Annotated in this window: 54 protein-coding genes, 1 tRNA gene and 1 riboswitch (2 of these 56 running past the window's edge); of the genes, 26 read left to right on the forward strand and 29 right to left on the reverse strand. The window is 66.5% G+C overall.

Going from position 1 to position 57,671, the window contains the following annotated elements:
• Window positions 1-182, reverse strand: the 5' end (the start) of a protein-coding gene (locus tag ABZS43_RS05745; protein WP_355034636.1) for an amidase family protein. 1,399 nt of this gene lie to the left of the window's left edge; 182 of the gene's 1,581 nt are visible here — the first part of the coding sequence; its start codon is at window positions 180-182; its stop codon lies off the left edge, out of view.
• Window positions 183-398: 216 nt separating this feature from the next.
• On the opposite strand from ABZS43_RS05745, the gene ABZS43_RS05750 reads away from it, so the two are divergent.
• The 3 genes from ABZS43_RS05750 to ABZS43_RS05760 are packed head-to-tail and all read left to right on the forward strand — an operon-like array spanning window position 399 to window position 5,925.
• The gene (locus ABZS43_RS05750; protein WP_355034637.1) at window positions 399-3,062 is read left to right on the forward strand and encodes a serine/threonine-protein kinase; all 2,664 of its coding nucleotides are present in this window, start codon (window positions 399-401) and stop codon (window positions 3,060-3,062) included.
• Between the two features lie 2 nt (window positions 3,063-3,064).
• Entirely contained in the window at window positions 3,065-5,221 is a 2,157-nt protein-coding gene (locus tag ABZS43_RS05755; RefSeq protein ID WP_355034703.1) for a protein kinase, read from the forward strand.
• Window positions 5,218-5,925: a cyclase family protein gene (locus ABZS43_RS05760; RefSeq protein ID WP_355034638.1), complete on the forward strand. Its 708-nt coding sequence runs from the start codon at window positions 5,218-5,220 to the stop codon at window positions 5,923-5,925. Before ABZS43_RS05755 ends, ABZS43_RS05760 begins: the two co-directional genes overlap by 4 nt.
• A 58-nt stretch (window positions 5,926-5,983) precedes the next feature.
• Here the strand turns inward: ABZS43_RS05760 and hpt are convergent, their stop codons facing one another.
• The 4 genes from hpt to dacB all read right to left on the reverse strand — a co-directional run bounded on the left by hpt (window position 5,984) and on the right by dacB (window position 10,270).
• Window positions 5,984-6,544, reverse strand: a complete 561-nt coding sequence (gene hpt / locus ABZS43_RS05765) for a hypoxanthine phosphoribosyltransferase (RefSeq protein ID WP_355034639.1) — start codon at window positions 6,542-6,544, stop codon at window positions 5,984-5,986.
• A gap of 81 nt (window positions 6,545-6,625) precedes the next feature.
• The gene (gene tilS / locus ABZS43_RS05770) at window positions 6,626-7,705 is read right to left on the reverse strand and encodes a tRNA lysidine(34) synthetase TilS (protein ID WP_355034640.1); all 1,080 of its coding nucleotides are present in this window, start codon (window positions 7,703-7,705) and stop codon (window positions 6,626-6,628) included.
• A 38-nt stretch (window positions 7,706-7,743) separates the two neighbouring features.
• Window positions 7,744-8,853 (reverse strand): zinc-dependent metalloprotease, encoded by a 1,110-nt coding sequence (locus ABZS43_RS05775; protein WP_355034641.1) that lies wholly within the window; start codon window positions 8,851-8,853, stop codon window positions 7,744-7,746.
• 13 nt (window positions 8,854-8,866) lie between these two features.
• The gene (gene dacB, locus ABZS43_RS05780) at window positions 8,867-10,270 is read right to left on the reverse strand and encodes a D-alanyl-D-alanine carboxypeptidase/D-alanyl-D-alanine-endopeptidase (protein WP_355034642.1); all 1,404 of its coding nucleotides are present in this window, start codon (window positions 10,268-10,270) and stop codon (window positions 8,867-8,869) included.
• 227 nt (window positions 10,271-10,497) lie between these two features.
• Between dacB and ABZS43_RS05785 the strand changes: the two genes are divergently transcribed.
• Window positions 10,498-10,989 (forward strand): inorganic diphosphatase, encoded by a 492-nt coding sequence (locus ABZS43_RS05785; RefSeq protein ID WP_355034643.1) that lies wholly within the window; start codon window positions 10,498-10,500, stop codon window positions 10,987-10,989.
• 133 nt (window positions 10,990-11,122) lie between these two features.
• Here the strand turns inward: ABZS43_RS05785 and ABZS43_RS05790 are convergent, their stop codons facing one another.
• The 4 genes from ABZS43_RS05790 to ABZS43_RS05805 form a co-directional block, all read right to left on the reverse strand.
• On the reverse strand, window positions 11,123-11,362 hold the full coding sequence (locus tag ABZS43_RS05790) for a hypothetical protein (protein WP_355034644.1): 240 nt from the start codon (window positions 11,360-11,362) through the stop codon (window positions 11,123-11,125).
• 165 nt (window positions 11,363-11,527) lie between these two features.
• A complete protein-coding gene (locus ABZS43_RS05795; protein ID WP_355034645.1) occupies window positions 11,528-13,351 on the reverse strand; it encodes an MDR family MFS transporter in 1,824 nt (607 codons plus the stop codon).
• The gene (locus tag ABZS43_RS05800) at window positions 13,348-13,851 is read right to left on the reverse strand and encodes a MarR family transcriptional regulator (protein WP_355034646.1); all 504 of its coding nucleotides are present in this window, start codon (window positions 13,849-13,851) and stop codon (window positions 13,348-13,350) included. Before ABZS43_RS05800 ends, ABZS43_RS05795 begins: the two co-directional genes overlap by 4 nt.
• Before the next feature lie 91 nt (window positions 13,852-13,942).
• On the reverse strand, window positions 13,943-14,764 hold the full coding sequence (locus tag ABZS43_RS05805; protein WP_355034647.1) for a crotonase/enoyl-CoA hydratase family protein: 822 nt from the start codon (window positions 14,762-14,764) through the stop codon (window positions 13,943-13,945).
• 214 nt (window positions 14,765-14,978) lie between these two features.
• Between ABZS43_RS05805 and ABZS43_RS05810 the strand changes: the two genes are divergently transcribed.
• The 3 genes from ABZS43_RS05810 (at window position 14,979) to ABZS43_RS05820 (ending at window position 16,479) form a co-directional block, all read left to right on the forward strand.
• A complete protein-coding gene (locus ABZS43_RS05810; RefSeq protein WP_355034648.1) occupies window positions 14,979-15,299 on the forward strand; it encodes a 2-oxo-4-hydroxy-4-carboxy-5-ureidoimidazoline decarboxylase in 321 nt (106 codons plus the stop codon).
• Between the two features lie 49 nt (window positions 15,300-15,348).
• Entirely contained in the window at window positions 15,349-15,825 is a 477-nt protein-coding gene (locus tag ABZS43_RS05815; RefSeq protein WP_355034649.1) for a YbaK/EbsC family protein, read from the forward strand.
• Between the two features lie 186 nt (window positions 15,826-16,011).
• Entirely contained in the window at window positions 16,012-16,479 is a 468-nt protein-coding gene (locus ABZS43_RS05820; RefSeq protein ID WP_355034704.1) for a flavin reductase family protein, read from the forward strand.
• Window positions 16,480-16,573: 94 nt separating this feature from the next.
• Here the strand turns inward: ABZS43_RS05820 and ABZS43_RS05825 are convergent, their stop codons facing one another.
• Entirely contained in the window at window positions 16,574-17,893 is a 1,320-nt protein-coding gene (locus ABZS43_RS05825; RefSeq protein WP_355034650.1) for an aminotransferase class V-fold PLP-dependent enzyme, read from the reverse strand.
• A 45-nt stretch (window positions 17,894-17,938) separates the two neighbouring features.
• A riboswitch (SAM riboswitch) is annotated at window positions 17,939-18,052 on the reverse strand.
• A 138-nt stretch (window positions 18,053-18,190) separates the two neighbouring features.
• Here ABZS43_RS05825 and ABZS43_RS05830 point away from each other — a divergent pair.
• From ABZS43_RS05830 to ABZS43_RS05840, 3 genes are all read left to right on the forward strand, one after another.
• Window positions 18,191-18,610 (forward strand): MarR family transcriptional regulator, encoded by a 420-nt coding sequence (locus tag ABZS43_RS05830; protein WP_355034651.1) that lies wholly within the window; start codon window positions 18,191-18,193, stop codon window positions 18,608-18,610.
• A 186-nt stretch (window positions 18,611-18,796) separates the two neighbouring features.
• Window positions 18,797-22,765, forward strand: a complete 3,969-nt coding sequence (locus ABZS43_RS05835; RefSeq protein WP_355034705.1) for a Pls/PosA family non-ribosomal peptide synthetase — start codon at window positions 18,797-18,799, stop codon at window positions 22,763-22,765.
• Window positions 22,765-24,120 (forward strand): M1 family metallopeptidase, encoded by a 1,356-nt coding sequence (locus tag ABZS43_RS05840; protein WP_355034652.1) that lies wholly within the window; start codon window positions 22,765-22,767, stop codon window positions 24,118-24,120. Before ABZS43_RS05835 ends, ABZS43_RS05840 begins: the two co-directional genes overlap by 1 nt.
• Before the next feature lie 4 nt (window positions 24,121-24,124).
• Here ABZS43_RS05840 and ABZS43_RS05845 read toward each other — a convergent pair whose 3' ends face one another.
• Both ABZS43_RS05845 and ABZS43_RS05850 read right to left on the reverse strand, forming a co-directional pair.
• Window positions 24,125-24,313, reverse strand: coding sequence for a hypothetical protein (locus ABZS43_RS05845; protein WP_355034653.1), 189 nt, complete (start codon window positions 24,311-24,313; stop codon window positions 24,125-24,127).
• 49 nt (window positions 24,314-24,362) lie between these two features.
• Window positions 24,363-24,908: a DUF2752 domain-containing protein gene (locus tag ABZS43_RS05850; RefSeq protein WP_355034654.1), complete on the reverse strand. Its 546-nt coding sequence runs from the start codon at window positions 24,906-24,908 to the stop codon at window positions 24,363-24,365.
• A gap of 99 nt (window positions 24,909-25,007) precedes the next feature.
• On the opposite strand from ABZS43_RS05850, the gene ABZS43_RS05855 reads away from it, so the two are divergent.
• From ABZS43_RS05855 to ABZS43_RS05880, 6 genes are all read left to right on the forward strand, one after another.
• A complete protein-coding gene (locus ABZS43_RS05855; RefSeq protein WP_355034655.1) occupies window positions 25,008-25,277 on the forward strand; it encodes a hypothetical protein in 270 nt (89 codons plus the stop codon).
• Between the two features lie 246 nt (window positions 25,278-25,523).
• Window positions 25,524-26,579, forward strand: a complete 1,056-nt coding sequence (locus tag ABZS43_RS05860) for an alpha/beta hydrolase (RefSeq protein WP_355034656.1) — start codon at window positions 25,524-25,526, stop codon at window positions 26,577-26,579.
• A gap of 183 nt (window positions 26,580-26,762) precedes the next feature.
• The gene (locus ABZS43_RS05865; protein ID WP_355034657.1) at window positions 26,763-27,092 is read left to right on the forward strand and encodes a hypothetical protein; all 330 of its coding nucleotides are present in this window, start codon (window positions 26,763-26,765) and stop codon (window positions 27,090-27,092) included.
• 196 nt (window positions 27,093-27,288) lie between these two features.
• Window positions 27,289-28,287, forward strand: coding sequence for an iron-containing redox enzyme family protein (locus ABZS43_RS05870; protein WP_355034658.1), 999 nt, complete (start codon window positions 27,289-27,291; stop codon window positions 28,285-28,287).
• Entirely contained in the window at window positions 28,280-28,948 is a 669-nt protein-coding gene (locus ABZS43_RS05875) for a HemK2/MTQ2 family protein methyltransferase (RefSeq protein WP_355034659.1), read from the forward strand. The genes ABZS43_RS05870 and ABZS43_RS05875 overlap by 8 nt, the downstream gene beginning before the upstream one ends.
• Before the next feature lie 10 nt (window positions 28,949-28,958).
• Window positions 28,959-29,135, forward strand: coding sequence for a CDGSH iron-sulfur domain-containing protein (locus tag ABZS43_RS05880; RefSeq protein WP_355034660.1), 177 nt, complete (start codon window positions 28,959-28,961; stop codon window positions 29,133-29,135).
• 106 nt (window positions 29,136-29,241) lie between these two features.
• Here ABZS43_RS05880 and ABZS43_RS05885 read toward each other — a convergent pair whose 3' ends face one another.
• From ABZS43_RS05885 to ABZS43_RS05895, 3 genes are all read right to left on the reverse strand, one after another.
• On the reverse strand, window positions 29,242-30,375 hold the full coding sequence (locus ABZS43_RS05885; RefSeq protein WP_355034661.1) for a hypothetical protein: 1,134 nt from the start codon (window positions 30,373-30,375) through the stop codon (window positions 29,242-29,244).
• Window positions 30,376-30,436: 61 nt separating this feature from the next.
• Window positions 30,437-31,384 (reverse strand): site-specific DNA-methyltransferase, encoded by a 948-nt coding sequence (locus ABZS43_RS05890; RefSeq protein WP_355034662.1) that lies wholly within the window; start codon window positions 31,382-31,384, stop codon window positions 30,437-30,439.
• A gap of 221 nt (window positions 31,385-31,605) precedes the next feature.
• Window positions 31,606-32,460: a universal stress protein gene (locus ABZS43_RS05895; RefSeq protein ID WP_355034663.1), complete on the reverse strand. Its 855-nt coding sequence runs from the start codon at window positions 32,458-32,460 to the stop codon at window positions 31,606-31,608.
• A gap of 1,325 nt (window positions 32,461-33,785) precedes the next feature.
• On the opposite strand from ABZS43_RS05895, the gene ABZS43_RS05900 reads away from it, so the two are divergent.
• The 3 genes from ABZS43_RS05900 to ABZS43_RS05910 all read left to right on the forward strand — a co-directional run bounded on the left by ABZS43_RS05900 (window position 33,786) and on the right by ABZS43_RS05910 (window position 35,557).
• Window positions 33,786-34,226 (forward strand): hypothetical protein, encoded by a 441-nt coding sequence (locus ABZS43_RS05900; RefSeq protein WP_355034664.1) that lies wholly within the window; start codon window positions 33,786-33,788, stop codon window positions 34,224-34,226.
• 507 nt (window positions 34,227-34,733) lie between these two features.
• Window positions 34,734-35,144, forward strand: coding sequence for a hypothetical protein (locus ABZS43_RS05905; protein WP_355034665.1), 411 nt, complete (start codon window positions 34,734-34,736; stop codon window positions 35,142-35,144).
• On the forward strand, window positions 35,141-35,557 hold the full coding sequence (locus ABZS43_RS05910) for a hypothetical protein (protein ID WP_355034666.1): 417 nt from the start codon (window positions 35,141-35,143) through the stop codon (window positions 35,555-35,557). Before ABZS43_RS05905 ends, ABZS43_RS05910 begins: the two co-directional genes overlap by 4 nt.
• A gap of 457 nt (window positions 35,558-36,014) precedes the next feature.
• On the opposite strand, the gene ABZS43_RS05915 is transcribed toward ABZS43_RS05910, so the two are convergent.
• Window positions 36,015-36,719: an HAD family hydrolase gene (locus tag ABZS43_RS05915; RefSeq protein WP_355034667.1), complete on the reverse strand. Its 705-nt coding sequence runs from the start codon at window positions 36,717-36,719 to the stop codon at window positions 36,015-36,017.
• Window positions 36,716-37,561 carry a GntR family transcriptional regulator gene (locus ABZS43_RS05920; protein WP_355034668.1) on the reverse strand — a complete coding sequence of 282 codons (846 nt, stop codon included), beginning with the start codon at window positions 37,559-37,561 and terminating at the stop codon, window positions 36,716-36,718. The genes ABZS43_RS05915 and ABZS43_RS05920 overlap by 4 nt, the downstream gene beginning before the upstream one ends.
• A gap of 124 nt (window positions 37,562-37,685) precedes the next feature.
• Here ABZS43_RS05920 and ABZS43_RS05925 point away from each other — a divergent pair, with 124 nt between their 5' ends.
• From ABZS43_RS05925 to ABZS43_RS05945, 5 genes are all read left to right on the forward strand, one after another.
• The gene (locus ABZS43_RS05925) at window positions 37,686-37,946 is read left to right on the forward strand and encodes a hypothetical protein (RefSeq protein WP_355034669.1); all 261 of its coding nucleotides are present in this window, start codon (window positions 37,686-37,688) and stop codon (window positions 37,944-37,946) included.
• A gap of 2 nt (window positions 37,947-37,948) precedes the next feature.
• A complete protein-coding gene (locus tag ABZS43_RS05930) occupies window positions 37,949-38,299 on the forward strand; it encodes a hypothetical protein (protein ID WP_355034670.1) in 351 nt (116 codons plus the stop codon).
• A gap of 151 nt (window positions 38,300-38,450) precedes the next feature.
• Window positions 38,451-40,214, forward strand: coding sequence for a replication initiator (locus tag ABZS43_RS05935; protein WP_355034671.1), 1,764 nt, complete (start codon window positions 38,451-38,453; stop codon window positions 40,212-40,214).
• Between the two features lie 13 nt (window positions 40,215-40,227).
• On the forward strand, window positions 40,228-40,404 hold the full coding sequence (locus tag ABZS43_RS05940) for a hypothetical protein (protein WP_355034672.1): 177 nt from the start codon (window positions 40,228-40,230) through the stop codon (window positions 40,402-40,404).
• The gene (locus ABZS43_RS05945) at window positions 40,401-41,630 is read left to right on the forward strand and encodes a tyrosine-type recombinase/integrase (RefSeq protein WP_355034673.1); all 1,230 of its coding nucleotides are present in this window, start codon (window positions 40,401-40,403) and stop codon (window positions 41,628-41,630) included. The genes ABZS43_RS05940 and ABZS43_RS05945 overlap by 4 nt, the downstream gene beginning before the upstream one ends.
• A gap of 14 nt (window positions 41,631-41,644) precedes the next feature.
• Here ABZS43_RS05945 and ABZS43_RS05950 read toward each other — a convergent pair.
• From ABZS43_RS05950 to ABZS43_RS05965, 4 genes are all read right to left on the reverse strand, one after another.
• A tRNA-Thr gene (locus ABZS43_RS05950) sits at window positions 41,645-41,720 on the reverse strand.
• Between the two features lie 70 nt (window positions 41,721-41,790).
• Window positions 41,791-42,996 carry a DNA polymerase III subunit delta' gene (locus tag ABZS43_RS05955; RefSeq protein WP_355034674.1) on the reverse strand — a complete coding sequence of 402 codons (1,206 nt, stop codon included), beginning with the start codon at window positions 42,994-42,996 and terminating at the stop codon, window positions 41,791-41,793.
• Window positions 42,997-43,046: 50 nt separating this feature from the next.
• The gene (gene topA, locus ABZS43_RS05960) at window positions 43,047-45,860 is read right to left on the reverse strand and encodes a type I DNA topoisomerase (protein ID WP_355034706.1); all 2,814 of its coding nucleotides are present in this window, start codon (window positions 45,858-45,860) and stop codon (window positions 43,047-43,049) included.
• 362 nt (window positions 45,861-46,222) lie between these two features.
• Complete coding sequence (locus ABZS43_RS05965; RefSeq protein ID WP_011206895.1) at window positions 46,223-46,429, reverse strand: cold-shock protein; 207 nt, start codon at window positions 46,427-46,429, stop codon at window positions 46,223-46,225.
• 499 nt (window positions 46,430-46,928) lie between these two features.
• On the opposite strand from ABZS43_RS05965, the gene ABZS43_RS05970 reads away from it, so the two are divergent.
• Entirely contained in the window at window positions 46,929-49,277 is a 2,349-nt protein-coding gene (locus ABZS43_RS05970; protein ID WP_355034675.1) for a DEAD/DEAH box helicase, read from the forward strand.
• A 287-nt stretch (window positions 49,278-49,564) separates the two neighbouring features.
• Here ABZS43_RS05970 and ABZS43_RS05975 read toward each other — a convergent pair whose 3' ends face one another.
• The 7 genes from ABZS43_RS05975 to ssd form a co-directional block, all read right to left on the reverse strand.
• Complete coding sequence (locus ABZS43_RS05975) at window positions 49,565-49,990, reverse strand: Rv3654c family TadE-like protein (RefSeq protein WP_355034676.1); 426 nt, start codon at window positions 49,988-49,990, stop codon at window positions 49,565-49,567.
• A gap of 71 nt (window positions 49,991-50,061) precedes the next feature.
• Complete coding sequence (locus ABZS43_RS05980) at window positions 50,062-50,373, reverse strand: TadE family type IV pilus minor pilin (RefSeq protein ID WP_355034677.1); 312 nt, start codon at window positions 50,371-50,373, stop codon at window positions 50,062-50,064.
• Window positions 50,374-50,426: 53 nt separating this feature from the next.
• Complete coding sequence (locus tag ABZS43_RS05985) at window positions 50,427-50,627, reverse strand: DUF4244 domain-containing protein (protein ID WP_355034707.1); 201 nt, start codon at window positions 50,625-50,627, stop codon at window positions 50,427-50,429.
• A gap of 522 nt (window positions 50,628-51,149) precedes the next feature.
• Window positions 51,150-51,764: a type II secretion system F family protein gene (locus ABZS43_RS05990; protein ID WP_355034708.1), complete on the reverse strand. Its 615-nt coding sequence runs from the start codon at window positions 51,762-51,764 to the stop codon at window positions 51,150-51,152.
• Between the two features lie 51 nt (window positions 51,765-51,815).
• Window positions 51,816-52,469, reverse strand: a complete 654-nt coding sequence (locus tag ABZS43_RS05995) for a type II secretion system F family protein (RefSeq protein ID WP_355034678.1) — start codon at window positions 52,467-52,469, stop codon at window positions 51,816-51,818.
• 149 nt (window positions 52,470-52,618) lie between these two features.
• The gene (locus tag ABZS43_RS06000; protein WP_355034679.1) at window positions 52,619-53,803 is read right to left on the reverse strand and encodes a TadA family conjugal transfer-associated ATPase; all 1,185 of its coding nucleotides are present in this window, start codon (window positions 53,801-53,803) and stop codon (window positions 52,619-52,621) included.
• A 199-nt stretch (window positions 53,804-54,002) separates the two neighbouring features.
• Window positions 54,003-55,112 (reverse strand): septum site-determining protein Ssd, encoded by a 1,110-nt coding sequence (ssd, locus tag ABZS43_RS06005; protein WP_355034680.1) that lies wholly within the window; start codon window positions 55,110-55,112, stop codon window positions 54,003-54,005.
• A gap of 485 nt (window positions 55,113-55,597) precedes the next feature.
• Between ssd and ABZS43_RS06010 the strand changes: the two genes are divergently transcribed.
• On the forward strand, window positions 55,598-56,419 hold the full coding sequence (locus ABZS43_RS06010) for an HAD-IB family hydrolase (protein WP_355034709.1): 822 nt from the start codon (window positions 55,598-55,600) through the stop codon (window positions 56,417-56,419).
• Window positions 56,420-56,960: 541 nt separating this feature from the next.
• Here ABZS43_RS06010 and ABZS43_RS06015 read toward each other — a convergent pair.
• Window positions 56,961-57,671: the 3' portion of an oxidoreductase gene (locus tag ABZS43_RS06015; protein WP_355034681.1), read on the reverse strand. Its footprint extends 36 nt past the window's final position; only the last 711 of its 747 coding nucleotides appear in the window; its start codon lies beyond the right edge, outside the window; the stop codon is at window positions 56,961-56,963.

Below are 57,671 nucleotides of genomic sequence, written 5' to 3' on the forward strand. Positions count from 1 at the left end.
ACTGTCTCCCTACTCGCCGCCCGCGCCGTGATTTTCGGTCGGCGGCGATCGTCCGACCCTTGATCATGTTCGACTATCGCGTCCGCTGTCCCGGTCGTCCCGGAGCGGTGGAATTCGCCGGTACCGTCGTGATCGCGTTGTGCTGCCGCTTTCGCGCTCGTTGTCCGCGTCGTGTCGTACATGTGCTGATTCGCCCCCGTCGCATGGTTGTCGAATTCGGGTGATCCGCTGTTGAGCCGCAAGTTATCATTCCGACTACTGCTCGGGGGATGATGGCGTGGGGTGTGGCGGAAATTTCCGGCGCAGCCACCGACCGATCAGCGCGGAATTCCCGAACATCCGCCCAGCCGCAAGGTCTGAGAATGAGTGCCGAGTCCGATAGTGCTTCCGGTCCGGACATGGGTTCCGATCGTGGAGCCGGTGTCCGTGGGGCCGTGCTGAAGACCGAGTCGAGCGCCGTGCAGGCGTTCGCCGCGGCCTGGGAATCCACCGCGCGCGCGACCGCGGCGGGAAACACCACCTCCCGGCTTCCCGAGATCGCCGAATACCTGCCCGATGCCACCACCTTGCGCAGGGAGGCGCTGATCGAACTGATCCGCGTCGATCTGCGGCACCGGTGGCTGCGGCGGCCCGGCGCCCCCACGGCCTCCGACCGCGGTGCCGTGCCGCGCAAACGGCTCATCGAATACTGCGCCGAATTTCCCGAGCTGGATCGCGACAGCATTCCCGCTGGCCTGGTGTACGAGGAATTCGTCGTCCGCAGGCACAGCGGTGAGCGGGTCGATCCTCACGAATGCCTGCGCGACTATCCCCGGCAGGCCACCGAACTGCGGGATCTGCTCAACGCCGACGACGTGGATCAGAGCACGCGCAGAGCCGCCGTCGAGGACTCGACCCGCGTCACCGGGCCGGACGCCGACGACGACATCACCCGCACCACGTCCGCCCCCACCCTGGCCGCGCCGGGTTCGGATCTGAACCGAACCACCACCGCGCCTCGTGGTACCGACGTGAATCGAACGGCGGAGGTTACCGAGACGATGGCCGCCGGTCCGACGGCCACGTCCGACCTGACGGGTACGGCCACCGCGATCGGCACGACCGCGGGCCATGAACCCGGACTTTTCGCTGTCCTCAATCGCATCGAAATCGGCCAGCGTATCGATGATTTCGATCTGCTCACCACCCTCGGCAGCGGCGCGTTCGCCCGCGTATTCCTGGCCAGGCAGCGTTCGCTGCAACGGCTGGTAGCGGTGAAGATCTCCGCCGACCACGGCACCGAACCGCAAACCCTCGCCCAGCTCGACCACGACTACATCGTGCGGGTCTTCGATCAGCGCCTGCTCGACACCGGCGACGATCTCGCGGGCGGCTCGCGCCGCCTGCGACTGCTCTACATGCAGTTCCTGCCCGGCGGCACGCTGCTCGGAGCGTTGCGCTGGGTGCGGGCCACTCCTGCCGCCGAACGCAGCGGTCGACTGCTACTCGACGCGGTCGACGCGGCGATGGAGGAAAAGGGCGAAATCCGCCCGACCGATTCCAGTGTCCGCACCGAGATAGCGGCGCTGAGCTGGCCGGAGACGGTGGCCTGGCTCGGCCGCCGACTGGCCGACGCGCTGGACTACGCCTCGGCGCACGGCGTACTGCACCGCGACGTGAAACCGGCCAATGTGCTGCTCACCGCCGAGGGCGTGCCGAAACTGGCCGACTTCAACATCAGTTTCAGCCGCAATGTCGAGGGCACGAGTCCGGTCGCCTATTTCGGCGGCTCGCTGGCCTACATGTCGCCGGAACAGCTGGAGGCCTGCCATCCCGGCCGCGCCCGCAGCGCGGCGGATCTGGACACCCGCGCCGACATCTACTCACTCGGCGTGGTGCTGTGGGAATTGCTGACCGGCGCGAAACCTTTCGACGACTCCACCGCGGGCGCCGACTCCCACGGTGACGACACCACCCTCGAAGCGATGCTGGAGCGCCGTAGCGGCGGTGTGGAAGACGCCGCGCTGCAACGACTTCCACCCGACTGCCCGGCCGCGCTGCGCCGCGTGCTGCTGACCTGTCTCGAACCCGACCGGTCCCGGCGCTGGTCCAACGGGCAAACGCTGGCCAAACAGCTCGACCTGTGCCTCGACTCGCGCGCCAGGGATCTGGTCGATCCCAAGCCCGGCAGCTGGCGGCTGCGGCTGCGCAGGTGGATGGTCCCCCTGCTGGTGCTGGCCATCGGCGTGCCGAACGCTCTCGCCTCGCTGTACAACATCCAGCACAACCAGAATCTGATCGTCGACCGAATGACCGAGGACGCCCAGCGCACCTTCCTGATCATCACCGGCGTGGTCAATTCGGTGTTCTTCCCGTTGGGCATGGCGGTGGTCGTGTACCTGTCGAGGTATGTCCTGATCGTCCCGCGCGGGCTGCGCAAAGGGCGGCGCTACGACCCGGAAACCCTGCGCCGCGCCAGAGCCGATTCACTGCTGCTCGGGGAAAGAGCGGTGGCCATCGCGTTCGCCCTGTGGATGCTGTCGGCACTGATATTCCCGGTCGCGCTCCAGATAGCGACCGGTGAGATCACCGCGCGCTCGGTCGTGCACTTCCTCGCCTCGATCTTCGTGTGCGGCGCCATCGCCGCCTCGTACCCGTTCTTCCTCGCGACGTTCTACATCGTGCGCTGCATCTACCCGATCTTCCTTCGCCACGGCGAGATCAGCGCCGACGACGCGGTATGGCTGCGCGGCCTGGACCGCCGCTGCAACGGCTATCTCGCGATCGCCGCGTCGGTGCCGCTGCTGGCGGTGGTCGGGGTGACGTTCCTGCCGCCCACCGATATCCCGATGGTGATCGTCGCGGTGCGGGTGCTGTGCGCGGGCGGCATCATCGCCTTCGTCGGCTCCTATCTGCTGTTCCGCGCGCTCGAGGAGGATCTGCGCGCGCTGGAACGGGTGGTCGCGCCGGAAGGCGGCGAGCGGGAGCGTCAGGAGCACCAGCGAGCCCGCGCCTCCCGCCTGCGCCGGATCATGCGCACCGGCCGAGCCCGACCGGCGACGCCCGTGGAGCCGCCCCGGTGACGATGCACTGGGCCGATTCCGTCGCTCGGTTCACCGCGGACTGGCGGCGGTCGCTGCACGCCGGGGGCAGTGCGCCTGAACTCACCGATTACGTCCCCGATGACAATCTCGCCCGCCTCACCGTGCTCACCGAACTGGTTCGCATCGACCTGCGATACCGCTGGGACGGGGCGGGACCGGCAAAACGCGTCGCGGAATACCGCGCGGAATTCCCCGAGGTCGCGCAGAGCCCGGCGCTGGTCGACCTGGTCTGCGAGGAATTCGCGATGCGGCGCGCCCAGGGTCCGCTGCCGCTGGAGGATTTCCTCGCCGAACACCAGGAACTCGCCGAGTCGGTCCGGGAGCGGCTCGAGGCCGAGGCCGAACGGATCGACGCCAACGCGCTCACCCTCGACCGGCCGCCCGCCGATATCGAGCCGGGACAGCGCATCGATGATTTCGATCTGCTGACCGAGCTCGGAACGGGCGAATCGGGGCGGGTCTTCCTCGCGAGACAGCTGTCCATGCAGCGACTGGTCGCGGTCCGGCTGTCGACCGGCGGCGGCGATCCGCACCCCGTGGCACGGCTGGACCATCCCCATATCGTCCGGGTCTTCGACCACAAATTGCTGACCTTCGACGCGGGGGCGGCAACGGGTTCCGGGCGGCTGATCTACATGCAGTATCTGCCGGGCGGCACCGCGAAGGACGTCATCGAACGGTTGCGCGCCCACCCGGAATCCGACGGCGGCGCGCTACTGCTGCGCGCGGTCGACACCGCGATGGAGACCAGGGGTGAGATCCGCCTCGCGGATTCCCGCGTGCGCGCCGAGATCGCGGCGCGCAGCTGGCCCGAGACGGTGGCGTGGCTGGGCAGGCGGCTGGCCGACGCACTCGACTACGCCGATCGTCACGGCGTGCGATACCGCGCCATCACGCCGGGCGACGTGCTGTTCACCGCCGAGGGCGAACCGAAATTCGGCGATTTCTCCGATGCCGCGGCGATGCGGGCCGGTTCGCTGCCCTACCGTTCACCGGAAGACTTGGCGGCGACGCTCGATCCGGACGCTGTCGCACCGGATCAGCGCGGCGAGATCTTCTCCCTCGGCATCCTGCTGTGGGAACTGCTCACCGGCGCAACCCCTTTCGGTGACGCTGCGGATACCGCCGAGGCGCTGCGGCAGCGCAGGGCGGGCGTACCGGACGCGGCGCTGTCGCGGCTGCCAGCGGATTGTCCGCCCGCGCTGCGGCGCATCCTGCTGACCTGCCTCGAGCCGGAGCCGGACCGGCGCTGGACGAATGGCGCGGCGCTGGCCAAACAGTTGGATCTGTGCCTGGACGCCCGCGCCCGTGATCTGGTGGATCCGCCCGAGCACGGCACCCGCCTGCGGCTGCGGCGCTGGCGGGTTCCGCTCATCGCGCTGGCCATCCTGATCCCGAATGTGCTCGCCTCGATCTACAACATCGATTACACCCGGCTGCTCGTCGTCACTCAGCTGACCGACGAGGCCGTCCGCAAACTCGATATCGGCGCGGCGATCGTCAATACGGTCGGATTCGGTTTCGGCGCTGTCGTTCTGGTGTACCTGTCCCGGCATCTGATCTTCGTCCCACACGGATTACGCAGGGGTGGAAGCTATTCCGCCGAGACATTACGTCGCGCCCGTACCGACACCATCCTGTTCGGCGACCGCGCGATCCTGGTGATCTTCACGATGTGGATACTGTCGGGCACCTCGTTCCCGATCGTCATCCGCGGCACCTCCGACGCGATAACCGCTTACGACTACGCGCATTTCCTGGTCTCGCACGCGCTGTGCGGGGCGGTCGCACTCGTCTACCCGTTCTTCCTGGTGAACTACTACGTCGTGCGATGTATCTACCCGATGTTCCTGAGCCACGGGGAGATCGATGAAGAGGACGCGGTACGCCTGCGTAAATTGCGGCGGCGCTGCGGTATCTGGTTGATCGTCGCCGCGTCCATTCCGCTGGTCGCGGTCGCGGGCGCGACCCTGCTCACGCAGGCCGACCTCGATACGATCATCGTCGAGGTGCGCGTTCTCGCCATCGGGAGCGTCATCGCCTTCTCCGGCGTCTACCTGCTGTTCATGGCGATGGAGAACGATCTGCGTGCGCTCGAGCGAGTGCAGGTTCCCTCCGCGCCCGCGAACGCCGCGTGAATCGGCCGTTCGGGCGGCTCGTCAGCCTGTCGCACATCCATGATCCGGCGACGACGCCGCTGTTTCCCGGCGATCCGGAATTCCGCGTCGACACCGTGGCGACCATCGCCGACGACGGCTACTACCTGCGCACCGTCCGGCAGGGCGAACACACGGGAACCCATTGGGGCGCTCCGATCCACTTCCACGCCGACGGACTCGCCGCCGACGAACTCGATCCGGAGGATCTGCTGCTGCCCGCGGTGAAAATCGACCTTCGCGCACAGTGCGCCGCCGACCGCGACTACGCGATCACCGTCGCCGACCTGCGCGACTGGGAATCACGCCACGGCCGTATCCCCGACTGTTCCGCGATCGTCGCGTGGACGGGATGGGACGCCAAATGGGGTTCCCCCGATTTCCTCGGCATCGGCGAATCCGCCGGACATCAACCGGGTTTCGCGGTGGATACCGTCGAATGGCTGCTGCGCACCGGACGACTCGGCCGTCGCGGCGCCCTCGGTATCGACACCTTCGGCCCCGACGTCGGCACCGACGGCGGCTACACCGTCTCGCGGCTGCTGTACCGCGACCATCGCATCAGCCTCGAATGCCTGGCAGGTCTCGCCGAACTCCCCCACACCGGCGCCTGGATCCTCGTCGGCGGCCCCCGATACCGCGCGGGCTCCGGCGGCCCCGCGACGATCTTCGGCCTCCTGCCCTGACTCTGCCCGTCCACCCGGCGGCGAGTACGACAGCCGGATCGGACCTCGGCATGTTGGCCTAGGACCCGCCCCCGTAGACCTTCGGATCGAGGGTGCCGATGTAGGGCAGGTCGCGGTAGCGCTCGGCGTAGTCGAGACCGTAGCCGACGACGAATTCGTTGGGTATGTCGAAGCCGACGTGCGCGACCTCGACCGGGGTGCGTAGCGCGTCCGGTTTGCGCAGCAGCGTGACCACCTCGAGGGAGGCCGGGTTGCGGGTGGAGAGATTGCGTTTGAGCCAGGACAGCGTGAGACCGGAATCGATGATGTCTTCGACGATCAGCACATTGCGCCCGGCGATGTCCTTGTCCAGATCCTTCATGATCCGCACCACGCCCGAGGACGAAGTGGACGAACCGTAGGAGGAGACGGCCATGAACTCCATCTGGGTCGGAATGGGCAGGGCTTTGGCCAGATCGGTCATGAAGAAAATCGCGCCCTTGAGCACGCCGACCAGCAGCAGATCACCTTCCGGGGCGCCGACCGGGTAGCGTTTGGCGATCACTTCGGCCAGTTCCTGGGTCTTGGCTGCGATCTCGTCCTGGGTGATCAGCACCGACGCAATATCGTCCCCGTACACGTAGGTTGGTGTCCTTCCGTGGTTGGTCGGCACCGAGAGTGTCGATCCCGATCCGGCATCAGTCACTGCGCAGAGATCGCTTCAGCGCTCGCGCAGTGTCAGCCTGCCATGTTCGCGCGCGGCGACCAACCTCGTCCGCGGCGAACCGCCGCCCACTGCGACCCCTCCCTGGCCCCGCCAGGCCGTGACCAGAGCGTCCACCGCACGCAAATGCTTCTCGGTCAGGGCTTTCGCGCCGCCTGCCAACAGCCAGGACCGGATGACGCGGCGGCGCAGCGCGGCGGGGGCAGTGGCGAGAGTCTCGACGGACAGTGTCGACCCATCACCGCCCGCGTCCGCCCGCGCCCGCGCGTCGAGCGAGTCCGCATCGCAGCGCGCGACCGCTAGCAATTCCCCCGCTAACGCGTCCAGGACGGCCCCGTCCTCGCGCAACTGTTCGGCCGTGCGGGCCAGGGCGGGAGCGACCCCGCCGCCGAGCACCTCTTCCAACAGTGGCAGCACCTCGCAGCGCAACCGCACCCTGGTGAACTCCGGCGCGGAATTATGCGGGTCCTCGTGCGGCGACAGCCCGAGATCGGCACATAACTGCCTCGTCACAGCCCGACGCACACCGAGAAGGGGACGACCCCACGGTTCGGTGTAAGCGGCCATCCCGTGGATGGAACGACCACCGGACCCGCGGGCCAATCCGAGCAGCACCGTTTCGGCCTGGTCATCGAGGGTGTGGCCGAGCAGGACGGGATGCCCGTCGCGGGCGGTGTCGAGCGCCGAATACCTGGCCCGCCGAGCCGCCGCCTCCATCCCGCCGTCGACGCCAACGCGCACCGGAAGCACGCGCGCCGTCCGGCAGCCGAGCGCCAGCGCGGCGGCGGCGGCTGCCGCGGCGACCTCGGCCGAACCCGATTGGAGGCGATGGTCGACGATCAGCGCGTCGACGCTGTCCGCCTCGATCACCGCCGCAGCGGTCAGCGCCAGCGAATCGGCCCCGCCCGAGAGCGCGACCGCGACGACCCCCGATCCACCGGCGAATTCACCTGACCAGGCCCGCACGGCCCGGCGCACCTCGAGTACCGCGGAGGTCTCCGGCAGCCTGCGCCGCCCCGGACGACTCGCTCCGGGTACGCCCGGATCCGGGGGCGTCGCTCCTACCGCAGGGCCCATACCCGGAGACTACCGACCGGGCGGATTCGAGCGCCGTCTCAGCCGAGCACCCGGGCGATCCAGCGGTCCCCGTCCTCGATCTCCTCCAGGCGCGGCAGCGTGTCGCCATCGGTCCAGACCGCGTTGAATTCCCGCATCCCGACCCGGCCGACCACGTGGTCAACGAACGCCTTGCCGCGCACATACTGCGCCACCTTGGCATCAACGCCCAGCAGCGCCCGAAGCAGTCGTTGCAGCGGATTGGTCGGGCGGGTGCGGCGTTTGTCGAAGGCGGCGCGGATCTGGCCGACCGTCGGGACGACGGCGGGTCCGACGACGTCCATCACATGGTCGGCATGCCCTTCGAGCAGCGTGCCGAGCATGAGCAGGCGGTCGAGCGCCTCGCGCTGCGCGGGGGCCTGGGTGGCGCGCAACAGCCCGACGATGCCCCGCGCGACGGGGTCTTCGGGTACGCCGCCGCGGCGGCGCTCACGTACCTCTTCCAGCAGTCGCGACAGCATCTCGGCGATCGGTTCTTCACCGACCGCGCCGAGGATATCGACATTGGCGCGCATGTAATCGGCCAGCCAGGGCGCGGAGGAGAACTGCACCCGATGCGTCACCTCGTGCAGGCAGACCCAGAAACGGAAATCGCTGGGCGAGACGCCGAGCGCGCGTTCGACCCCGACGATATTCGGGGCGACCAGAAGCAGCGTCCCGTCCTCGCCGGTGAACGGATCGTATTGTCCGAGAATCGCGGTGGAGAGGAAGGCCAGCATCGCGCCTGCCTGGATGCCCGCGGGCTTACCGGTCAGCAGTCCGCCCCCGGTATCCCCGGTGCCGGTCAGCGAGGCCATGGAATCGGCGGCGGCACCGATCCATCCGCGCCGGTCGACGATCCGGGCGGCGGGGATCGGACGATCGTCCAGCAGCCCGGTGACCTCGCGCACCGGGCTTTCCGCGCGGATGGACGCGGCGGCCAGTTCCTCGACGGCCTGTTCGGCGGACGTCCGTGAGGTGCGCGGACCCGGCGGCACCACCGCTGCGCCGGTGCGCGCGGCCAGTCGCCAGTCGACGGCGCCGGTCAACCCGGAACCACGCCGCTGCCGCTGGTCCTCGCTCGGACCGGCGGAAACCGACTCGCCTGACTTGTCAGCGCCTTCGAACATGGTCAACCACCTGTCACGAGCATCCGCAGTTGCGCAGCGTGCCTGCGATGGCGTCCAAGGCTGGCCTGCTCACCTCGGGGGGCCGATCGTTGGACATCAGCGCGAAGGTCAGAACCCGGCCGTCACGGTCGAGTACATATCCGACCAACGCACTGGCCACCGTCAGAGTTCCGGTCTTGGCCCGGACCCAGCCCGCACCCTCCCGGTTCTGCGCTACATAGCGGCTGGTCAGCGAGCCGGTAGCACCCGCGACCGGCAGGTCGTCCAACAGCGGGGCCAGTGTCGCCGCGAGCCGGTCGGAACCGGCCTTCGCGGCGGTACCCGGCACCGTGACGTCATCGCCTTCTACCCGTGCCGCGGTCGCGAGAACCGCATCGAGCAGTTGTGCGGGCACCCGATCGTCGACCGACAGCCCACTACCGTCGTGCATGACCGTTCCCGCGCGATCGAAACCCGCCTTGTCCAAAGTGGCCCCGACGGCGGCGACCGCGCCCGCGAAAGAGGGTTCATTGCCGGTGGCGACGGCGATTTCGCGGCCGATGGCCTCGGCGAGCACATTGTCGGAGTGGACCATCATGTCCCGCAGCCGATCTCGCAGCGGCGCCGAGCGCACACTCGCCACCTCGGCCGCCCCCCGCGCGGCGGAGCCGAGCCGGACCCGGCCCGGATCGAGTCCGAGGTCGGTCGCGAGCCGACGCCCGGCGTCCAGCGCCGGACTCGCCGTACGGGGCGAGTACTCGACGAGCGGATCGAGCCTGCCGCCGTCGATCATCACCGCTTCGATCGGCGCGATGGAACCCTCGGGGATATCGACAGGATCCCATCCCTGCGCCATGGTCGGGCCGGTGAATGCCGAGGTGTCGACGATGATGGTGTCGACAGGATGTCCGGACGCCCGGATCCGGTCGACCAGATCGGACAGCCTGGCGCTGTTCGGGTAATAGCCCTTGCCGTCGGCCTGCGCGGTGATCGTCGGATCGCCCCCGCCGACCAGCACCAGTTCGTTCGGGGCCGAACCGGCGACCACCCGGGTGACGACCCGCTGATCCGGCGCCAGCACCAGCAACGCGGCGGCCGTTGTCAGGATCTTGGCGGTCGACGACGGGATCATCGGCTTGCCGGGATCGGCGCTCCAGACGGTGGCGCCGCTGTCGGCGTCGGTGACGATTCCGGTGAACGCGCCGAGATCGGGATTTCCGATCACCGGGGCCAACGCCGCCGCCAAACCCGCCCGGCTGGGCGCGGGCGCTGTCGCGGGGGCGGGAACCACCTGCGGTGATGGGCTGACGGGTGCGGGCGGTTCGGCGACCGTCACACCGCCGTGGCGGAATTCGGGGGTCCACGGCTTCACGACGATCAGCCCGGCGGCGCCGATTCCGAGCAGTACGACCAGTGTGAGACCGAGTCCGATCCACATTCTTCGCCGCCGCCTGGCGGCCAATCCACCGATGTTGCGTTCGCTACCACCCACTGGCCCGCCGTCTCCCTGACTCCGCTACCGCGCCGCCATGGCGCACCCGTGCCCTTCAAAGTATCGGCCCCAGCGATCACACTATCCTCGTACCGCTACCGTTCCCCTGAACAGCATGGCGAGTCGGCATTCGTGCCCGCCGAGCCAACGAATGCACCATAGAAGGAGATGGCGTGGAGTTCGACGTCACGATCGAGATCCCCAAAGGTTCCCGCAACAAGTACGAAGTCGATCACGAGACCGGCCGGGTTCGGCTGGATCGCTTCCTCTACACGTCGATGGCCTACCCTGCCGACTACGGCTTCATCGAGAACACCCTCGGCGAGGACGGTGACCCGCTGGACGCGCTGGTCCTGCTCCCCGACTCGGTGTTCCCCGGGGTGATCGTCGAGGCCAGGCCGGTCGCGATGTACAAGATGGAGGACGAGGCGGGCGGCGACGCCAAGGTGCTGTGCGTCCCCGCGGGCGATCCCCGCTGGAACCATATTCAGGATCTGGCCGACGTGCCGGAATTCGAGCTGGCCGCGATCAAGCATTTCTTCGAGCGCTACAAGGATCTGGAGCCCGGCAAATTCGTGAAGGGCTCGGAGTGGGTCGGGCGCGCGGAGGCCGAGGCCGAGGTCGAGGCGTCCTTCAAGCGGCTGCAGGAGAACGGCGGCCACTAGAACAAGGCGGCCACTAGAACAAGGCCACATACGACAACGAAGCGGGAAGTCCGGCTCGGCCGGGCTTCCCGCTTTCGTTGTCTTCGGGGCGAAAAGGGTCACCCGGTATTCCGAATGCCCCTCCTCTGGCGAATCAGTAGTAGATGTAGAGATCCCAGCCGCTCCAGGTCTCCACACATTCCCAGTAGTAGCCGCCGGTGCTGGGCGAGGCGCCGTCGGCGCTGCACGCCGTGTAGGTGGCGTAGGTGCCGTAGTAGTACCCGGTGGCCACGGCGTCGTACTGCGGTGCGGCGGAGGCCGAAGCCGCCGTCGACACCCCGGCGACGGCGGCGACAGCCAGCAGGCCGGCGGCGAGGAAGGACTTGATTCGCATTTCGTTGCTCCCTGGTGAGCGAGGTTGTTTCCGACGGGATTTACGGTAGGTCGGCAAACCCGTCACAACAGCCACCCCTAGGGGTTCTTCGAGCCCTCCCTCGGGCGAATCACCTTCCCCACCCTTGGGTGGGGTTCCTTCCCCACCCGAGGCGCGGGTCCTGGCTCATGGGTTCTTCTGGGCCACCTCGTCCACCTTGCCGGTCGTCAGGCTCGACGTCTCGTCGCCGCGCTGAACGGGTTCTTCGACCGGCGGCTGCAACGATTCGCCGCCCGCCAGCGGCAGACCCGCCCGTTCCGCGAGTTCGACCTCGGCGTCGACCAGCGATTTCGCGGCGGCCTCGTGGTCGGCCGCCTGGATGCCACCGACCATGCGCAGCGGAAGTTCTTTCCAGAACAGCACGAGAATCAGGCCGATCACGGCAGCCGCCATCGCGACCAGGAATACCGTCGACATCGAATCGGCGAAACCGACCTGGAACGGCCTGGCCAATTCCGGACTCAACTGCTGGATGATCGAGCTGTCCTTGAGCACCTCGCCCGCCGCGGAGGTGTCCTGCGCGAGCAACCCCTTGGCCAACGCGACGTCAGCGGGGTTGGCGCTCTGCGTACCCGCGACCACGGCCTGGCGGAACTGCGGATCGGCCGACGCGGTCTGGAGTTCGCCGGAGATATTCGGAGTCATCCGGGAGAACAGCACCGACAGGAATACCGCGACGCCGAAGGTGCCGCCGATCTGACGGAAGAAGGTGGCCGCGGCGGTGGAGACGCCCATATCCTTGGCGGGCAACGAATTCTGCAATGCCAGGGTCAACGGCTGCATCAGATTGCCGAGGCCGAAACCGGTGCAGGCCATGAACACCATCGCCAGCCACAGCGGGCTGTCGGCGTCGAGGAAATGCAGCAGGAAAAGACCGAAGGTCAGCATGACCACGCCGATCATCGGGAAACGCTTGTAGCGGCCGGTGCGTGAGATCAGCTGCCCCGAGATGATCGAACCGGTCATCATGCCGAGCACCATCGGCAGCATCTGCAATCCGGCCATGGTCGGACTCGCCCCGCGCACCACCTGGAGATACTGCGGCAGCAGCGCGATTCCGCCGAACATGGCGGCGCCGGTGACGAACGAGATCACCACGCCGAGTGCGAAGGTGCTGTTGCCGAAGATCCGCAGCGGAATCAGCGCCGCGTCTTTCAGCCCCTTCTCCACCACGACGAATCCGACGATGCCGAGGACGCCGATCACGTAGCAGGCGAGGGCGGCCGGGCTGCCCCACCCCCACTCGTGCCCCTGCTCGGCCACGATGAGCAGCGGGACCAGGCCGATCGCGAGAACGAGAACGCCCCACCAGTCGACCCGGTCGGTGCTGTGCGGTTTCTTCGGCAGCCGCAGCACCCGAGAGACCACGAACAGCGCGATCAGCCCGAGCGGCACGTTCACCAGGAAGACCCAGCGCCAGCCACTCACCCCGAGAATCGAATCCATGCCGGCGAGCACGCCGCCCGCCACCGGCCCGATCACACTGGATGTACCGAATACCGCGAGGAAATAGCCCTGGTACCGGGCCCGCTCGCGGGGGCTGACGATATCGCCGAGGATGGCGAGCGCCAGCGACATCAACCCGCCCGCGCCCAGTCCTTGGACGGCGCGGAAAATGGCGAGCTGGTACATCGACTGCGCCAGCGTGCACAGCAGCGAGCCGAATACGAAGATGCCGATACCGATCATGAAGAACGGTTTGCGGCCGTACATATCGGAGAGCTTGCCGTACAGCGGCGTCGCCAGCGTGGCCGTGATCAGGTAGGCCGTCGTCGCCCATGCCTGCATCGAATAGCCGTGCAGATCGTCGGCGATGGTGCGAATCGCGGTGGAGACGATGGTCTGATCGAGAGCCGCCAGCAGCATGCCGAGCATGAGGCCGCTGAGGATCGTCAGGATCTGCTTATGGGTGAAACCCGCGGGGGATTCTGTTACTGCCGGTGCGGTCACGAACAGTTCTCCGTCCCAGTGAGAGTGGCGTGGGATTCGCGAAGAGCGGCAACCATGCTGGGCCGCGCGCGATCGAAATCATCGACGAACCGACGAAGCAGTTCGGCGAATGCGGCCCGGCTGTCCGGAGTCCACGACTCCGTGACCCGGGTGAGATTCTCGTGGCGGCGACGCCGGATCTGCTCGGCCACCTGGCGCCCGCGTTCGGTCACCACGAGTACGCAGGCGCGGCCGTCGGTCGGATCGGCCATGCGCTGCACCAGATCTCGATCTACCAGATGCGCCACTTGGCGACTCACCGTCGAAGCATCGCTGTACACCGCGTCGGCCAGCGTGCCCGAGCGCATCGGGCCGTCCTGGAGCAATCGGAAGAGCACGGCGAACGCGGCCGGATCGACACCGTCCTTGGTGCGGATCTGGGCCGCGGTGCGCTCCCTGATGCGCTGTAACCGGGTGAGCTGAACCGCGATCACATCGATCGCCTCGTCGTCCGGATCCACGCCGCGCCACCTTTACTTGCGTCAAACAATTAGTTGCTTGGCGCAAGTATGTAGGCGGACGAACGGAAAAAGCAAGCGGCCGTAGCGGTGCCTATCGGCCCTTGAACTGCGGCTCGCGCTTCTCGAAGACGGCCTGGATCGCCTCGGTCAGATCCTCCGACGGCAGGAAGGCCGAATTCCACGCCGAGACATAGCGCAGGCCCGCCGCCACCGCGTCCTTCGTGCGCTGATCCAGGACATCCTTCGCGCCCTGCACCACCAGCGGCGGATTGGCCGCGATATCGCGGGCCAGCGCGTGCGCGGCGTCCAGTACCGCGTCCTGATCGGGATACACGTCGTTGACCAGGCCGATCCGCTCGGCGCGCGCCGCGTCGATATCCTTGCCCGTATAGGCGAGTTCACGCAGATGCCCCTCGCCGATGATGCCGGGCAGGCGGTGCAGCGACCCGATATCGGCCACGATCGCCACCTTCGCCTCCCGCAGGCTGAACTTGGCCTCCGCACTGGCGAGGCGGATATCGGCCGCCGCGATCAGATCCAGCCCGCCGCCGATGCACCACCCGGAGACCGCGGCGATCACCGGCTTACGGCAGTCGGCGACCGCCGTCACCGCGGCCTGCATCCGTCGCAGTTCGACCAGGAAATCCGTGCGCGGCGCGGCGAAGGCGCGATCGGCGAGCAACGCGCCGAAGGTGCCCGCCATCGCGGGCAGGTCGAGCCCGTAGGAGAAATGCTTACCCGCACCGGTCAGCACGATGGCGCGCACCTCGGGGTCGGCGTCGAGTCCGCCGAAGATCTCCGGCAGCTCACGCCAGAAGTCCGGCCCCATAGCGTTGCCCTTGCCGGGACCGATCAAGGTCACCTGCGCGACATGGTCCTTGGTTTCGACGGCGAATGCCTGCCAATCAGTCATTTGTACAGCGTATCGAGAAGGCGGTGACGGCACCCCGGGTATCCCCGGTTATCGTCATCGGCAACCCGCCGACCACCGCGTTCGGGATGAGCCGACGGGAGCGGACGCGCCCTGTTAATGGTGTGCAAATTCGGCGTGGCCCGCTGGTTCCCTGGCAGTTTCACGCCCCATCATGGTCGAGTCGGCACATCCATCGACGGGTTCGGAGATCACAATGCTGATGCACCGAGGAATCGGTTTGGACCGGTTGAATTCCCTGCCGCGCGCCAGGGCCGTGCACGCCCTGTACGAATGCTGCTGCAATGTCACATGGGCGGCGCGGATCGCGGACGCGCGTCCCTTCGCCGATCGCGACGCGCTGCTAGCCGAAGCCGATATCGAACTACTCGCGCTGTCGCAGGCAGATCTGGATCGCGCGCTCGACGCGGTGGCCCACGAACCAGCGGGCGAACCCTCTGTCACCGAACTCGCGCGGATCACCAGAGACCGGATCGACCATATGCTCGGACCCGCGGAAGGCTATCCCGAATACTGACCCTCCGACTCGCCCGGCGTCCCACCCGCAATCGTCTTACCCTGGTGCCATGCGCAGGTCGTCGTTACCCCCGGTCGCATGCCGGGTCTCGGACACGCTGATCGCGCGCGGACATCACGGCGTCATCGTCAGCAGACCGGAATCGGCGGCCACCGCCGCCGACGCGGCCAGGGTGCTCGGCGTCGATGTGGGCGCGATCACGAAATCGCTGGTCTTCCTGCTGGACGAGGATCCGGTACTCCTACTGGTATCCGGTGCGCACCAGGTCGATCTACAGCAGACCGGACGACGACTCGAGGGCACCCTCACCCGCGCCCCCGCCGATATGGTGCGCGAAGTCACCGGACAGCCGATCGGCGGTGTCGCCCCGGTCGGTCATCCCACCAACCTGCCCACCTGGGTCGACAACGCGCTGTCCGGGCATCGGGAAGTGTGGGCGGCGGGCGGTCATCCGAACACGGTGTTCCGCACGTCCTTTCGAGAACTCGTCCGGATCACCGCGGGTCTGCCGATCGATATGGATTGACCCGTCGCGCCGTGCCCCTGCGGCGGCGCGGTGGCTTTACGCCCATCGCGCGAACGACCACGCGACAGCCCGCGATCGGTCGAGCGGGCGTAACTTCGAACTGTGACCGAAGCACCACCGCCGGATGCCGGCGTCCAGATCCCCGACGATCTGAGCGGCATCACCGCCGAGCAATATCGCGCCTCGATGCGCCACTATCCCGCGGGCGTCACGGTGGTCACCTTGAATTCGGACAGCGGCCCGATCGGATTCACCGCGACCTCGTTCGCCTCGCTCTCGCTCGAACCCCCGCTCGTCTCCTTCAATATCGCCCACACGTCGTCCAGCCTGGACGCCATGCTCGGCGCGGACTCCGTTGTCATCCATTTCCTCGGCGAACACCAGCATCACCTGGCGCAGCGTTTCTCCCGTACCGCCGACGAACGTTTCTCCGACCGATCCCTGTGGACGACCCTCGACACCGGCGAACCGGTCCTGCACGGCACCCCCATCTGGGTCCGCGCCAGCGTCCACCACCGAATCCCCATCGGCGACCATACTTTCGTCGTCGGCCTGGTCACCCGGGTGCACGACAATACCGACGAGGAACCGGCCGCCGCGCCGCTGCTGTACTACCAGGGCCGTTACCACCGCCCTACGTCGCTGGACCGATAGCTCCGACGCACCCCGCGGGATTCGACCTCGGCGTCGAGCGCGTCCGGATCGATGTCCGCGAGCCGACGCGACCACGACTCACGACATAGGAATCTCAGCCCACGGCGCAGGGTGACGCGCCCCCGGTGTCGACGGTAGCGAACGGGCGGGTCTCCGGAGTCGGGTTCCAGTGCGATCCGGTGACGGCGTAGTTCCAGCCGGTGCCGGTTTCTACGAGGTCGGCCACGGCTTCTATCAGCCGGTCGACGTCGGCGGAGCAGGTGCCGAGGCCGATGCTGGCGCGTAGCGCGCCGTCGAGGCCGAGGCGGGCGAGCAGGGGGTGGGCGCAGAAGCGGCCGTCGCGGACGCCGATGCCGTGTTCTGCGGAGAGGTAGGCGGCGACGTGGCCGGGGGCGAAACCGTCGAGAGTGAAGGCGACGATACCGACGCAATCGGGGCTGTCGGACCACAGTCGCAGGAGTTCGACGCCGGGAATCGCGCACAGGCCGTCGCGGAGACGGTCGGCGAGCAGGCGTTCATGCGATGCGAGGGTTTCGGCATCGATATCGCACAGCGCCGCACAGGCGGCGGCCAGCGCAGCCGCGCCGAGCACATTCGGCGACCCCGCCTCGTGACGCTGCGGCGCGGGAGCCCACTCGGCCGAGTCCGCGCGCACCTCGCGCACCGCGCCGCCGCCCGCCAGATACGGCTCGGCCGCGTCGAGCCAGTCACGGCGGCCGACGAGAACACCCGCGCCGAACGGCGCGTACAGCTTGTGACCCGAGCAGGCCAGGTAGTCGATTCCCGTGTCGCGCAGGCTGATCCGGCGGTGCGGAGCCAACTGCGCCGCGTCGACCAGGATGCGCGCGCCGCACCGGTGCGCCACCTCGGCCAGACGTTCCAGCGGCAGCACCTCGCCGGTGACGTTCGACGCGCCGGTAATCGCCAGCAGCGCGGCAGGTTTGGCGCACAGCTCGGCGACAAGAAGCCGGATGGTCTCCTCGACGGTGTCGGCGGCCCGCACCACGCGACGTCCGTTCCTGGTCCACGGCAGGAAATTGGCGTGATGCTCGATGTCGAGCACGACGGTGTCGCCGGGCACGCATCCGGCGAGCAGGTTCAGCGAGTCGGTGGTGTTGCGGGTGAAGACCACGACCTGGTCGTCGGCGGCGTCCAGGAAAAGGCTCACCGAAGCGCGCGCGGATTCATAGCATTCGGTGGAGATCCGGGAGGCGTAACCCGCGCCCCGATGCACGCTGGCGTAGTACGGCAGCAGCTGCTGCACCCGGTCGGTGACCGCGGCCAGCGCAGGCGCACTGGCGGCGTAGTCGAAATTCGCGTAGGTGGTGGTTCCGCCCTGGACGAGCGGCACCTGGAGGTCATCGCCGGATACCCGGGCGAGGGGGGCACAGGTCTGGTCCACAACAGCAGTCATCACGTAATCCCGTCGACAGAGGGACTCGCAATCGAGGATTGTTCGAGTCCGCGCTTGCCGCGCCCGGTCGGGCGGCGGCCCGGTCGTCACCCGGAGCACCCCACCGCGGAGGAGGGTTGCCGACCAGCTAGCCGGGGCTTGACACTGGTACTCGTGACCTGATCCGAGATTGGCAGACGCACCACAGTCCTGTCAACAGGGACGTTCCGTGTCGACGGCGACACTCGATCACCTGCGTCCGTTCACCGCGGTCGCCCGTACGTCGTTTGCGCATTCCGGCGGTATGCGATGCGATCGATGCATCCCCCCGCGCTACTCCGCTTCCCGACCTACGTGCTCGGCAAGCTGCACAAGGCGGTGCGCAGCGAGATGGGCACGTCGCCGCGCGAGCACTGGGTGCTGGTCTACCTGGAGGAATTCGACGAGTTGTCCCAGCAGCAGGTATCCACCGCTCTCGGCATCGACCGCAGCGAAGTCGTCCGGCTGATCGACGGGCTCGAGCAGAACGGTCTGGTCGTGCGTACCCGCGACGCCGTCGATCGCCGCAAATACCGACTCTCCGTCACCGAGGCGGGCAGCGCCGAACGCCGCCGCACCGACGAACTCATCGAGGCGGCGGCGCAACGGGTCCTGCACCGCCTCGACGCGGACGAGCAGCGCATTCTGCATCGCCTCGCCCTCAAAGCGCTCGGCGAGGATCAGGCACTGAGCGACTGAATCCGGTATTTCGGCCGGTAGCGCGGTTGTCATCGGGACGAACCACCCGATCCGGCGACCATCGATCAGCCGATACCCCGGGTACCGTAGACCACTGGTCCCCGTGGTGTTTGCCCACTGGTAACCCTCTTGTGAAACAACGAACGATGAAGAGCAGGCAGGTCTATGAGAGGTGGACAGGACGTCATGCTGCAGCCGCAGGTCGATACCGCGGCGGGCGAGGGCCCGGATCCGCGGTCGATTCCCGATCCGCTATCGCGCGGCGCCCTTGCCCCGCCCGCCCGCACCCTGGTCGACATCCTCGCCGCCACCGCCATCGACCACCCGGACGCCCCCGCCATCGATGACGGGGACGTGGTCATCGGCTACTCCGAACTGCTGACCGAGATCGACGCCGTCGTCGCGCGCCTCGCCGCGGCCGGAGTGCGAGCGGGCGACCGCGTTGGCGTCCGCATGCCCTCGGGCACCAACGAGCTCTACGTGACGATTCTGGCCGTGCTGCACGCGGGCGCCGCCTACGTGCCCGTCGACGCGGACGATCCGGACGAACGCGCCAGGCTGGTCTTCGGCGAGGCGGAGGTCACCGCCGTTGTCACCGCGGACGGTATCGAAACGACCTCCGCCGCAGCGGAATCCGATGGCACGACGGCGCCGCCCGATCCCGCTGACGACGCGTGGATCATCTTCACCTCCGGATCCACCGGAACGCCGAAAGGTGTCGCGGTGACCCATCGCAACGCCGCCGCGCTCGTCGACGCCGAGGCCGAGCTGTTCCTGCGGGACGCGCCGATCCGTCCCGGTGACCGCGTGCTCGCCGGACTCTCGGTCGCCTTCGACGCCTCCTGCGAGGAGATGTGGCTGGCCTGGCGGCACGGCGCGTGCCTGGTCCCGGCCCCGCGCGCGCTGGTCCGGACCGGGGCCGACCTGGGTCCATGGCTGGTGCGGCGCGAGATCAGCATCGTCTCCACCGTCCCGACATTGGCCGCCACCTGGCCCGCCGAGGCGCTCGAGTCGGTCCGGCTGCTGATCTTCGGCGGCGAGGCGGTACCCCCGGAACTCGCTGAACGCCTTGCCGGAAAAGCGGATTCGGGACGCGAGGTGTGGAATACCTACGGTCCCACCGAGGCGACGGTGGTGGCGTGCGCGGCCCTGCTCGACGGAAAGTGGCCGGTGCGCATCGGCCTGCCGCTGGACGGCTGGGATCTGGCCGTGGTCGATCCGGCGGGCAATCCGGTGGGCGAGGGCGAATCGGGCGAGCTGGTCATCGGCGGAGTCGGGCTTGCCCGATATCTCGACCAGGACAAAGATGCCGAGAAATACGCCCCGCTACCGTCACTGGGCTGGGAACGCGCCTACCGCAGCGGCGATCTGGTGCGCAACGACAGCGCCGGACTCGTGTTCCTCGGACGCGCCGACGACCAGATCAAAATCGGCGGTCGCCGTATCGAACTCGGCGAGATCGACAGCGCACTACAACACCTGCCCGGCGTGACCGGCGCCGCCGCGGCGATCCGAAGTACCAAGGCGGGCAATAAGATCCTCGTCGGCTACCTGACCGGACCCGACGCGGACTACGACCTCAAAGCCGCCAGAGACCGTCTCGCCGAACAACTTCCGGCTCCGCTGGTACCGCGTCTGGCCGTCGTCGCCGAACTGCCCACGCGCACCTCCGGCAAAGTCGACCGCGACGCGCTGCCGTGGCCGCTGCCGAAACAGAAGGACGCCGAGGCCGAAATCGGACTCACCCCGACCGCCCTGTGGGTCGCGGGCCTGTGGGATGCGCTGCTCGGCGCCGAGACACCGAGTCCCGATACCGACTTCTTCGATGTGGGCGGCGGCTCACTCGCCGCCGCGCAACTGGTGGCCGCGCTGCGCGAACGCTATCCGCATATCACTGTCGCCGAACTGTACGACCACCCGCGACTCGGAGCCCTCGCCGATTATCTCGACGACAGCGCACCCGTGGCCACCGCCGAAGTGCGCCACGTGCGCCCGACCCCACTGCCCGCCCAGGTATTCCAGGTGCTCGCGACGATTCCGCTGACCACCCTCACCGGACTGCAATGGCTCACCTGGCTCGCCATCGTCGGCAATATCGCCGCGTGGTCGGGCTCGCTGCCGTGGCTGCCGCATCTATCGTGGTGGTGGGCGTTCATCGCCTTCCTGCTGTTCATCTCCCCACCCGGCCGAATGGCCCTGTGCGCCCTCGGCGCCCGACTACTGCTCGACGACGTGAAGCCGGGCAGTTACCCGCGCGGGGGGCACGTGCACCTGCGACTCTGGACGGCGGTGCGGCTCTCCGAGGCCAGCGGCGCGGAGAATCTCTCCGGCGCACCGTGGATGGTGCCCTTCGCGCGGGCACTCGGGGCGAAGATCGGCAAGGGCGTCGACCTGCATACGCTGCCGCCGGTGACCGGCATGCTGGAACTCGGCAACGGGTGCAGCGTCGAACCCGAGGTCGATCTCTCGGGGTACTGGATCGACGGTGATCTCGTGCATATCGGTCCGATCTCCGTCGGGGCGGGCGCGGTCGTGGGTTCGCGCTCGATCCTGCTGCCCGGCACCAAGATCGGCAAGAATGCCGAGATCGCACCGGGATCCGCTGTCTCCGGCAAGGTCAAGGCGGATCAGGATTGGGCGGGCTCGCCCGCGGTGAAGGTCGGCAAGGCCAGGCATCGCTGGCCCGACGAGACCCCGGCACGCGCCGCGCACTGGGTCGCGATCTTCGGCGTCACCTCCATGGTGCTCGCGTCGGTCCCCATCCTCGGTCTGGCCGCGGGCGGCGCGTTCATCGCCTGGTGGATCCGCGACACCACCACATTGACTGCCGGGCTCGGACGCGCGTTCGCCATTCTTCCCGTCGCCACGCTGCTCAGTCTCGGCGTCTACGCCGCGGTGACGATTATCGCGGTGCGGCTGTTCAGCATCGGATTGACGGAGGGCTACCACCCGGTCCGCAGCCGGATCGGGTGGCAGGCATGGTCCACCGAGCGCCTGCTGGATTCGGCGCGCACCTTCCTGTTCCCGCTCTACGCGAGTCTGCTCACCCCGATGTGGCTGCGATTGCTCGGCGCGAAGGTCGGCCGAGGGGTCGAAGCGTCGACCGTGCTGCTGCTGCCCAAATTCACCACCGTCGCCGACGGCGCCTTCCTGGCCGACGACACCATGATCGCCGGTTACGAACTCGGCGGAGGTTGGCTGCATATCGGTGAGTCCAAAGTCGGCAAACGCGCCTTCCTCGGCAATTCCGGGATGACAGCGCCCGGGCGGCGGGTACCGAAGAACGGACTCGTCGCGGTGCTGTCCGCCGCGCCGTCCAAAGCCAAGGCGGGTTCGTCCTGGCTGGGCAGCCCCCCGGTGCGCTTGCGGCGCGCCGCCGGAGACGGTGATACCGAACGCACCTTCGACCCGCCGCTGCGGTTGCAGATCGCGCGCGCCGTCGTGGAGACCTGCCGTCTCATCCCCGTCCTGGTGACCTTCGCCATCGGACTCGGCGTGCTTTTCACCCTGGCCTGGCTCGCGCAACTGCTCGGCCACATACCCGCCGCGCTGCTGAGCGGCGTGGTGCTGCTGGTCGCCGGCGCTGTCGCCTGCGGTAGCGCGGTCGCCGCGAAATGGGTGATGGTCGGGCGGATCCGGGCCTGCGAGCATCCGCTGTGGAGTTCGTTCGTCTGGCGCAACGAGGTGGCCGACACCTTCGTCGAAACCGTCGCCGCGCCGTGGTTCGCCCGCGCCGCCACCGGAACGCCCGTGCTCAATCTGTGGCTGCGAGGACTCGGCGCGAAAATCGGACGCGGGGTATGGTGCGAGTCCTATTGGCTACCGGAGGCGGACCTGGTGACACTCGGCGACGGCGCGACCGTGGAACGCGGATGCGTTGTGCAGACCCATCTCTTCCACGATCGGATCATGGCGATGGATACCGTCACCCTCGGCGAAGGAGCCACCCTCGGCCCGCACTGCGTCGCGCTTCCCGCCGCCGTGATCGGGGCGGGCGCGACCATAGGACCGGCCTCGCTGGTCATGCGCGGTGATGTGGTGCCGCCGTCCACTCGGTGGTGGGGTAATCCCATCGCACCCTGGCCCGGCGCCGAATCCATTGCCCCCGAAGCGAATACCGAACCGGAAGCGGGCCGAGCGAAAGCGGCACGGTGATGCCGAACAAGTTCTACGACGCGCCGATCGACGAATACCTACCGCAGAACGGCAACCGCGGTTACCGCGTCTCACGATACGAACTCGAACTGGCCTACCGGGTCGCCAGCAACCGCCTCGCCGGGCGGGCCGAAATCACCGCGGTCACCACCGAGGTCCGTCCCCGCTTCGCCCTCGACCTGTCGCAATCACTGCCGGTCACCAAGGTTTTCGTCAACGGCGCCAAGGCATCGAAGTACACCCACCAGCACGGCAAGCTGGTGATCACACCGCAGCAACGCATTCCGGCGGGCGGGGTGCTCGCCCTGCTCATCCTCTACGGCGGCACACCGAAGCCGGTGCGCGGGCCGTGGGGTGAGGTGGGCTGGGAGGAGTTGACCGAGGGCGCGCTGGTCGCGAGTCAGCCCAATGGCGCGGCGTCCTGGTTCCCCTGCGACGATCACCCCAGCTCCAAGGCCAGCTACCGCATATCGATCACCACCGACACCCCGTACTACGCGCTCGCCAACGGAACACTGGTCGGCAAGCAGACCAAGGCCAGCCAGACCACCTGGATCTACGAGCAGCCCGAACCGATGTCGAGCTATCTGGCCACCATTCAGATCGGCCCCTACCGCAAATTCCGCCTCGGGCCCACGCAGAACCCGGTGCCCATGTACGCCGTGGCTCCGGCCCGGTTGCGCGCCAATTTCGAACACGATTTCGCCAGGCAACCGCAGATGATGGACCTGTTCGTCGAGAAGTTCGGCCCGTACCCGTTCGGCGACTACACGGCGGTGATCACCGACGACGAACTCGAAATCCCGGTCGAGGCGCAGGGCATCTCGGTATTCGGCGCGAACCACTGCGACGGCCGTCGCGGTTCGGAACGGCTCGTCGCGCACGAACTCGCCCACCAGTGGTTCGGCAACAGTCTCACCATCCGGCGATGGCGCGATATCTGGCTGCACGAGGGTTTCGCCTGCTACGCGGAATGGATCTGGTCGGAAGCCTCCGGCGGACCGACGGCGGATCAGCAGGCAAGGGCAGCGCGTCACAACCTGTTCCGGCAGCCGCAGGACATCGTCGTCGGCGATCCCGGCCCGCAGCGCATGTTCGACGACCGCGTATACAAACGCGGAGCGTTGACACTGCACGCGTTACGGCTGGAACTCGGGGATTCGACGTTCTTCGATCTGGTGCGCGAATGGACGGCCAGATATCGGCACGGCTCGGTCACCACCGAAGAATTCACCGACCTGGCCGGGCATTACAGCCTGGCGCCGTTGCGCCCGCTGTGGGACACCTGGCTGCACGCACCGGTGCTCCCCCCGCTACCGCCGCAGGGCGGACAGGCGACGACCTCGCTGCGCTGACACGTCAGAAGACCAGGTAACGGGCGGCGAGTTCTTCGATGAGCGGATCATCCTCGGCCACTGCGGCGAGTGCGTCCAGATCGGTCTCTATCGCGATGCGGCGCGGATCGTCGTGCTCGGTGTCGGGCACGCCGTCCTCGGCGAGTTGACGCAACAACTTGGTACGCACGCGCTGTCTCAGTGAGTCGCTCATACTCGAAGCTTGCCCCGTCAGCGATGCCGGTACCAGGCTGCCCGCCGAATCAGAGCGGCGCGAGCCAGGAACCCCACGGCGTATTGCGGAGTACGGAGTACACCGCGATCAGGGACAGCAGCACCCACATCGTGCCGCGTTCCATTTTCGGCACGACCAGTCGTGTGCCGCGCCAGGCGTGCACCGCCCACGCGCCGACCCACACGGTCAGGCCGAGAATCAGCGGAATCGCGATCAGACTGCTGTGCAGCGAGTCGATGATCCGGCCGTCGGTCAGGTTGTGCACGGCCCGCATACCGCCGCAGCCGGGGCAGTACATGCCGGTCAGCGTGTAGAACGGGCAGTAGCCGTACGACCCCTCCTCGTGCGGATCCCGGAAGTGCAGCAGCGCGAGTGCGCCGATACCCGCCCCCGCCGTCAGCAAGGGCAGCGGCATCGCGCGCCACCCCCGATGCTTGGGCGGCGTCAGATATTTCCCCGACCCCGATTCCGCATCCGATCCGGGTGCGACATGCGTGCTCTCCACGAAGAACAACGGTAGCCGCGGCGGACCGATCACCGCCAGCGCGATACGGCTCCAGTGGAGCGAAATCATGTCTCCGAGCGGGCCGCATCGCATCCCCCGTGTCGGTCCAGATAGCGAACATGATCAATTCCATTCCGCGTTTTCCCAGCTGACACTACAATTTCGGCCGTGGACGCCGCTGGTTTTACCCGGCTCGACGGATGTAGGGTCAGCACGGCTCGCAAGCTCGAATTCGGGAATGTGGGCCACTGGCACGCCGCCCAGGAAGGCGATACCGCAGGCGTGGTCGCGGTGGAAATCGATCCGGGTGACGGCAGTTCGGTCGTAGTGTTCGTCCACGCGCCGCACAGACGTGACGCGCCCGACGATTTCCACCCGAACGACCAGGTCTGTCTGGTCATCCCGGATGCGGTCGCCGAACTCCTCACCCTCGACTGATCTCGTCGACTCGACACTCCACACCCGCCGGGTCGCGGGAAGGTCGAGCAGTAGCACGGCGCCGTTCGGACAAGACGACATCGGCCCGCGCGTTCAGGCCGAGATCTTTGCTCCAGAGGCAGTGTTCGCCGTACCGAATATCGGGTATCCAACGTTTCGAGCCAGGATTTCCGCCATCGAGCGCTTGCACTAGCAAGCACCCCAGCTTGCATTGTAATGTGGCGGCAGACACAAAGGAGTGCTCGAATGCTGGTCACGTCGATGAAGACGCTTGCGGGCCTACGTGGAACCGAACCGCTCACCGCGGCCTACCGCGCTGGATTGCGGAGTCGCACTTACACCACTGCCGCACTGAACAAGCCCGCCGCCCCCCACGACGTCATCCCCGTGACCACCGCTGACGGCGCCGACCTCCGGGTGCACGTCTACGGTCCCGCGGACGGCGAGACCATCGTGCTGGTCCACGGGTGGAGTTGCAGCATCGAGTACTGGAACCCCCAGATCAACGCCTTCGCCGATCGCTACCGCGTCGTCGCCTACGACCAGCGCGGCCACGGCGAGAGCGGGTTGGGCCGCGCCCGCCTCGGGGCCGCCACGTTCGCGGGCGATCTCGCCGCCGTCCTCGACGCCACCCTGCCGCGCGGCAAGCGTGGCGTACTCGTCGGCCACAGCATGGGCGGAATCACGTTGCAGGCGTGGGCCGCCCGGTATCCCGACCAGGTCGCCGAAAGAGCCTCCGAAGTCGTGCTCGTGAATACCGCCGCCAGCGAGATCCGGCACGAAACCGATATGCTCCCGGTGCTCAACAAGCCGTTGTCGGTGACGACCCGCCCGGTGACCATTCTCGGTGCCACCATCCGCATGCCCTCCCCCATCGCCGAGACGATGTTGTTCTCCCCCATTCCGCTGCCCGGCGGATGGCTGGTCAACGCGGTCTTCAAGGACAGGGTGATGAACAAGAACGCCACGGCTGACGAGGTCGACTTCGCCGTCGGCATCGCCCGTTCGTGCCGCCCGCTCACCCGCGGCCTGCACGCCGCCGCCCTGCTGGACATCGACCTCGGCGACGCCGCGGCGAATCTCACCGTTCCCACCACGGTCATCGCGGGCGCGGGCGATCTGATCCTGCCCGAACGCCTGTCCCGCCGCATCGTCGAACTCCTCGACCGCACCGGCTCGCTGGCCGACTACCACGTCTGGCCCACCGGCCATCTGGGCAATATCGAAGCCGCCGACCGCTTCAACGCCGTTCTGGATACGGTCGTCTCCCGCAGCCGACAGGACAGGGCCACCGCGGTCTGAACCGGCTTCCGCCCGCTCGGAACGGACGCGGGACGACTTCCCCTGGATCGAGAAGGGGGAAGCTCCTGGTTACGTATCCGATGGAGCTTCCCCCGGATCGAAGGGTAGCGGTCACGTCGAGTTCGCGGGTCACTATCCCGGTTCCGGTCGCCCGGAACATCTTCGAGCATACAGAGCGTTATGGTGCGGGAGCGTCCTACGATACCGTCGACGGCATCCCCGAACAGCTTCGCCGAGCGCACCGCCCGGACAGCGCACCTGGTGGCGCAACTGCACGCGATCGTCGCCGAGCTCGAGGCTCTGCATCCCGGGCGCGCCTTTCCCCTGGACGGACACCTGGTCGGCTCCCTCGCTGAAGCAGCCGCCGAAGCCCTGTTCAATGGCCCGCTCGCCGCAGTGGCGAGCGCTGTCGGCCGCGTGGTATCGAACGGACAAGCCCGACTCTCCCTGAATCGGCTGCGCACCCTGAACAGTGCTGTCGCACCGTCGGATCGAGTCCCGCCGCGCACCTGAGCGCGACGGAATCCACCGCCCCACCGCACTGTCGCCGCGATCGCGGCTCGAACGGCATGGTCCGAGCGGCATATGCGCTGTTCTCCACCGGATCACGATCGAAGTAGCACCGGAACCGACCCCCCGGTTTCACCCGAAGTCCGCAGGGTATGACGCACACAGCTTCCTCGATCAACTTCTACCGGCAGGGAGTGCCATGACCATCGCCGTCGCCTCGCCGCGAACGACCCCCGCCCCGCGGGGACCGCTATCGGACGCCGTCATCGGTCTGCTCGGCCGGTCGCCGGGCGAGACCCCACCCCCGCTCGGCACGGTCGATCCGTTCGGGGAGGATCTGCAACTAGCGCTGCACACCTGCTACGAGCTGCACTATCAGGGATTTCCCGAAGTCGATCCCGGCTGGGAATGGGATCCCGGCCTCCTGGGCCTGCGCGCGGAGATGGAACGAGTATTCCTCGACGCCCTGCGCGACGCGGTCCCCGGCGGAAACGATCTGGACGCGGAACTGGACCGGTTACTCGTCACACCGGACGAACCCACCGGGCCGAGTGTCTTCCTGCGCGACGAAGGCCACTGGTGGCAGGTCCGCGAATATTTCGTACACCGCTCGATCTACCACCACAAGGAGGCCGACCCGTACGCGTGGGTGATTCCGCGATTGCGGGGCCAGGCCAAAGCCTCGCTCGTCGCGGTCGAATTCGACGAATTCGGCGGCGGCCACGGCGATCGCGTTCACGCGCAGCTGTACGCCGATCTGCTGGCCGGAGCCGGTTTGGATCCTGGCTATCTGCACTACTTCGATATCGTCGGTGCGCCGATGCTCGCGCTGGTCAACATGATGTCGCTGTTCGGACTGCACCGGCAACACCGCGGCGCCCTTGTCGGGCATTTCGCGACCGTCGAGATCACCTCGCCGCCAGGGGCCCAACGCATGGTCGAGGTGCTGCGACGGTTCGACGCCGATCCGGCATGTGTGCGATTCTTCGCCGAACATGTCGAAGCCGACGCGGTCCACGAACAGGTCATGCGCATCGACGTGATCGGCGATCTGCTGGCACGCGAACCGGAACAGCGCGCTCCCCTGGCATTCGGCATCCAGGTGACGAATTTCCTCGAGGACCGATTCGCCGATCACGTTCTGCACGCCTGGCGAGCCGGGCGCAGCTCGCTGCGGGAAAAGGACGGCGATGGGTAACGCGCGGCGGGCGCTGTTATGTCCCCCCGGCGTCTACCGGCCGCAGGCAGACACCTGGCTACTCGCCCGAGCCATGATCGAAGCCGGAATCCCGCACGGCGCCCACGCTCTGGACGTATTCACCGGCACCGGCGCCCTCGCGATCGCCGCGGCGAAAATCGGCGCGGCCACGGTCACCGCCGTCGATATCTCGCGCCGAGCCGCCGCCGCCGCGTGGCTGAACCTGCGCCTGCGGGGGATCACCGCCGAAATCCACTGCGGAGATTTCGCTTCCGTCTTCGGGCGGCGCCACTACGACCTGGTCGTCGCGAATCCGCCCTACGTCCCCGCACCGCACGACACCGCCGTCGGCGCGGCCCGCGCCTGGGACGCGGGCGCGGACGGACGGGCGCTGCTCGACCGGCTGTGCGCGCTCGTCCCCTCCGCACTGTCCCCGCGCGGCACCGCGCTCATCGTCCATTCGGCCATGTCCGATCCCGACAAGACCTTGGACGCCTTGCGAGAACGGGGCCTGAAAGCCGCGGTGGTCGCCCGCGCGACTGTTCCGTTCGGCCCGGTTCTGCGTGCGCGCGCGGCCTGGTTGTCCGCGACAGAGCGGATCGAGCCGACCTCGGATACCGAGGACCTGGTGGTGATACGTGGTGACCGCATACGGAAGTGAACCCAGGCGAATGGCTTTCACCGAGGACGGCCCAGCCCTCGTCGAAGGCCCGCTCGAGCTCGTCACGGCCGATGGCCGAACGATTCGATGCGACCGATTCATGGTGGCCATCTGTCTATGTCGGCGCTCGAAGAATTATCCGCTGTGCGATACCAGCCACCGTCACAGGAAGCGCGCATCCGGTTGAGGATTCGACGCCAGCGACCGCACCACAGCCTGAGCGTGTGGCTCCGCATCCGCGGCTGAGTGGTACCTCGAAGTCTTGTCCGCGACCTGAAAGACGCCGCTCCACTTCACACGTCGAATAGCCCCTGCTGCCCGGGGGGAGTCGACGAGCGACGCCGACGAGCGCGCGGCCAGAACTTCAGCATCCGATTCTCGACCTTGTCGGTGAACATCACTACCGGTCCCTTCGGACCGAGAGCAGCCTTGGGAGATTCTTTTAGCGCCAGTTCGATCAGGGTCTCGACGTTTACCCGGATCTCCAGATAGGGGGCCAGCGGACGGGGCGAGACTTCGGTATCCGGGTGGAGTTCGAACACGAAGATCCAAGCGTTTTCGTGGTCGTTCGAGGTGTCCCCCAAAGAGTGCGTGCCGTCCCCGTTATCCATCAGATGCGGGTCGGCCAGATGCCTGAGCCAGCTCTGCCACACGCTCTTCGGGATGGCAAAGCCCGTCCCTGCGCATTGCCGGTGCCCGCTGAGTGCAAACTTGTACGCCATCTGATAGAAGGTCCGCTTGAACACATTGGAAAGGTTCGGCCCCTCCATCTTTTCCGACAGCGCAGCACGACCGTCAAGCGTTGACAGCCAACCGTAGAAGTCGGGCATGTTCTTGTAGGCCGCCTTGACCGCCCCCACGGCGTGCTTGTACGAGCCGTGAAAATCCATCGTTTGGATCTCCAGGACGCCATAGCGTGTGATCTTCGGCGCCGGGTCGATCGCCTCGACCTCAGCAAGGGTCCAGTCGAATGAGAATTCAGGAGACCTGTCGGTCTTGCCGATGCTCAGCTCGCCACCGAGCTTCTGCTGGAAAAAGACAACAACATTCACCCCCTGTTCCAGCCATACCGCGATTCTGTCCCGCACCCCCCGATCGGCCAACGTCGGCGCCGCAATGAACTCGAGCGGGTCCGTAGGTCCGTACCCGAAGATCTTCCTCGACGCCGCAGCCATGAATGCGGGGTCCAAGGCTCGATTGGGACACACGAGCCAGTCGTACCGCCGAGTTTCCACGGCTGTGCTGACGACACATACCCCTCGCGAAGTCGCCCGCTTCACGCAGCGCGTTTCGACCGTCTTGGCCGATGTCAGGAACGGACAGGTTTCCTTCGCTTGATCGGCTTTCGCCGCCTTGGTGCTGACGACTTCGGGGTACACCCGATGCCCGAAGAATTCCGCAATGAAGTTCGCACCCTCTGACTCCACCGGCAAATCTGACCCCATGTCGGCCGAGTATGCCGGAGTCTCCCGACAGGTTGCGACGGACCTAGAGGAGGCGCAAAGTGTTTGCGCTGGCCTCCGCGTTGCGGGTCGCCACTCGAGTGAACTCTTCACTCAGCTCGAAACCTATTGCACTGCGCCCGAGTTCAGCCGCCACCGAGAGAGCACGCCCAGTGCCTGCGAATGGATCAAGCACGAGCCCGCCGATAGGCGAGGAGCTTTCAATCCTGGGGCGGATCAAGTCGGGGGGAAACGTCGCGGAGTGCCCATCTGAACCCGAACGAACGTTCACGGTCACAACGTCGCGGGTGCCTTCCTCGACCGCGCCGGTGTCGTAGTAGTACTTCGCCCTACCTTCCTTCGGCCTCAGGACGAAATGGAAGAAGTGCTCATGCGCTAGGCGCAGCCTGTCCTTCTCGGGTCTCGGGGCCACGTTGGGCTTGTGCCAGATCAAGTCGTTCCGCAAGATCCAGCGCTTATCTTGCATAGCGATAGCAAACCGCGACGGGATGAGCATCAACTGCTTCTCCTGGCGATAGCCCCCCATCGGGGTCTTCCGTCGAGTGCGCGGGTTGTCGCCGAGGCCCTGACGTCCGTCGGATCGGATGCTCGACCACCGGGCGAAGTAAGTGTCGCCGAGGTTCACCCACACGCTGCCCTTGAGCTTCAGCGCTGGCCTCAAGCGCTCGAAGATCTCCACGAGATGTGAGATGAACCAATCCGGGATGGGTTCCATCCCCAGCAAACCACCGTGCTCGCGGTACCACTCGTATGGCGGGACATCAGTTACCGCGTTGCCCTCAGCCACCCATTCCTCGAGTACATCTTCACTATGATCGTGTCCATACGTCCGCATTCCCCAGTACGGAGGTGACGTGACGATGAGATCGACCGACTGAGGATCGAGACCGTCGGCCAGATCGTAGGCGTCCCCCTGCCGCACCTCGACGGTGGGATCTTCGGCTGCGGGATCGTAGCTTCTCGAGGACGTCACGCAGGCATCATAAGATACCGAGAACCGAACAGTTGTTCGCTTGCCCCCGGGTGATCCACAAGCTGTAGATTATCCACACACCGCCTTCGACGTGCGACAGAGCGCACAGGCGCGCTGCGACGAAGGATTTCGTCGCTCCGGCTGCGACCGCCTGGCCCCCGGCGTGCCGATCGTTCGCTGACCGCAGCGCATCTGACTGTCGCGGCGGACGCGACGATTCATTACCGGCACACAGCGATGAGGACCGGAACGCGGCTGGCTTGCAGCACCGCCTGACTGACGGAGCCGAGCGCGGCGCCCGCAATTCCGCCTCGCCCGCGGCTGCCGAGCACCACCAATTGCGCGTGCCGGGCGGCCTCGAGCAGTCGCTGCGCCGGGCGGCCTTCGACGACGACTCGATCCACGCAAACATCCGGATACTTGTCGGTGAAGCCGGCCAGGCTTTCGCCGAGCAACGCCTCGGCTCGCTCCCGCGCTGTGCTGGGTGCGCCATTTCGACCGGACCATGTCGTCACCGCCACAAGCCCTACCTTCCGACTCGCCGCTTCGTCGAAAGCGATACCCACCGCGTGAGCGCTACATCGCGACCCGTCGACGCCCACCAGGACCGGAACATGGGACGAAGGCGGCACCGTTTCCACGACAGCCGGAATGACGGCCACGGGACAATCGGCGCGCTTCATCAGACCGACACCGACCGATCCGAACAGCACACGCTCCAACGGATCCAAACCCCGAGCGCCGATGACGAGTAACTGGGCCGCCGCTGACCGCGCGGCCAAAGCCGCGACCGGTGACGGCAGATCGAGGAAGGTGTGAACCTCGACATCCCCGGCAGAGCCACCCAACTGACCCACGATGCTTCGTCCCTCGCCGAGCGCGGACTCACCTATCGTCCGGTATGCGCTGATATCGAACAACAGGGAGCCGATCAAAGGCACGGCATGGACCGGGACGCCGATGGCGTGCACAAGGTGCAGCGGCGCCGCACGGCGGGCAGCCATCGCCGCGGCCCAGCGAATGGCGGCCAGCGACGCTGCGGAGCCGTCGACACCGACAACGATAGGACGACGCACGGTCACAGAGTATGGCATTTCGGATCGGGACGGCCCCTCCGAGACCACCCGGGGACCACGCCATCCACCCGGTCAGGACACATTGGGTGAGGCTTGCCGGGGTATCTCCCCTACCTGCGGTTTGCCTGTAAGAAATATGGAGCCGCCTGGGGGAATCGAACCCCCGACCTTTTCATTACGAGTCGAAATCCGCGCGTCCAGCGGCGGTCTGCTGACATCCGTACCCCTACGCGCAGTGGCGAAACGCTTCCGTGGGGGTTTCTCCGTGTCTGGGATCGTTCGGGGAACATGTGGCAACGTCGTGACAACTTCACGCATCCGGGCGGGCCGCCACTCATCGGTCGCCGCTCGGCCCGCTCATCTTGGACGAGGTCGTGTCAGGGGCGTTCTTTTTTCCCTTATCCAGGTCAGCGATCTCATGAAATGTGAATTGCAACACAAACCAATTGGTATAGGGAGCGTCGATACCCTCTGGTGCGGTTCAGTCCATCTATGGCAACTAGTCCGTTATTATACCGGACTATACCGTCCGGTAGCACACCGGACAGTCCATACTGACACACCGCGATTCGGCCTACTAGACCATCACAAGATGGGGATATCGCCCCGCCGATCGTCCTCAGTGACACACAGTGACACACCCTGTGCTACCTCCGACTGGCTCCCACTGAACCGAAAATTTGACCGGCACGGTCCAGTCGATGAACCCTGGTTTCGGGTAGTTGCAGCACTCGTCAGCGTCGGCGCTCCTAGCTAGGCTTCCACCTACCGAACGCCAGCGCATCCAAGCAACCGGGAAATCCGAATGCTGTTCTGGCTCCGGAAAAGTGCGACCCCCACCCGTCGCAGGGGCAGGGGTCGCGATTGCCCAGTTACCACCCACATGTCAACAGACAGGAAGTACAGGCCCAATGAGCCTAACGGTCAAGCCCGACAACCCACAGCCCCCCGCTGAACCTCCGAGGTCGGAAATTCACCCATTGGTCGTCCTGTCCCTGGCATTGAGCCTGGCGGTAGGCACAGGGTTCCTAGCTGGGTGGGCCGCCGCAGTCACTGTGCTTCTCGCGGTGCTCGCACTCTTCGGACGCGGTCGACCGGGGCCAACCGAGTAGCGATTGACGACGTGAAGACCGGCACCTTGCATTGCGCCGGTCTTCACTGTCCAAGTGGTGCGAGTGGCCCACCTGCACCTTTGGGGCTGGCGGCGTTGGTCTGCGTCTGGTCTCTTGCAGTGTGCTGCGGACGGTCTGCGGACCGCAGCGACTTCGATCGACTGCACCGGGTCACGGGATATGTCGCCTGCCTGGTCGACCAGGCATCCTGGGATGGTAGTCGGCGATGAAGGGGGTTCGGTGGTGGGTGCGATCAATGTGGGTGTCGTCGGATTCCGGTGGGGGTGCTGGAAGTGTTCGGAGACAGTTCAGTGTGTTGTAGGTCCGTATCGGTACGGTGACAAGCTGATCCCGCTGGGTGATCCGGCGATGCTGATAGCTCGCGAGATCCTGAACCAGGTGGGCAAATCCGATATCGCGGAGCTGCTGGTGCCGTCCCGCTATGCGAACGGCACCCGCGGTGAACTCGCTTCCCACTGCGCGAGTTGTGGCGTAGTGCAGGGCAACTACTACGTCCAGCAACGTGCGTTGGAATCCCTCGTTGAGTCGGATGGGAACATCGAAATCCTCGACCTCCTCGCGGATGGCTCGTACGACGAGGCAGCATGGTCAGAGCTGGTTTCTGATGAATATTCCAGCGTGATCTACTTCTAGGCGTTCGTCCGGAACTGCATCACGGTTCATCGTAGGCATCGTGCTGGCACTTTGCATTGTGCCCCCGATGGTGTTCCCCGAGGACTAGAGATGTGTCACCCGGCCGTTTCTTGGTGACTTCCCTTCCCCTGCTTCCTCATACTGGCCATCCCTGAGCGGAGGGAGGTCGTGTCAAGGGCGCTCTTTCCCTTGACTCGACCGAGTGAGGTCAGATAATCGGGCCATGAGGAGGCAGGGGTTCGCAACCCTCGCTGCCCCGTCGAGAAGGTGCCACTTGCTGCCGTCGGTCGCCGGATTCGTTCAGCAATTCATTCGCGCAGGTCAACTCGGTTCAGATCGATCACTGGGCCACTCGGGATTCGCGAGCGTCCACACTCCTGCATGAGGTAATCGTGAGGCCGACGGTCGCCCAAACTAGCCTTACTTACGCTACGAGACGAGCGTGGTGCGTACACTCACCGCGTGCGAATTAGGAGGCTGCGGACGCACTGGAGGACGATAGCTGGCGTGGCTCTCACGTTGCTTGCGGTGGCGATCATCCTTCTGCTCGCGTTCCTATCGGGAGCGGATAAACCTCCCTCTCGCAGTACGAATCTGCTCATCAGTGTGGTTGCTGTTGGCTGCCAGTTTGCGGCTGCCTGGCTGTTCAGTGCAGTCGGTCGAGCAGACCCAACGCACGTGCAGGCATCCGCCCGACGCATGATCGCCTTCGGTCGACAGGTGGCAGTGACGAAGCGGGCCGCGGAAGAGATGTTCGAGAAGGAGAATCCGCGCCCATCTGTGATGCAGTTCAAAACTCAGATGGGCATTCTCAGCGCTGAGTTGAGCAAGTACGAGGACGATGCGGTCGGGTTCATCGACGATTGGCGTCTCGTTAACGAAAAGGCAGTTGAACGGGCAGGAAGGGCAGGGCGTTGAGCGACGACAGTGTTCTTGAAGGTCACGTAGCCGCAGTGTTCGGGCCTCGGGAAATCTTGATCGATCTCGGATGGCAACAAGGGGTTCAGATCGGTACTCGGTTCGTCGTTCTGGGTCCTCCGGTAGAGATCCCACTTGACGGTGCCGGTGAGACAGTCGAGATCAGGTTGCCAAAAACGATCGTCAAAGTCGTTCGTTTCGAGGGGGATTCAGCTTCGGTGGCGCGCACGTTCCGGACGGTCAAAGGCACTCCTGGGTTTAGTGCTTCGATTCTCGGAGCTTCAAACGACCGGCCGGAGAAGTTTGCGTATGAGGACGACGAGTTGATCGATGAGGGCCGCGACAGAGTGGTACGTCGCGGCGACCTTGTCCGGGTGACCAAGGGCGACGAGTACCTAGACGATGACATCTAGTTGAGGGTTTGCGCAGCCACACGTTCCCTATCGGTGAGGTACCGGGTCCGCCGTCGTTCGCCGGATTCGTTCAGCAATTCATTCGCGCAGGTCAGTCCGGTTTCGGAGTTCCTGTGACCGGACCACAGCCAGGCCCCACGTGCGAGTGTCCGGCGGATTCGGTCGACAGCTGCGGGAGAGCAAGTCGGGGACGGCTCACGGAGTGCCCAGCACTGCTCAGTGAACGAAAAGCGGTCAGCTCTGGAGAGTCCGCGTGCTTCCACGTCGCCGAAGCGGATGCCAGAACACGCGAACAGGTCCAAATGCGCTCCGGCGGCCAAGCGCTGCCGACGCGCCGCCGCTCCGGTGGCCGAGGAGCCTGCGACGAGGACGCCGTGGTGCTGCGTGGCGCGGCGGCGGCGCGTAGCGCCGCCGGTGCGCTCTTGACTCTATATAGCGAAATTCAGCAACCACTTGCCTACGGTGACGGGCGCTGTTCAGTCTCTGAACCTGTCAGGCTGCGAAGTGCGTCGAGTAGCACCGACATGCTGACAATCGTTGATGCAGGTGAGTACTGGGCGAAGCGCTCTGCTTTTCCTGGCTTGTTCGCAAATCCGATCGCCGGAACAGCTGCGGCGTGAGCGGCTTTGAGATCGGTGACCGAATCGCCGGTGAACGTCGATCCTTCGGGTTGAACTCCGAGGGCCGATAAGGCGGCGACAAGTAGGTCAGGACTCGGCTTGAGGCGGGTTTCTGCTGATCGTCGAGCGAAGATGCCGGACACGTGCCCGCTCACGTTGTGAGCCGTCAGATAGGCGCGGATAGCGGTCGTCGAGTTGTTGCTGACAATGGCGACGGAACCGCCGGGGCGTTGGGCTGCCTCACGGATGACGTTGTGGGCGTCGGGGGTTGGCGCTGCGCAGTTGACCGCCTCGATTTCGAGCTCAGTGAGCTTGAGTTCGACGGCTGTCGCGACAGTGGGCGATAGGGCTGCGGCATACTCGAGAAGTTCGAACGGGTCGGAGGTCGCGCGGAGATGGGGCGGTAGCGGGGCGCCGAACGTTCCTTCGAGTTCTTGTGCGGCATGTCGGCTGGATATGCCCGAAAAGACCGAACAGACGGGGCCGTCGAAGTCGAGCAGTAGGCAGGGTCGTGCGGTTAGCAGCTGGCGAAGGTTGGTCACGGGTTGTAGTCCCGTGCAACGGAGTTCCAGATGCTGTCGAACCACAGCTGAGATTGCGAGACGAATTGGCTTCCTGCCGAGTCCGGGTCGACGTCGCGGGAGTGATGGAACAGCGTGGCGTCCTTGCCCATGAGATCCCAGATCGGCACGTCTTCCTCGTCTAGCGGAACAGCATGTTCGATGACTGGGTAGTACCCGAAGAACGTCTGTTCGCCATTGAGAATGTACAGCTTGAACAGCGGCACGGCCGGATAGGTTCGGATCTGGGCTGTCGCGCTGTCGACCAGGCCGAGGCGCCCGAGTTCGGTGACAGATTCGACGACCGCGGTGCCGTGGCGCTCCATGATTCTCGCCGCTCTTTTGCGAAAAGCGGGGCTGTCCTCGAGGTTGTCCACCTTGGCGGGCAGACTCCAGGGGCGCGACGCGTCGGGAACGAGCAGCCGGACCGAGAGGGTTTCGGGCCGTAGGCGACCTTCCCTGATTCGGTCGAGTGGTTCGGCAATCGCTCCGTGCAGCGTCTCGCCTGAGAAGCCTGCAAAGTCGACGGTGACACTCGTCGCTTCGAATGCCTGCTCGATATGGGGCCGCAGTCCAACGGGTCGTTCTGTACGTTCCCGAACAAATGTCCCGCTTCCTGCCCTGCTGACAACCAAGCCTTCTTCGCGAAGCGTGCGGATAGCCGACTCTGCGGTTGCCTTCGCGACGCCGAATCGCTCGACCAACTGAGGCCCAGACGGTATCCGCTCCCCTGGCGCGAACTTTCTCGTCAGTATCGCGGCCCGAAGGATGTTCGCGATCTGCTGCGAGGCAGGGCGGGGATCGTCAGGGTCGATTGCGTCCATCGTGGCAGTTTAGCGTTCTTCCCTAGGTAATTCATGTAGCCCTTGATCTCCCTAGGGAGCTAGTCTAAGCTCGAAGCTACCTAGGGAGACTAGGGCGAACGAAAGCAGTAGCGGGGAGACTCAAATGACCGGTCGACTGAATGTCGTTTCCAAGGCCGCACCGCCCCGGCCGTCACGTCTGAATGTGGCGGGCACGTGCCGCTACTGCCTGCGTCGCGACTGCGAGCGGATCTCGTGCGTCGAGTCCTACGAGTCGACGGTGTGCGCGGTGTGTGGCGGTACGGAGTACGTCGCCGGTCATCTCGATCCGGAGGACGCGTCGGAGCGTTGCGTGGCGCCTGCTTGCTACGGCGGTCTGGTCATGTCGCGTCCGAAGGCGGTGTGATCATGGCTGCGAATGCTGTTCTGCGTGAAGCGATCCTGAATGCCGGGATGACTCCGGTGATGTTGGCCGAGCGGGTGCGCGTGGACGCGAAGACCGTGGAGCGGTGGGTGGCCCAGGGGCGTCGTCCGCATCCGGTGACTCGTCACGCGGTGGCGACTGCGGTGGGTCGGCCGATGGCGGAGTTGTGGCCGCTGGATGGCGCGGCGCCTGTTGCGGCTGCTCCGGTGGTCGCGGGTGTGTCGTTGGCCGATGTGTTGGACCGGTTGCTGATCGTGGCTGCTCGTCTGGATCGGCTGACCGAGCGTCTGGAAGCGGTGGAGAAGGCCAGCGAGGGACTGGGGGTTCCGGCGTGATGTCGACGAAAGCGGAGCGGGCGAAGACTCGTCGAGCGCAAGAGCGGCAAGAGCGGCAAGACATGATCGATGACGGCTTGCGGTGGAAAGCAGCGGATCTGGCTCGTCGTGCGGCGGCGGCGGTCGAAGGGGATATCGGGGAGTACTTCTGATGACCGAGAACCCCACTGCCGTGGCCGGTACCGCTCCGGCCGGTGCCGTACCGCCGAATCGTCAGACCGCCGCTGAGCGTCGCGCGATGCCGGACTTCCGCGATATCGCCGAAGCGGTGGCCGTCGAGAAGGGCGTGTGCGCTCGGGTGGTGCCGATGCGGGCATTCGACACCACCTCCGGTCGTGTCTCCTACGTCGGTGCTCCGTGCAAGGCGACCGTGGCGACGACATGCCCGGCGTGTGCGAAGGCGAACAAATCCGTGCGGATGACCCAGCTGCGCGAAGGGTGGTGCGCCGAACACGAACCGGTGCAACCGCAACCGTTGGTCACCCAGGCACAGACCGACGTGCTGGCCGCTCGGGCGTCGCTGTTCACCGACTACCACGACGCGCGTCGCGAGGGTGATAACGAACTCGCCGAAGCGGTCAAAGACCTCGTGGCCGATCTGGATGTCGAACTTCGAGAACTCGGGGTGCGGGGCCGTCTGCCAGCACTCGACCAGAAACCGCGTCGGCGGGCCAAGTCGACCAGGCGCCGGGAGGATCTGCCGGACCTGCCCCGCAAGAAGGTCGCCCGCACCACGATCGGCACCGCCTACGCCAACGGCAAGTACCGGCCCTCGACGTTCTGGACCCTGACCATGCCCTCCTACGGGCACATCAACCGCGTGTGGGACCCGACCGGCGGCAAGGACAAACAAGGTGCGTGGGTCTCCGACGGCTCACCACGTGACCCGGAGTCCTACGACTACCCGCGCGCGGCCCGCGACATCATGCACATGAAAGCTCTGTTCGATCACTGGATCATCAACCTGCGCCGCGCGGTCGGTTGGGATGTGCAGTACTGGGCCAGTGTCGAACCGCAGAAACGCGGCGCTCCCCACATCCACCTCGCTATCCGGGGCTCGATCCCGACCAAACTCCTGTACGCGGTGACCGCGGCGACCTACCGCAGTATCTGGTGGCCGCACTTCGGCCGCGAGAACGAAGTCTATTCAGGCGATCACATGCCGGTCTGGGATCACCGGGCGGGCACGTTCGTGGACCCGAAGACCGGGCGGGCGTTGACCGAGTGGGACGACGCCATCGAGGTCATCGACTCCGTGGATGACCTGGAACCGGCCCACACCATGAAATTCGGGGCCGAGTCCAAACCGGTCCAGATCCTCGCCGGGACACCGGAAATGGATCGCAAGGTGGCGTATCTGACGAAGTACCTCACCAAGTCGGTCGGCGAAATCCTGGAGTCCGACAGCCCTCGCGTGAACCGCCACTACGACCGCCTGCACGAGGAGTTGCAGCGCACTCCGTGCCGACCCTCGTGCGGGGTGTGGCTGCGCTACGGCATTGTGCCCAAGGACGCGACCGAGAAGACGCAACCGGGGCGTTGCCGGGGCAAGAACCATCGCCGTGACGCGCTCGGCGTCCCGGGCAAACGGTGCAACAACTCCCGCAAATGGAGCGGCAAGACCCTGGTCGATCACAAGGCCGAACGGATGGAGTTCGTTCGCGGGAAGCTGGCCGCGCTGGGGATCTTCCCGCCCGATACCTCACACCTGCGGATCACTCCTGTCGGTCCGGGTGACCGGGACGCGCCTCCACGCTCGCACCTGATCATGTCGCTGGTCGGGCTCAAACTCGGTCAACGCGCCGAGTTGGACACGGCCATGCTCGAACGTGACGAAGGACCACCGGGCGACGAACCGGTTTCACGTGAAACCGTTGCAGTGCAACAGGATTCACGATCTCAGATGGCAGCATAGGGAGGAACCCGCCATGTCGAAATTGCTCAACGAGACCGAGGTCCGCAAGCTGATTCCGGTCGGGCACAGCAAGTACTACGAACTGATCGGTTCCGGCGCGCTGCGGTCGGTCAAGATCGGTCGTCGTCGCTTCGTCACCGAGCAGGCGGTCATCGACTACATCTCCGGTCTCGACCAGGCTGCGGCATGAGCAGGAGACAGTTGCCGCCGCAGATCGAGAAGATCACGCTCAAGAGCGGCGCGATTCGGTATCAGGTGACAGCCGAGGCGGGGACGGACCCGGAGACGGGCAAGCGGCGGCAGACGAAGAAGCGCTATCGCACCGAAGCTGAGGCGCGCGATGCCCTGGCCGAGACGTCGACAGCTGTTCGCCGTGGCACCTACGTTCCGAAATCGGCATTGACCGTGGAGCAGGCGTGCGAAGACTGGTTGGCGGGCAAACGTGTCCGCGGTACCACTGCCTCGAACTACCGGAACGCGCTACAGCCTGTCCGCGACAGGTACGGCACCGAGGCGGTTCAGAAGCTGTCGAAACGGCACCTGGATGACCTCGTGTCCGCGCTGCTGGCCGGGACTGCGAAGAAGGCCAACGGACAGAACCGAAGGCCGTGGAAGCCTGAGACGACCAACGCCACCTTGGACCGGCTCGAGTCCGTGCTTGAATCACTGATCGCAGAGGGGAAGTTGGTCCGCAACGTCGCGGCGCTGGTCGACCGCGTGCCGACCGGACCGAAGAAGAAGCACGTCACCTACTCCGAGGCCGAGGTACGTAAGGTCCTGGCGGTCGCGGCCAACGATCGCAACCGCCACGCCTGGCACATGGCACTGTCGGGACTTCGCCGCGGTGAGATCGGCGGGTTGCGCTGGACGGACGTTGACCTGGCCGCTGGGCTGCTCACCATCGCCAACAATCGCGTCTCGGTGAACGGCAAGGCCGAGGAGTACGACCCGAAGTCCGAGGATTCCGAGCGAACCTTGCCGCTCACTCCGACGTTGATGGCGGAACTGCGGGCAGCACGCAAACGGCAGGCATCCGAGAAACTGGCACTCGGTGAGGCGTACGGGCCTGGCACGCATGTCGTGGTCAACGAGGCTGGCGCGTCGTATCACCCGGACACCCTGACCGACTATTGGGAGAAGATCACCAAGAAGGCTGGGGTGCGCCGAATTCGACTGCATGATGCACGTCACACCTGCGGAACTCTGATGCATCTTCAGGGGGTGCCGATCGCAGTGATCGCGGAGTGGCTGGGGCACGCTGACAGCGCGTTCACGATGCGTACCTACGTGCATTCACAGAACGATGCGTTGGTCTCGGCGGCGGGCACTTTGGAAGCCCTTGTGGCAAAACGTGACAAGACCGGGCAGACACCGACTCGGAGCAAGCGTCGGAAGGGTCGAAAAACGGCTGGTTAGGGCCGCTTTTCGAGTGGAGCCGCCTGGGGGAATCGAACCCCCGACCTTTTCATTACGAGTGAAGCGCTCTACCGACTGAGCTAAGGCGGCGTGCCTTTCGGCCACGCGAGTCTATCGTCTCGGGGGCCGGATCGCGAAAACGCGTGGTCGGGGGTGGTAGTCAGTCAGCCTGGGCGGCGATGAGGGAGGCGACCATGGCCGCGACGGCGAAGCGAGGTTTGACATTGAGGTCGAGGGCTTCGCGGCACCCGAGTACGGCTTCGATGGAGCGGAGCAGACCTTCGGGGCGAACACGGTCGGCGAGTTCGTGGATCTGGTCGGACAGGTCCGGGTGGGTGAGGGTGACCCCGGAACCGTTGCGAGCGGCCCCGTATCGGACGACGAGTGCGTCGCGGTAGACACCCGCCACATCGATGAGAGCGCGGTCGAGGGCGTCGCGGCCGGTGCGGGTCGCTCGGGATTTCTGGCGACGTTCCAGGTCTTTCAGCACGCCCGCCGAACCACGGGTCGCGCTCGCGGAACCCTTTCCTGTGCCGCCCGCGCCGAGGGCGGTGGCCAGTTCGTCGCGTTCGCGTTCGTCGCGGGCCGCGCTCATCTGTTTGGCCTCGTCGTCGGCGGATTTCACCAATTCGTCGGCGGCGGCATACGCCGCGCCTGGCCGCGATACCGCACCGACCAGCGCCAAGGCGCGTTTTCTGCGGGACCGGGCCTCCTCGTCGGTGGCGAGTCGACGGGCGCGCCCGACATGTCCGCCGCTGATCGAGGCGGCCAACCAGGCTGTCTTCTCATCCAGTCGATCGCGTTCGTGCAGCACCCGCGCGATCGAGGACACCGACGGAGTCACCAAGTGCACGTGCCGACAGCGCGAACGCAGGGTGATCGAGATGTCCTCGGGATCGACCGATGGCGCGCAGAGCAGGAAGACCGTGCGAGCCGGCGGTTCTTCCACCACCTTCAACAGCACATTCCCCGCGGCCTCGGTGAGCCGGTCGGCGTCCTCGATGACGACCACCTGCCAACGCCCGGTACTCGGCCGCCGGGAGGCGATCTGCACGATGTCGCGCATCTCCTTGGTGCTGATACTCAGCCCCTCCGGGATGACCCGGCGCACGTCACCGTGGGTGCCCGCCATGGTGGTGGTGCAGGCGTGACAGCTACCGCATCCAGGGGTTCCCGTGTCGGTGCATTGCAGCGCGGCCGCGAAACACAGTGCCGCGACGGATCTGCCTGATCCGGGCGGTCCGGTGAACAGCCACGAATGGGTCATCGCCCCCTCGATCACCCCCGCGCGGGCCGCGATCGCGGCAGCCGTCAGCTCGGATTCGACCGCATCCTGGCCGACCAACCGATCGAAGACACCCGCCACGCCGTACACCCTAGCCGCCCGCACCGACAGGACTCACCGCCATCGCCGGGTCAGGATTTCTTCGCGGTCGTCTTCTTGGCGGTTGTCTTCTTCGCCGCGGCGGTGGTCTTCTTCGCCGCGGTCGTCTTCTTCGCGGCGGTCTTCTTCGCCGCCGTCTTCTTGGCGGTCTTCTTCACCGGCCCGCGCGCCCGCCGATCGGCGAGCAGCTCCGACGCCCGTTCATCCGTAATCGATTCCACCGCATCGTCTTTACGCAGGCTGGCATTGGTCTCGCCGTCGGTGACGTACGGTCCGTAACGGCCGTCCTTGATCACCATGGGCTTGCCGGTAGCCGAATCGTTTCCGAGTTCGCGCAACGGTGCGGCGGTGGCCGCCCGCCCGCCACGACGCTTGGGCTCGGCGTAGATCTTCAATGCCTCCTCCAGCGTGACAGTGAAGATCTGATCCTCGTCGGCCAGCGACCGCGAATCGGTCCCCTTCTTCAGATACGGCCCGTAGCGGCCGTTCTGCGCGGTGATCTCCTCGCCCGAGGCCGGGTCGGTTCCGACCACGCGTGGCAGCGACAACAGCCTGAGCCCGTCATCGAGGGTGATGGTGGCCAAATCCATGGATTTGAACAGCGAGCTGATGCGCGGCTTCGGTCCCGCGGCGGCCTTCTTGGCCGTTTTCTTGGCGGGCGCCGCCGTTTCCTCGACCGCCGGTTTCGGCAGGACTTCGGTGACGTAATCACCGAAACGTCCCTTCTTGGCGAGAATTTCGTGCCCGGTCGCCGGATCGACGCCGAGTACGCGGCCCTCCTGCGGCGTGGAGAACAACTCCTCGGCGACTTCGGAGGTCAGTTCGTCCGGGGGAAGGTCATCGGGCAGATTGGCCCGCTGCGAGATGACATCGCCGTCGGGGTCATCGGGATTGGTGATCATCCGTTCCAGATACGGCCCGTACCGGCCGACGCGGACCACCACGTCGCGCCCCTGGTCGTCACTGAACAACTTGATCGAATTGATCTCGCGCGCATCGATATCGTCGAGTTGTTCGCCGACCATCTTCTTCAGTCCACCGGACCGCGCGACCGAACCCTCGGCTCCGCTGTCCCCGCCGAAGTAGAAGCTGGAAAGCCAGTTTCCGCGTTGTTCACGACCACCGGCGATCGCGTCGAGATCGTCCTCCATCGCCGCGGTGAAGTCGAAGTCGACCAACCGGCCGAAATACGCCTCCAGCAATCCGACGACCGCGAACGCCACCCACGACGGCACCAGCGCGCTACCGCGTTTGTACACGTAACCACGATCGAGGATCGTCTTGATGATCGATGCATACGTGGAAGGACGCCCGATCCCGAGCTCCTCCAACATCTTGATCAGCGACGCTTCGGTATAGCGCGCGGGCGGATTCGTGCTGTGCCCATCCGGATTCAGCTCGACCGCGGTGACGCTCTGACCCTCGTCCAGGGCGGGAAGCCGGGACTCGGCGTCGTCGGACTGACCACCCGCCTCCTCGTCCACACTTTCCACATAGGCCTTGAGGAAGCCGGGGAAGGTGATGGTGCGACCCGAGGCGGAGAACACGCATTCCTCGCCGGTACCCGCGACGCCGGTGATGCGCAGCGTGAGCGTGGTGCCACGCGCGTCGGCCATCTGCGAGGCCACCGTGCGCTGCCAGATCAGTTCGTAGAGTCGGAATTCGTCGTTGTCCAACCGCGAATGGAGCTGTCCCGGGGTCTGGAAGGTGTCACCGGAGGGACGGATCGCCTCGTGTGCCTCCTGGGCGTTCTTGACCTTGCGGGTGTATTGACGCGGCGACGGCGAGACGTACTCCGCGCCGTACAGTTGCGTCGCCTGCGAGCGAGCCGCGGCGATCGCCGACTCCGACAATGTGGTCGAGTCGGTACGCATGTAGGTGATGTAGCCGTTTTCGTAGAGCCGCTGCGCCACCCGCATGGTGCGTTCGGAGGTGAAACGCAGCTTGCGCCCGGCCTCCTGCTGCAATGTCGAGGTCATGAACGGCGGATACGGTTTACGCGTATACGGCTTCGCCTCCGCCGAGGAGACCACGAGATCAGCGCCGTCGAGCGCCTCGGCGAGACGACGCGCGTGGGCTTCGTCCAGGACGATGACGCCGTTGGCCGTTTTCAGCTGCCCGTCCGGACCGAAATCGCGACCGGCCGCGACCCGCGCACCGTCCACATTGACCAACCGCGCACCGAAGGTCCGCGGATTGGTCGCGTCGTTCTCTTCGCCGGATCCCGCGTCGAGCTTGGCGGCGATATCCCAGTATTCGGCCGAACGGAACGCCATGCGCTCACGTTCACGCTGCACGATCACCCTGGTCGCGACCGACTGCACCCGGCCCGCCGACAGTCTCGGCATGACCTTCTTCCACAGCACCGGACTGACCTCGTAACCGTAGAGCCGGTCGAGGATACGGCGGGTCTCCTGCGCGTCGACCAGATCGGGATCGAGTTCACGGGTATCGGCTGCCGCCGCGAGAATCGCCGGTTCGGTGATCTCGTGGAACACCATCCGGCGCACCGGCACCTTGGGTTTGAGCGTCTCCAGCAGATGCCAGGCGATGGCCTCGCCCTCGCGGTCGGGGTCGGTGGCCAGGTAGAGCTCGTCGGCGTCCTTGAGCAGACTCTTCAGCTCGGTGACCTTGGCCTTCTTATCCGGACTCACCACATAGATCGGCTCGAAGTCGTTGTCGACGTCGACACCGAGGCGCGCCCAGGATTGACCCTTGTATTTGGCGGGCACATCCGCGGCGCCGCGCGGAAGGTCCCGGATATGACCGACAGAGGCCTCGACCGTGTAATTGCGCCCGAGATAGGGCGCGATCTTGCGGGCCTTGGTCGGGGACTCGACGATCACGAGACGACGCAGGGGACGGCCCTGGTCGGCTGCACCGCGGTCTCGTGCTGCCACCGGCGAATACACCTTTCATTCTCGACCCACGCGATGCTGTTACGCGCATTGCGCGGCTGGGGTAAAGCAGCGGCTACTGCTCATGTCGCTACCAGACACGTTTATACCTTGACGCCGGCTGCGGTCGAGCGCTTGCGACCCGAACCACCGAGCGTACGTGGTCACTGCCGTTCAGTATGCAGTGTCCCCGACCACGCCCGCCGCGAGGTGATCGGGCTCGGCTGTATCCGACGTGTCCTGCCCCAGATATAGCTCGTCCCCCACCCCCGTTACCGGCGGGTGAGGGACGAGCTGAATCGTGGCGTCGCTCAGGAGAGCGCGCGAACTCCGGTGGCCTGCGGGCCCTTGGTGCCCTGGCCGACCTCGAACTCGACCTTCTGGTTCTCCTCGAGGGTACGGAAGCCGGACCCCTGGATCTCGGAGTAGTGGACGAAGACGTCGGCGGACCCGTCCTCGGGCGCGATGAAGCCGAACCCCTTCTCCGCGTTGAACCACTTCACAGTTCCCTGTGCCATTCTGTTCCTTCTCTTTTCTACCGGAACGGCGGACAACTGGGTTCGTCCACCGGGCCCGTTGAGACCGTTGTACTGTTGGTTCCCCCTGCAGGAAAGCAACCAAGCACACCGTTCGCAACATCGATCCTGCTGACGGTTTGGACTTTGGATCCGTCCCTCGAACACAGAAGCTTGCGACCAGGAACCAGTGAACCATGTCTTCGAGCAATTCAACAGTCGAGTTACCGACAATTTGCAAAAAACTTGATCTTGCGAATGCGCAGGTAAGGGACACAATGCCCGAATCCAGACTTCAGGTTCGTTTGCCTTGCGATAACCGAGTGTGCGTTCAGCAATCCGGCTGTGACCCAGGTCGCTATTTGGTATCGAAAAGTCGCGCGGGGGTTGCTAACTACGCACGTTTCACACTTTCCGCACGTCTCGCGGGCTTTCGCTCGTGAAACCGGCCGACCAAACGACGCGAGCGAACCCTGGCAACCCTCTCGAATACGGGCGATCGTTGCTGAATCGTGTCCTGTCGGGGGCGGCCGATTCCGACCCCCGACTCACCCACGTCGTCGAACTGCCCGCGCGGGCGGCGAGTATCGCTACCTGGCCCGACTGGGTGGCTCCCGAGGTCGTGGCGGCGCTGCGCGACACCGGTATAGCGGCCCCCTGGGTCCATCAGGCCCGGACCGCAGACCTGGCTGCGGGCGGCAGCAACGTCGTGATCAGCACCGGAACAGCATCCGGTAAATCCCTCGGGTACCAACTGCCTGTCCTGACCGCACTACTGGAAGACCCGCGCGCCACCGCGCTCTATCTGTCCCCCACAAAGGCATTGGGCGCCGACCAGTTGCGGGCAATCGGATCGTTGACGCACGAGGGGTCGCTACGCGATATCCATCCCGCCACCTACGACGGCGATACTCCCGCCGAGATCCGGCAGTGGGTGCGCGCCAACAGCCGGTGGATCTTCACCAATCCGGACATGCTGCACCTGGGGCTCTTGCGCTCACATCAGCGCTGGGCCCGCGTGCTGCGCAGGCTGCGCTACGTGGTGATCGACGAATGCCACGCCTACCGGGGCGTCTTCGGCTCCCATGTGGCGCTGGTACTGCGCAGGCTGCGGCGCATCGCTGCCCGCTACGGCGCCGACCCGGTGTTCATTCTCTGCTCGGCGACCACCGCCGAACCCGCCGCCGCCGCATCGCGCCTGATAGGCGCCCCGTGTGTCGCGGTCACCGAGGACGGCTCACCACAGGGCCCGCGGACCGTCGCACTCTGGGAACCTCCGCTGCTCAGCACGGTGACCGGGGAGAACGGCGCCCCGGTCCGCAGGTCGGCGACCTCCGAAGCGGCCCGGATCATGGCCGACCTGGTCGCGGAGGGCGCGCGCACGCTCACCTTCGTCCGGTCCCGGCGAGCCGCGGAACTGACCGCGATGGATGCCAGGCGACTGCTCTCGGAAGTCGATCCGCAACTCAGCGCGCGGATCGCGGCCTACAGGGCCGGATACCTGGCCGAAGACCGACGAGAACTGGAAGCCGCGCTGTCGAGCGGGGAACTGCTGGGGGCCGCCACTACCAATGCCCTGGAACTGGGGGTGGATATCGCGGGCCTCGATGCGGTGGTCATCTCGGGATTCCCCGGGACGGTCGCCTCGTTCTGGCAGCAGGCGGGGCGTGCGGGACGCCGTACCCAGGGATCGCTGGTCATGCTGGTCGCCAGGGATGATCCGCTGGATACCTACCTGGTACACCACCCGGAGGCGCTGCTGGACAAACCCGTGGAAGCCACCATCACCGACCCGCGCAATCCCTATGTACTCGGTCCCCAACTGCTGTGCGCGGCCATGGAACATCCGCTCACCGACGCGGAGGTGGACGCGTTCGGAGCCCGCGAGATACTTACCGAACTGGCAGGTCAGGGCATGATCCGGCGGCGGACCACCGGGCTGGACGGACCCGCGCGCTGGTACGTGACCGCCGATGCGCACCCGCACGACTCGGTCGACGTGCGCGGCGGAATCGGCACCCCCGTGGCGATCGTCGACGCGGAGACCGGCAGGCTGCTCGGCACCGCCGACGCGGGCCGGGCCCCCGCTACCCTCCACGAAGGGGCGGTGCACCTGCACCAGGGCGATACCTATGTCGTCGATGAATTGGACCTCGAAGGCGGGGTCGCCTTCGTCCACGCAGCCGAACCCGGTTGGACCACGAGCGCCAGGCAACTCACCTCCATCGCGGTGGACGCGATCACCGAACAGCGCGAATACGGGTCGGTGGTCAGCGCGTTGGCGCAGGTCAGGGTGACAAGCCAGGTGATCGGATATCTGCGCACGCTCGTCACCGGCGAAGTACTCGGCCTGGTCGAACTGGCACTGCCCGCCCAGATCCTGACCACGCGGGCCGTTCTCTATACCGTCACGCCGGATCTCCTGGCCGCCGCCGGTATCGCAGCGCAGCGGTTACCGGGGGCGCTGCATGCCGCCGAGCACGCGGCCATCGGCTTGTTACCGCTGGTCGCGACCTGTGATCGCTGGGATATCGGGGGTGTCTCCACCGCGGAACATCCCGATACCGGACTCCCCACGATCTTCGTCTACGACGGCCAGCCCGGCGGTGCGGGCTTCGCCGAACGCGGATTCACCCGGTTACGGCAGTGGCTGTCGGCCACCCTCGGGGCCATCGACTCGTGTGGATGTGCGAGCGGATGCCCCTCGTGTGTCCAGTCCCCCAAATGCGGCAACGGCAACCATCCCCTCGACAAGGCGGGCGCGGCCCTGTTACTCACGGCCGTACTGGCCGAGATCGATGACGGCGAACGCGGAATTTCGCCCGGTCGAGGCCCGGATTTCGATTCGTGACAGTGTCGAATCCATAGCGTGACCGGGTCGCCACCGAAGCTGCGATCACCCACCGTCGGCTACCCGGGCCTCCGGACGGCCCCCGTGCACGGATGACTGCCGAATAAAGAGGAACAGGTTCATGTTAACTGTCTTATTGCCGTATCCATTCGCGCGCGACATGCGGATACATTCGCGGCATTTTCTCCGCCGCTTCGGGAATTGATGCAATACCGCAATTATTCGACCACCCCCATTACGAATTAACACCGTCGCGCACTACCACCGAGCGGCGTGTATAGGACCAGTCACTGTTGATCGGTCATAGGTCCCGCTCTCGCGACAGCGTGAACGGTGCGGCGTCCGAGCAGACCTATTGGTACATTCTCTTCCACGCTCACCACGGCGTCCCAATCAGCGACTTCACAACCGCGCATGCGCCCGTGCATGAGTCGCACCACTTCTTCTCCCTCGTTACATCCCGCCTCGGCGCCGGCCGCCAATGCCCCCGCCGCGGCCAAGGCCCCGAGATCCGCAGCGGCCTGCGCCCGGTGCCGCGCGACCACGACCGCGCCCACCTGAGCGATCATCAGCGTGAGCGCCATCAGGGCGGAGATCGCGATGCATCCGAGGATCGTGGCGCCACCCCGGTCCGATCCGGACTTCCCGCTTCGGGGCGCCTCGACGGGACCGAGCGGTTCCGCCGTCCTGACGGCGCCGGGCCACCGCGACATGGCTCCAGCACCTGGTGACGAGTCATCGACGGGATCGGTGACCCACGTTCGGCCTGCTCTCTCCAGCGTCGTCACCGCGTACCGGGTTCCAGTGCTGCGACCGCCTCGGCGCGGAGCAGAAGGGCGGGGAGCACCGGGGTTCTCGCGGAGACCACCGCGATGATGTGATCGCCGTCGTCACGTATGGAGATATCGGCGCCGGGCGGTGCCACTCGACGGGACACCGGGATGGCGTTCACCCGATCGCCGCGCGCGGTGAGGCGGGCCGCCTCGCGCGCGGCGTCGACGCAGCGCACCTGTGTCGACGCCGCCAGCAGGGCGCCGAGACAGCAGAGTACGACGGCGACGATCGCCGTCACCGCGATGGCGGCCTCCACAGTCACCGCGCCCCGCTCACCCACGAGAACCGTTGTACTACAACGCCGTAAATGCGAGGTCAGACAGCTGTGTCGAGCGCCTTCTCGATGATCTTCGTCAGTGCGTTCACGATCGAATCCCCGGTCACGACGCCGTACAGCACCGCACCGAAGGCAGCGGCCGCGATGGTGCCGATAGCGTATTCCGCGGTGCTCATTCCATCGTCCGCCACACTCGCGCGGATCACTCGCGCCCGAATAGTCCACAGCAGCAGTCGCATTCGGCCCCACGTCGGAGCGAACGGGCCGAAGCGCGATACCTGGCCCACCGCACCGCGCTCCCGGATGACAGCGACCTCGGCGGGGTCGACCTTCCACGTCCGGCGCGACGCGGCCCGCGCCGCGCCGCACACGTGACCAGCCCGCCCACCGATCCGGGCGACACCCGCCCGCACCGGCGTCTCCACACCGAACTCTTTCGCGACCCCGACCTCGACAATTGACACCATTGATCCCTCTCCCCTCGGCCCGCGCGGCTATTCCGCGCGGGCAAGTCCCGACAGTGTTCGAACCGGCGCGCGTCGACCTCGTGGCAGTCCCGATGAGAACGGCACGCGGAGTGTCACCGGCACTCGTGTTCGGAGAGTTCGACTCTCCGGCATACTTCGGCCCGCGGGGCCGTTCACCACGTGACGTAATGACGGGATAGAACTCGTCCTCACGCAACGCGATCCGGCGCGGATGGGTGCGGGTTGTCATCGAATCGCGACGGACCCCGACAAGGCCCGACATGACTGGACTGTTCAGAACAGACCGCCGCCGAGGACGTGGGCGGCCAAGCCGATCACGACGGGCACGATGCCGAGGCAGAGGAAGGCGGGCAGGAAGCAGAGTCCCAACGGCCCACCGATGAGCACTCCGGCGCGCTCGGCACGTGCGGCCGCCATATCCGCTACGGCGCCGCGCCGCTGTTCGGCCAGTTCGCCGATGGCGACGGCCAGCGAGGCTCCGGATCGAGCCGAGCGCCGCGCCATCCGTGCCAGTGACTCGATCTCCTCGGACCCCGGCCGACCGCGCGCATCGTGCACCGCACGCTCCCAGGCGGTTGTCGCGTCCGCACCGAGTGCAAGTAGGTCCGAGGCCCGAAAGAGAGCTTCGCGCAACACTTCCGGAGCACCGGAGGCCACCACGGCGACCGCAGCCGCCAAGGGCATTCCGGCCCGCAGGCACGCGGCGAGCAGGTCGAATACCGAGGCCGCCGCGAGCGGGTCGTTCGTTTCGCCGCGTGCTCGATGGTGTGGCGAGGTATCCGGAGGCGATCCGCTCGGGCTCGACGCGCGTAATCGTCGGCCGACCGCGATCCTGCCGGGCGCGACCATCAGGGCGAAAGTGAGTAGCACTACGGCGATCGCGGCCATACGCATCACGGCATCCCCTCGACAAAACCGATTCCGACCGCACACGACAATTCATACGAGCGCCTTTCCCGTGATGGCATCGGTCCACAACAGGCCGGCGCAGACCAGTCCGGCGCCCAGTGGCAGCAGCACGGTCCCCGGACCGGCGTCGAACAGCACCTGCAGCGGGGCCGCGCCCATGAGTTGACCGAGACCGATACCGAGTAGCGGAAGCCCCGCGAGGACGGTCGCCGTGGCGCGAGCACCCGCCAATGCGGCGCCGGTGCGGGCACGGAAGCGGATACGGCCGAGAAGATCCGTGCGAGCGGCGGTGAGTAATTCCGCGAGCGCGAGTCCATGCTGTTCGGCGACCTGCCACGCGTCGGCGATGCGGTCGAGTTCGTCGGCGACGACGGCCTCGGGCAGGCGCAACCCCTCGGCCGCCGAGCCGCCGAGCCTGCTGCGGGCCGCACCGGTCGCGAAAGCCCGCGCCGCGACTCCTCGCGCCTCGGCCGCCGCAATCTCGGCCGCGGCACTCGGGTGCGCACCGACCCGCAGTTCCCCGATCACCGCTTCCAGCGCGTCCAGAACATACGCGCTCTCGACCGCACGCCGACGATCGCGACTTACCCTGCGCCTGCGAACCACAGCGGTCGCTCCCACCAGCATCGCCGCGATCAGCGGCCCGATTCCGAGCAGGATCACGGCGACCGCACCGACAGCCACCGCGATACCGAGCAGGGGTCGGCGCGCGCTCTTTCGCGCTAGCGGTGCACTACCGAGAAGAGCCTCCCGACGACGCGTCGCGGTCGGCCGGGGCGCAACTACGAGAGCAAGCACCAAGCTGACCGATGCGGCCGTCAGATCAGCGGCCATCAGATGTCCCGTTCCGCGAGGAGGCGACCGAGCACAGACTGCGCTGGACTCGGCGCAGCGTCCCAGCGCCACGCGGGGGCGATCTCGACATGGCCCTGCGGGTTGCGTTCGAGCACGCCGATCTCGTGCAGCCCGCGTGTTCCGTCGGTGCGACGGTGCACATGCAGGACGACCTGGACCGCCGCGGCGAGTTGGCTGTGCAACGCCGCCCTGTCCATACCGCCCAGGGCGGCCAGCGCCTCCAGGCGCGCAGGCACCTCGCGTGGCGAGTTCGCGTGTACGGTGCCCGCCCCGCCGTCGTGGCCCGTGTTCAGCGCGGTGAGAAGGTCGACGACTTCCGCTCCTCGCACCTCACCGACGACGATGCGGTCGGGACGCATACGCAGCGCCTGACGGACGAGGTCGCGCACGGTCACAGCGCCGACACCCTCGACATTCGCGGTACGGGCGACCAGGCGGACGACGTGCGGGTGCGGCGGGGCGAGTTCGGCGGCGTCCTCCACACAGATGATGCGCTCCCGCGGGGCCACTTCGGCGAGCAGAGCCGACAGCAGAGTCGTCTTGCCCGCACCGGTTCCGCCGACAACGAGAAAGGCCAGGCGTGCGCGAATGATGTTCTGCAACAAGCCTTCGACCTCTGCCGGGATCGCACCGGCCGCTACCAGGGCATCGAGGCCCTGGGTCGCGGGGCGAAGAATCCGCAACGACAAACAGGTGCCGCCGTGCGCGATCGGGGCCAGCACCGCGTGCAACCTGATGCCGAACGAATCACCCAGTGCCGCTTCGGTTCCCGACAGCTTGCCGTCCACCCATGGCTGTGCGTCGTCGAGACGCCGACCTGCCGACAGGGCGAGCCGCTGCGCGAGTCGGCGCACCGCCGCTTCATCGGAGAAGCTGACCGAGCTCCGCTCCAGCCCGCGTCCGCGATCTATCCACACCGCATCCGGGGCGGTGACCAGGACATCGGCGACCCCCGGGTCGTGCAGTAGCGGCTCGAGCACACCGGCCCCGGTCATCTCGGTCTGGAGCAACCGCAATGCCCGCAGCAGGTCGGTATCGCCGAGTACGCCGCCCGCCTCCGCGCGAATAGCGGCGACCACCTGCGCCGGGTCCGGGTCCGCCGATCCCCCGGCCAACCGCTCCCGCACTCGGTCCAGCAGTTCACCGGTGACCACTGTGTTCATCGCCACTCTCCCGTCGCTCGACCGAACCGACCCCGACAGCCCTGGCGAACCGGGAAACCCGGAACGCGCCCGTCACGCTCGGCGGCAGACAGCTGCCGCACGACCGCCGGGAGGCCGAATTCGGCGATCGAGTGTCGATTCCCCTTGCTGGCGCCGCTGATCCCCTTGGCAGCGCTCACATGTGGACCGGCTGCCCTGCTCATCGCGGCCCCTGACTGTCCGGTGCGCTCACGACCGCGAGGATCGCGTCGGCCGCGGCCCGCAAGGGGCCGCGGCGAAGGGTGAGACCACCTCGTTCGAGCCGAGCGGGAAGACCGGCTTCCGCGCGGACGGCGGCGAGTAGTGGGAGGTCGAGAAGTTCGGCGACTTCGGCTCCCCGCAGTCCACCGGGTGCCGGACCACGGACTATCAAGCCCTGGTTGGGATTTCGATGACGGATATGGGTCGCCACGGATTCCGCCGCGGCGACCGCGCGCAGATGCGCGGGGACGACGAGTACGACCAAGTCCGCGCAGTCGAGCATGCGGTCGGCATGCGGGCCGCGTTCGCCCGAAACATCGCAAATGACGAGATCGCCTGCGGCACGGCCTGCTTCGATGACGGCATGGACTGCGGCGGCGCCGATCTCACCCGGCAATCGACCGGCACCGCCGCGACCGCAGGCGAGGACGGACAGTCCGGGCGCCGCGGCGGGAAGTGCGTCGTGCAGCGCCGCCGCCGAAACCCTTCCGTCTTCGACGACGAGATCGGGCCAGCGCAGCCCCGGCACCGTTTCGATGCCAAGCAGCAGGTCGAGACCGCCGCCGAGCGGTGCGCCGTCGACCAGGACGGTGACGGAGCGAAATCGTTCCGCGGCGGAACGCAGCGCCGTCGCGGCGGCGAGAACGGAGGCTCCCGCACCGCCGCCCGCGCCCGCGATCGCCACGACGACGCCGTCTCCCGCACGATATTCACCGTGCTCAGCAAACTTCTCGATAAGCCCGACCGCCGCACCCGGCAGCGCGATCACTTGCTCCACCCCGACGGCTGCCGCGCATTGCCAATCGGCTAGTTCCGGCTCCCCCTCCGTCACCAGGACGACACCGATGCGCCGGAGGTATCCGGCCTCCGCACAGGCCTTCGCGGCCGGTGTGTCGAGTATCACCACAGGGGCAGAGGCCCAGGTATGGCGGCCGACAGGCAGTTCGCGCTCATCGAGGAGGCGTTCGGCGGCGGCCGCGATACGGCGCACCTCGGCGCGCAGCCGTGGGTCGCCGATGAGGACCAATGCGGGCGGGGCCGCGCCCACCCGTTCCCTAGCGGAATCCATGCAGGTCAGCGTCGCCGAGACGGGAGCGATGCGACAGCCCCGATATGCCGAATGTGGATAACTCGCCAGCTGTGGATGAACTCGGAATCGAGAAAGAGCAGGCGATCGTGCCCGAAATAGAGGACGACCCCAGCCGGGGGGGGGAGGAGGCTGGGGTCGTCGGGGTTCAGCCCCGGGGGGTCGGGCTGAACGCGCCTGGACTATGTCCAGGTGCCAGCAATACTACACCCAAGTCCCGCCCAGAACGCAAGTCTGTCATTGGAGGACTTTGTCGCTACCACCGGCCCCGCTTCCTCTCGGCAAACCTTCGGCATGCGGGTTCCCCGCGTCCGAACGAGGCCTCGCGCGGAGCTGATCGGGCCCATCGAGATCGGCCTCGATATCCGTTCGCCCAGCGCCGGACGTGCGCCGACGGCACCACCACCTATCCTGAACGGGTGACGGGCGAGGACGACCACAGATCGGTTCCGGACCAGACCGCACGGATCGCGGTGACTCCGAATGAACCCACCGCCGCTGGTGCGCGCGTCGCCGCGTTCTTCGATCTGGACAAGACGGTGATCGCGAAGTCGAGCACCTTCGTCTTCAGTAAGCCGTTCTTCGCGCAGGGCCTGCTCAACCGCCGCGCGGTGCTGGAGAGCAGTTATGCGCACTTCCTGTTCCTGCTCTCGGGCGCCGACCACGACCAGATGGAGCGCATGCGCGCTCACTTGACCAATATGTGCGCGGGCTGGGATGTCGAGCAGGTGAAATCCATTGTGGCCGAGACACTGCACGAACTGGTCGATCCGCTGATCTACGCGGAGGCCGCCGATCTCATTGCCGACCACAAGATCCGGGGCCACGATGTGGTCATCGTGTCGGCCTCGGGCGAGGAGATGGTCGGCCCGATCGCCGATGTCCTCGGCGCGTCGCATACCGCGGCCACCCGGATGGTGGTCGAGAACGGTGCATACACCGGCGAACTGGAGTTCTACTGTTACGGGGAGGGCAAGGTCACCGCGATCGAAAAGCTCGCGGCCAGTGAGGGTTACGACCTTTCTCAGTGTTACGCGTACTCCGATTCGGTAACCGATTTGCCTATGTTGCGCGCGGTGGGACATCCGACGGCGGTGAATCCGGACCGCAATCTGCGCCGCGAGGCCACGGCACGGGGTTGGCCGATTCTGACGTTCTCCAACCCCGTTTCGCTCTGGGCACGATTCCAGGCACCGTCATCGGCCACCGTGGCCGCGACCGCCGCCGTCGGCCTCGGCGCGGTTCTGGCCGGCGCGATCACCTACCGAATTCTGCGTAAGCGGCGCTGATCCGTACGGTGCGAACCGACCGTTCGCGGTGGAACGCGGGACGGGACCGGCGGCCTCGCGGCCAGCAATTCAACCACGAAACGCCGGTAGACACGCCGGTAATTTCATGCTTTACGAAGCCTTGAAGTGGGGCCCGTCACAGTGTAGAAAGGTAGCTACGGAAGGGCGGAAGGCCAGGGCTGGACCGGAAGAGAAGGTCGAGTCTCCCAGCCGAACTTCCCAGCACGGACGCCAGGCACCCACGCGGAGCACGCCGCTACAAGGGCAGAAGCGTTGTGGGCCTGCGAGATTCGGATCTCGGCGGCGAGAGCCTCGCACAGGTTGCGGGGATTAACCGACGAAGTCCGGAGCATCGCCGAGGCCGCAGAACACAACCCACCGAGCACGCTTGGTAACCGGGTGGTCCGTGCTAGCGGGCGGTGAGGTCGTCGTCGACTACGCCGCCCGCTTTGATGTCTCCACCCCTGCTCTGCGCACTGATCCGGACGGCGGCACCACCGCTGGATCCGACGGCGGCGCACCCATCACCCAGCCGCCACACTCAGCCGACCGCCGAGTCGGCGATCGAGGTCGCCTCCCTGGCGCCGTCCTCCAGGGCCGCGCAGCACAGAATCGTCCAGCCACCCACCGCATCCGGGGTGCCCGCGCCGAAACCCGCGGCCGCGTCGAGATATGCCTGCCGCCGCCGGAACCAGAAAACCTCGGGCACCCCCAGGCTGTGCGGGTCCAGCCCGCTTGCCACCGCAACCAATCGCGACGCGGCGCGGGCGACGATGCCGTCGGCGGTGCCGAACGGTCGCAACGTCAGCAGTTCGCCGTGCACCACCGCCGCGACCACGGGGGCAGGCGCGGTCGAGCCGAGAACCGTCTGCGCGAGCAGGTCGAGTCGTTCGGAGACCCCGCGATCCGCCCGGGGACGGCCGAGCAGCGTCTCGTCGGAAACCATATCGGCGGCGGCGAGCAGATGTAGCCGGGCCAATGCCTGTAGCGGCGCGCGCTGCCAGACGCCGACCAGATTGCGCAGCGCGTCGCCATCGAGCGCCTGGCCCACCCGCAGTGACCCGGCCAGGATCGGATCGGCGACGCGACCATCGGCGGGGATATCGGTACTGCCGCCCTCGATGGCCGCCGACGATCGTGCCGCCCGCACCGCGGCCTCGGCGGCGGTGGTCGGCCAGCCGCGCCGATTCGCCTTGTGCCGATGCACCGCGGCGAGCGCGTCGCGGGCGCGGTCGGCGGCATCGCGCACACC

The sequence above is a fragment of the Nocardia sp. NPDC005366 genome (genome assembly GCF_040606855.1).
GTDB lineage: Bacteria > Actinomycetota > Actinomycetes > Mycobacteriales > Mycobacteriaceae > Nocardia.

Bases quoted from the DNA above. Each gene is read 5' to 3' on its own strand.
- ABZS43_RS05990 (WP_355034708.1), bottom strand. From the start codon at position 51,764: ATGGCCGCGATCGCCGTAGTGCTACTCACTTTCGCCCTGATGGTCGCG.
- ABZS43_RS05845 (WP_355034653.1), bottom strand. From the start codon at position 24,313: ATGAGCGACTCACTGAGACAGCGCGTGCGTACCAAGTTGTTGCGTCAA.
- ABZS43_RS05860 (WP_355034656.1), top strand. From the start codon at position 25,524: ATGCTGGTCACGTCGATGAAGACGCTTGCGGGCCTACGTGGAACCGAA.
- ABZS43_RS05850 (WP_355034654.1), bottom strand. From the start codon at position 24,908: ATGATTTCGCTCCACTGGAGCCGTATCGCGCTGGCGGTGATCGGTCCG.
- ABZS43_RS05750 (WP_355034637.1), top strand. From the start codon at position 399: ATGGGTTCCGATCGTGGAGCCGGTGTCCGTGGGGCCGTGCTGAAGACC.
- dacB (WP_355034642.1), bottom strand. From the start codon at position 10,270: ATGTGGATCGGACTCGGTCTCACACTGGTCGTACTGCTCGGAATCGGC.
- ABZS43_RS05840 (WP_355034652.1), top strand. From the start codon at position 22,765: ATGCCGAACAAGTTCTACGACGCGCCGATCGACGAATACCTACCGCAG.
- ABZS43_RS05930 (WP_355034670.1), top strand. From the start codon at position 37,949: ATGGCTGCGAATGCTGTTCTGCGTGAAGCGATCCTGAATGCCGGGATG.
- ABZS43_RS05880 (WP_355034660.1), top strand. From the start codon at position 28,959: ATGGCTTTCACCGAGGACGGCCCAGCCCTCGTCGAAGGCCCGCTCGAG.
- ABZS43_RS05870 (WP_355034658.1), top strand. From the start codon at position 27,289: ATGACCATCGCCGTCGCCTCGCCGCGAACGACCCCCGCCCCGCGGGGA.
- ABZS43_RS05945 (WP_355034673.1), top strand. From the start codon at position 40,401: ATGAGCAGGAGACAGTTGCCGCCGCAGATCGAGAAGATCACGCTCAAG.
- ABZS43_RS05790 (WP_355034644.1), bottom strand. From the start codon at position 11,362: ATGCGAATCAAGTCCTTCCTCGCCGCCGGCCTGCTGGCTGTCGCCGCC.
- ABZS43_RS05810 (WP_355034648.1), top strand. From the start codon at position 14,979: ATGCTGATGCACCGAGGAATCGGTTTGGACCGGTTGAATTCCCTGCCG.
- ABZS43_RS05975 (WP_355034676.1), bottom strand. From the start codon at position 49,990: ATGTCGCGGTGGCCCGGCGCCGTCAGGACGGCGGAACCGCTCGGTCCC.
- tilS (WP_355034640.1), bottom strand. From the start codon at position 7,705: ATGGGCCCTGCGGTAGGAGCGACGCCCCCGGATCCGGGCGTACCCGGA.
- ABZS43_RS05755 (WP_355034703.1), top strand. From the start codon at position 3,065: ATGCACTGGGCCGATTCCGTCGCTCGGTTCACCGCGGACTGGCGGCGG.
- ABZS43_RS05900 (WP_355034664.1), top strand. From the start codon at position 33,786: ATGGTAGTCGGCGATGAAGGGGGTTCGGTGGTGGGTGCGATCAATGTG.
- ABZS43_RS05820 (WP_355034704.1), top strand. From the start codon at position 16,012: ATGCGCCACTATCCCGCGGGCGTCACGGTGGTCACCTTGAATTCGGAC.
- ABZS43_RS05925 (WP_355034669.1), top strand. From the start codon at position 37,686: ATGACCGGTCGACTGAATGTCGTTTCCAAGGCCGCACCGCCCCGGCCG.
- ABZS43_RS06000 (WP_355034679.1), bottom strand. From the start codon at position 53,803: ATGAACACAGTGGTCACCGGTGAACTGCTGGACCGAGTGCGGGAGCGG.
- ABZS43_RS05835 (WP_355034705.1), top strand. From the start codon at position 18,797: ATGCTGCAGCCGCAGGTCGATACCGCGGCGGGCGAGGGCCCGGATCCG.
- ABZS43_RS05875 (WP_355034659.1), top strand. From the start codon at position 28,280: ATGGGTAACGCGCGGCGGGCGCTGTTATGTCCCCCCGGCGTCTACCGG.
- ssd (WP_355034680.1), bottom strand. From the start codon at position 55,112: ATGGATTCCGCTAGGGAACGGGTGGGCGCGGCCCCGCCCGCATTGGTC.
- ABZS43_RS05940 (WP_355034672.1), top strand. From the start codon at position 40,228: ATGTCGAAATTGCTCAACGAGACCGAGGTCCGCAAGCTGATTCCGGTC.
- ABZS43_RS05985 (WP_355034707.1), bottom strand. From the start codon at position 50,627: ATGCGACTGCTGCTGTGGACTATTCGGGCGCGAGTGATCCGCGCGAGT.
- ABZS43_RS05920 (WP_355034668.1), bottom strand. From the start codon at position 37,561: ATGGACGCAATCGACCCTGACGATCCCCGCCCTGCCTCGCAGCAGATC.
- ABZS43_RS05815 (WP_355034649.1), top strand. From the start codon at position 15,349: ATGCGCAGGTCGTCGTTACCCCCGGTCGCATGCCGGGTCTCGGACACG.
- ABZS43_RS05965 (WP_011206895.1), bottom strand. From the start codon at position 46,429: ATGGCACAGGGAACTGTGAAGTGGTTCAACGCGGAGAAGGGGTTCGGC.
- ABZS43_RS05825 (WP_355034650.1), bottom strand. From the start codon at position 17,893: ATGACTGCTGTTGTGGACCAGACCTGTGCCCCCCTCGCCCGGGTATCC.
- ABZS43_RS05830 (WP_355034651.1), top strand. From the start codon at position 18,191: ATGCATCCCCCCGCGCTACTCCGCTTCCCGACCTACGTGCTCGGCAAG.
- ABZS43_RS05775 (WP_355034641.1), bottom strand. From the start codon at position 8,853: ATGTTCGAAGGCGCTGACAAGTCAGGCGAGTCGGTTTCCGCCGGTCCG.
- ABZS43_RS05805 (WP_355034647.1), bottom strand. From the start codon at position 14,764: ATGACTGATTGGCAGGCATTCGCCGTCGAAACCAAGGACCATGTCGCG.
- ABZS43_RS05935 (WP_355034671.1), top strand. From the start codon at position 38,451: ATGACCGAGAACCCCACTGCCGTGGCCGGTACCGCTCCGGCCGGTGCC.